Source organism: Arthrobacter sp. NPDC058127, assembly GCF_042884555.1.
GTDB lineage: Bacteria > Actinomycetota > Actinomycetes > Actinomycetales > Micrococcaceae > Arthrobacter.
Window position 1 is genome coordinate 1 of the sequence record NZ_JBHVTT010000002.1, and the last position, 55,745, is coordinate 55,745.

The following is a 55,745-nucleotide window of genomic DNA, read 5'->3' on the forward strand; positions in this document are numbered from 1 at the left end:
TGGATCAGGGTCGGCACGCCCACCATGACCGCGAGGACGATCTTGTCACGGCGCGTAAGGCGGCGGACCCTGCCTGCTTTGCCGGTCCGCCTGCCCGTGCCGGGCTGGCTCTTGCCGGCCGTGGTTCGCCCGGCAGCACCGGGTTCGCTGTCCGGTGCTGCCGGTTTCTCGGCGGTAGTACTCATGGGGATTCCTTCAGCTACTGGGCTGCGTAAAGGGTCTTGGCCTGCGCTTCAAGGTTCTTGACGTCCACGGTGCCGTCCTTGATGAAGGACTGCAGCGCGGGGATCATCACGTTGTTGGCCATGGCGGGGAGAGCGTCCCGGTCCAGGAACTGGCTGATGTACTTGGCGTTGGCGATGGTGTCCGCGCACTTCTTGTTCAGCGGGGTGAACTTTGACGTGTCGGCGCCCTTGACGGTGGCGATGTTCGAGGTGTCCACGGCTGAATAGGCGTTCTGGCCTTCGGCGGATCCCATGAATGCCAGGAAGTCGTGCGCCGCCTTGTTGTCGCCGCCCTTCTTGGACAGGAGCAACCCGTCGATGGGGGCCTCGACGGCGTCGGTGCCTTCCACGGCGATTTCCGGGAACGGGAAGAAATCGATGTCCGCCAGCACCGCGGGATCCGTGAATTGCTGGGTCACGAACGAACCCAACAGGTACATGCCGGTCTTCTTGGCTTCGAGGGCCTTGGCCGCGTCCTGCCACGTCTGGCCGAGGGCATTGGGGTCCTGGAACGGCAGGAGGGCCTTCCAGGTGTCGAAGACGTCGCTGACCTTCTTCTGGTCCCAGCTTTCCTTGTGGGCGGTCAGGTCGATGTGGAACTGGTAGCCATTGAGGCGCATGTTGATGTAGTCGAAGGTGCCCATGGCCGGCCAGCCGTCCTTGTCCGCGAAGCCGATGGGGATGATTCCGTCGGTTTTCATCTTGGCCGCCAGGGTCTTCAGCTCGTCGAACGTCTTGGGCACTGCGTAGCCCTTTTCGGCCCAGAAGCTCTTCCGGTAGAAGAAGCCCCAGGGGTAGTTGTAGTTGGGGACGAGGTACATCTTGCCGTCCGGCCCGGTGGAGGCCTTCTTCATGGCGTCGGAGAAGTTGCTGCCGATCGTTGCCCACACGTCATCCACGGGAGCCAGCAGGCCCTTGCCCGCGTAGTACTGCATGCGGTAGCCGGCGAACCACGTGAAGGCATCGTCGGGGCTGCCCTGGAGGTAGGAGTTGATCTTGTTCTGGAAGTCGTTGTGCGGGACGACGTTGGTGGCCACGGTGATGCCGGACTTCTTGGTGAAGGCATCGGTGACGGCTTTGTAGGCGGCCTTGGGAACGTCGTCCGAGGAACCGGAGCCGAAGGTCAGGCTGCTCGATGAGGCTCCCGGAGCCGGCCCGGAGCCACCCGTGCAAGCAGCCAGCAGCGGAATGCCGGCGAGCCCCGCGGCACTGATTCCGAGCGTTTTCAGGATGGTGCGGCGTCCAGGGCCAGCATTGTGGGCCGACTGGAACGGGTCAAGTTGCGCTGCCATGTTCTCTCCCTTGAAAGCGTGGTGCTTGTGAGTTTTCTCACGTAGAACTCGACTATAACCGCTCAAAAGAGAACATGAAAGAACTAAATATAACATTCTTGCGACGGAGGGTTTTAAGACAAAAGCGGCGGTCCTCTTTGGGGAGGACCACCGCCTTGGCCTGGCCGGCCTTGAGGGCCTGGCTTGATTGTGACAGAGCCTACTTCTTCAACGACTCAGCGATCTGGGCCATGATCGTGGGGTCGGAGAGGGTGGTGGCGTCGCCCACTTCGCGGCCTTCTGCGACGTCCTTTAGGAGGCGGCGCATGATCTTGCCGGAGCGTGTCTTGGGCAGTTCGGGGACCACGAGGATGTGCCTGGGTTTGGCGATGGGGCCGATTTCCTTGCCCACGTGGTTGCGCAGCTCGGCGACGGTGGCGTCGCCGCTGTCCTGTCCCGACGGGGCGGATTCACGCAGGATCACGAACGCGACCACGGCCTGGCCGGTGGTTTCGTCGGAAGCCCCGACGACGGCGGCCTCCGCCACCCAGGGGTGGGACACGAGCGCGGATTCGATTTCGGTGGTGGAGAGCCGGTGCCCGGAGACGTTCATGACGTCATCCACCCGGCCCAGGAGCCACACGTCTCCGTCTTCGTCCTTCTTGGCCCCGTCCCCGGCGAAGTACATGCCCTCGAAGCGGGACCAGTAGGTGTCCTTGAACCGTTCCGGGTCGCCCCAGATGCCCCGCAGCATCGCGGGCCAGGGTTCGCGGACCACGAGGTAGCCGCCGTGCCCGTCCGGGACGGACTCCCCGGCCTCGTCCACGACGTCGATCGCGATGCCCGGCAGCGGGACCTGCGCCGAACCCGGCTTGGTCGCGGTCACGCCCGGCAGGGGCGCGATCATCTGGGCGCCGGTCTCGGTCTGCCACCAGGTGTCCACGATCGGGGCGGGGTGTTCCTTCTTTTCCCCGTTGTTCCCGGCGTTGGAGCCGATGACGTCCCGGTACCACATCCAGGCCTCGGGGTTGATGGGCTCACCCACCGAGCCCAGGACCCGGATCGAGGACAGATCGTACTTGGCAGGGATGTCCCGGCCCCACTTCATGAACGTCCGGATCGCCGTCGGGGCGGTGTACAGGATGGAGACCTTGTACTTCTCCACGATTTCCCACCAGCGGCCCTGGTGCGGGGAATCCGGGGTGCCCTCGTACATGACCTGGGTGGCGCCGTTGACCAGCGGGGCGTAGGCGACGTACGAGTGGCCGGTGACCCATCCGACGTCGGCGGTGCACCAGAACACGTCCGTCTCGGGGTGCAGGTCGAAGACCGCCCTGTGGGTGTACGCGGTCTGGGTCAGGTAGCCACCGGTGGTGTGCAGGATGCCCTTGGGCTTACCGGTGGTCCCGGAGGTGTACAGGATGAACAGCGGGTGCTCGGCGTCATGCCCGACGGCGGTGTGCTCACCGGAAGCGGTCCCGACGGTGTCCTCCCACCACTGGTCCCGGCCCTCGTGCCAGTCGACGTCCTGACCGTTGCGCTTGACCACCACGACGTTCTGCACGGTGTGGCCTTCTGTGGACAGGGCCTGGTCCACGGCGGGCTTGAGCGGGCTGGGCTTCCCGCGCCGGTACGTGCCGTCCGCGGTGACCACGAGCTTGGCCTCGGCGTCATCGATCCTCGAGCGCAGGGCGTCGGCGGAGAAGCCGCCGAACACCACCGAGTGCACGGCCCCGATCCGGGCACAGGCCAGCATGGTGATGACGGCTTCGGGGATCATGGGCAGGTACACGGCCACCCGGTCGCCCTTGGCCACGCCGAGGGACTCGAAGGCGTTCGCGGCCTTCTTCACCTCTTCGGTGAGCTGCGCGTAGGTGTAGGAGCGGGTGTCGCCCGGTTCGCCTTCGAAGTGGATGGCCACCCGGTCCCCGAGCCCGTTCTCCACGTGCCGGTCCAGGGCGTTGTACGCGGCGTTGACCTTGCCGCCGACGAACCACTTCGCGAAGGGCGGGTTGGACCAGTCCAGGGCCTGGGTGAAGTCCGTGTCCCAGTCCAGCAGTTCCCGGGCCTGCTTTGCCCAGAACGCGGGACGGTCCGCATTCGCTTCCGCATAGACTCCGGCGCCGACTACCGCGTTGGCCGCGAACTCAGCGGTGGGCGCGAACTTCCGGTTCTCGTGGAGAAGATTTTCGAGGGCATCGCCGTTGCCTGCCCCGTCGGATCCGGGTGCAGCGGTGGTCGTCGATCCATTGGCGTCCTGGGACATGTGAACCTCATCATTCATCGATCTCTGCCGCGCGGTTGTCCCGTAGCGGGGCCGCCCCACCCGCCAATCTTGCACGACGTTGGGCTGCGGCGCCTCACGGGATTCCGCAAAGAGCTTTTCCGGAACCCACCTTAGCGTTTTGAGCCGACAACAGGTGTCCGCGGTCACAATCCGGACCGTGAGCGGCGGGTGATTCGCGCCGAACGGCGGCGAAGGCTCTTGACCTCGGCCCTGATTAACAAATTTGGTGGACACGAAGTCGGTCACTAAGTAGCCTTTGCTTGTTGGGCGGCTAAAGCCACTCATTTCTTGGGGGAAGCGAGCACCACATGAGCCCGCCATAGAGCACAGAGCCGCCTACGCCGCGTCCCGCAACGGGATCCCATTCATCGTCCGCAACGGCTAACACTGCCGCGGAACACCCGCTTCACACTTTTCCGCAAGGCGCAAGGTCGCGCCTATCGAAAGGAATCCCCATGAGTCAGAACACCCCTCCTGTAGGACCTCCCGCCGGATATCCAGCCCCCGGCTCACCACAACCCGGACCATACGCGGGAGGACCCGCACAGACATCTGGTCAGTATCCGGGGTATCAGGGCGCACCTGCCGGATACCCTGGGTATCAGGCAGCACCAGTCGGTTACCCTGGCGCGGTTCCCGGTGGACAGTTTGTGGGTAACAAGTCATTCCTGACAGCTTGGCTATTGGCACTTCTCCTTGGCGGACTCGGCGTTGACCGGTTCTACTTGGGCAAGATCGGCACAGGCATTCTGAAGTTGGTCACGCTTGGTGGTTTGGGTATTTGGTCACTGATTGACCTGATCCTGCTTCTGACGAACAAGCAAACCGACAAACAGGGCTACAAGCTGGCTGGCTACGAGAAGCACAAGACGGTGGCCTTGATCGTGACCTTGGCGTTGATACTCTTGAGCGTCGTCTTTAACATTGCCAGAGTCGGTGCCTCCACCACGCCGAGCGGGTCTACCGCTGTCGTTCCGGCCGCATCCGCTGCCTCGAACCCCGGGGCTACGACCGCCGCGGCACCCGCCGGATACACAGTCGGCCAGCCGATGTCCGTCGATATGGGCGATGGCAACGTTGCCAAGGTGACTATCGTTTCGGCCAAGTACTCGGCGACGGCGAACGCGACCCTGAACGCGCCCGCCAAAAATGGCGGTTACCTGATCCTCGATGTTCTGTGGGAGACCGAGAAGGGCAAGACCTCCTCGAACCCGTTGTACTTTGAGGCGAAGGATGCGGACGGCCGCAAGGGCGACGTTGAGATGTTTGTCGACGGCGCACTTGGCTCCGGCGTTGTCCTTCCCGGCGACAAGGCTCGCGGCAACGTCGCTTTCGACATCGCGCCGGGCACATCGACTGTGATCATCACGACGCCGCTTCTGCAGGAGGCTGCGCGTCTCCAGGTGACCCCGCAGTAGCTTTGGAAGCTGCACTATGGCTCCGCACGGGTCACCCGTGCGGAGCCATTCTGCTTTCACCCGTTCGCATCCAGCTTTCGTAATGGCTTCAACTAGTGGACTGTCAGACGGGTGGCATAGGCTGAAGAGGTCTCGAGACGCGAAAACTTGCCGCCCGGTCCGGCCCGGAAAATACTGGGTGCAGCCTTGAGCGGCAGCGTCCGGAACACCGCCGTACTAAGGAGATTTGCACATGAACCAGACGAGCCTAGGTCCGAAGAACGGCGCGCAGACGCCCGGATCGGCCCCCGAAGCAGCAACTGGATCCGTGGCGCCACAGCCCGGCAGCGTGACCTCCCCGAAGTACCAAGCCGTACTGGGTCCGTTCACCATCCGGGACGTGACCGTTTTCGGTTCCACCTTGCTGATGTTTGTGGGGTCCCTCCTGCCGATGTTTGGCGGGCGCTACAACCTGTGGAACCTCGATAACCTTTTCTTCCTGGCGCTGGGCATCATTCTTCCCCTCGTTGTTGCCGCTTTGTTCGTTGCCCGCCGCCTGCAGCCGGGGAACATTGTGCGAATCGGCTCCCTTTCGACTGACCAGTTCGCGTCCGTCGTGGCGTCGTTCGCCGTGACCCTGTTCTTCCTGTCCGCAGCAGGCGCGTTTACCGTTTTCGTGCTCGTCGGACTCATTGGCTCGGTAGGTCTTCTGGCTGCGACGGTCCTGGCTCCCCACTTGCCCCTCCTCCGCGACGACTTCAAGGGCCGGGCCGAACAGCCCGCGCACGTTGTGGCCCGCGAGTCGGCCATTCCAACGCGCAAGCCTGCCGCGCCGAAGCCGGCCAAGCCTGAGCCGGTCGCGCCGAGGCCGGAAACTGCGGTCGCTGCTTCCGGGCCTGGAACTTCCATGCCCGAAGCTCCCGCCCACTGGGCTCCGGCAGCAACCACCGCCGCACCGGCAGAGACCCCTTCCGCACCTGAAGCACCCACCGAAGCCGCCGCCGTCGCGCCTGCCGAATCCGCAGAGGCGGCAGTTGCCGACGGCGCACGGGAAGCGCAGGCGCCCACGCCCGAGGAGCCCAAGCACATGCCCGCCGCCACCATGGCTACGCCCATTGTCGGCGGCCCAGACGCCGGCACCGGGCCCGCCACCCAGCACATCGGCACGGTCAACCAGCCCCGGGTGCACGAGCCCATCGGCGCCACCGTTGACCCAGCCACGCGAAGGGACGAATCCGGGTATGAGGCATTCTGGTTCGCAGTGGCCCACCCCCGCGTCGTTGTCGACGAGCACACCCGGATGCCCGCCTTCACCATCGAACCGGGCGCGTGGGTCCTGGCACTCGAAGACCGCGGCGAGGAATTCCTCGTCCAGGATACTGATGGCAAAGTGGGCGTCCTGCGCGATCTCAGCCACATCGAACGCGGCTAACCAGGCCGGCCGTGGACACCGTCGTCGAAACCCCGCTGGCTTTGAAGCGGCGCGCGCGCAAAATCAACAAGGCGCTCGCTGAGCTCTATCCCTACGCCCACGCTGAGCTTGATTTCCGGAACCCGTTCGAGCTGGTGGTGGCCACGGTGCTGTCCGCCCAGACCACGGATGTGCTGGTCAACCAGGTCACCAAGATCCTGTTCGCGCGCTATCCGGATGCCCGGAGCATCGCCGAGGCCGAGCTTGCCGAGCTGGAGGCGATCCTGCAGCCCACCGGCTTCTTCCGTGCCAAGGCGAAGAACGTCCTGGCGCTCAGCACACGCTTGGTGGACGAGTTCGACGGCGAGGTTCCCGGCAGGCTGGAAGACCTGGTGACGCTTCCCGGCGTCGGGCGAAAAACGGCAAATGTGGTGCTGGGCAACGCGTTCGGCGTCCCTGGAATCACTGTGGACACGCACTTTGGCAGGCTGGCGCGCCGATTTGGCTGGACGACGTCCGAGGATCCGGTGAAGATCGAGTTCGATGTCGCGGAGCTGTTCGAGCCCCGGGACTGGACCATGCTGTCCCATCGTGTGGTTTTCCACGGCCGCAGGGTTTGCCATGCGCGCCGGCCAGCGTGCGGAGCGTGTGCCGTGGCCAATTGGTGCCCGAGTTACGGCGAAGGCGAAAAGGACCCCGTCAAAGCGGCCAAGTTGCTTAAATACGAACTGGCGCCGGGCAACGAAGCGCTTCTCGCAAAGCTGCTTGCCGAGACTCATCGCGCGGCGGAGATTCGGATGGAATCGCAAAGGAGACCGGGATGACCGCGCTCGAGGACCTCGTCAGTCTCATTACAAGGATTGATTCCGGGCTGCATCCGGGCCCTGATCCGCGGATTGCGGCCGCGACTATAGATCCGGACAAGGCGCGAAAAGCGGCCGTGCTCATGCTCTTCGGCGTCTTGGACGACGTCCCCGCCCAATCAGGGAAACCGGTGGCCCCGGCGGATTTGGATGTGTTGCTTCTGGAACGCGCCCACACCTTGGACGACCATCCGGGACAGGTGGCGTTCCCCGGCGGAAGTATCGATCCCGGGGATGAATCGGCCGTCGCTGCAGCCATCCGGGAAGCAGTCGAGGAGACCGGTCTGGACAGCGGGGGCGTGCAGGTGCTGGGTGTCATGCCGGAACTAGGCCTGATCCGCAGTAATTTCGTGGTCACCCCGGTCTTGGCATGGTGGGCGTCGCCCTCGCCTGTGAGGGTGGTGGACTACGCTGAGTCCGCTCAAGTGTTCCGTGTCCCGGTGCGGGACCTCTTGGATCCCGACAACCGATACACCGGGACGCTCACGCGACTCGGCCGGACCTTCTCAAGCCCCGTCTTCCAGGTCAACGGACTAGTCGTCTGGGGTTTCACCGGGATGGTGCTCAGCGGCCTGTTCGATGCTTTGGGCTGGACTGTTCCGTGGGACACGGAACGGCTGCTTGAGATCGAGATCTAGCTTCCCGCTTTAGGCGTGCCGCCCCACCCGGGAACACTCCGGGCCGATGCCCCCGGGCCCCCGCCCGGCCCACTACGCTGCGCGTCGGGCAGGTTTTGAGTGATCCACGACGATGCCCGTGGCGGCATTTTCCCGTACGGCGTTGATCCCCGCCACTACGGCTTTCAGGTGTTTGAACCGCGGCGATTCCGCCACCAGGGTTCCATCGGAAGCCGTCAGCCGAAACCGGTAGCCATCTTCGCCGTCTCTGAGAATTTCGAATCGTCCAGCCATCGTTGCTGTTCCCCCTTGAATACTGCCCGCACAGTGAGCGCGTCTTTGCACTGTGGCGCTTCTCACTTCGAACGCCATAAGGCGAGACTATCCAGAAGGAAGGGGAGCGCTGAAGTTACTTCGGGGTACATTACTTGCCTGAGTCATGCCGGGTTCGTTTCCGCCATATGACTAGCTTTCGGCCCCGCTGGCGGTTATGGTTCCGGGCTTCAAAAGATCAGTGCGCGCCTCGGCGCCGGCACGGGGTATTCGGCGATCGCCATCCGGAACTCTTCTTCGGCGTTGAGTCGCCGCCGGACTTCCATCGATTCCAGCCTTTGGGCGTCTTCGGCGTCAATGCTGGGGTTTTTTGCCAGTTCCCTGATCCATTCGCCAGCCACGACAGCGTCATGTTGCTCGCCCAACAACCGCTGCAGGCCGATCGCCGGCTGGATCACCCCGGAAGCGTGATGGCTGAAGGCGTCCGCGACTGCCTCCACTGAGTAACGGAGGCACTTGACGTCCTTGCGTGCTTGGTGGAGCGCAGCGTTGCGGACCTCCGGGTCGCTGCTGCCTGCCTGCTCCGCGATGCTGTGCTGCAACCGCTCCCACCGGGCCTGGAGGCGCTCCGCAAGGTCCGCCGTCGGGTGTTTGTATTCCCTGCCGGCAGGGACTTCCAACAGCGCTGCCCTTGCGGCCCGCACCGTGCGCTTGCTGCGCTTGTGCCCGCCAAGGGCAGCGGCCAGCCGGGCGCTGGACGCTTCCAGTTCCTCCACGGCCTGGCGCACGGCTTCGGGGCTTTTCCAGGAATCCTTTGTGTCGAGCGATAGCCGTATCCTCTGCGCCAGGACATAGGCATCCCTGGACTCGCCGAGTGAAGTTGCGAGCCAGCGGACTTCCTCGCTGGCCGGCCGGGGAAGTTTAGGGATCATGCCGCGATAGCAGCTGAGGACTGAACGGAGCCGGCGAAGGGCAAGCCTGGCGTTGTGTACGGCTTCCGGATCGGCCGCTTCAATCAGCGGCAATTGTCCTTCCAGCTCGGTCAGTTGGAAGGCGATATATGCAGCCAGTGGTGCCTGGCCCTTGTTTCCCACGGGGCAATCGTCCTCTGCTGTCGCCCCCGGGGCAATAGTGCCTCTTACTTGGCTTTGTCGTAAGAATCGACGACGGCGATACTCACCGGAAATTCCACCGGAATCCGCCCGAACAACAGTTCCTTCGCGGCGGCCGCGGCCTCCTCGATGGCCTTGATGCACGTTTCAACCGACTCTGCGGGCGCGTGGACCATGACTTCGTCGTGCAGGAAGAACACGAGTTCCCCGGCAGGCAGGCCGTCGGCACGCGCGGTGCGCAGCCGCCGTCGAAGTTCGGCGAGCCAGCACGACGCCCAGTCCGCCGCGGAACCCTGCACCACAAAGTTCCGCGTGAAACGCCCGCGCGAGCGGGCGATGCTGTCCGCGCGCCGCTGTTCTTCCGCCGTCGTGGATTGCTGGCTGCGGATCCAGCGTTCCGACGGCGGCGGGCTGCTGCGGCCCAACCTTGAGGTTACGGTGCGGCCGCCTTCGCCGTCGCGGGCTGCCTGTTCGACGAAGCCGACCGCCCGGGGATAAGTCCTGGTCAGCTGTGGCATGAGGCGCCCGGATTCGCCTGTGGTAGCACCGTAAATTGCGCCCAGCAAGGCGATCTTGGCCTTCGAGCGATCGCCACCGAAGCCCTGTGCGGCGATGCCGGCGTACAAATCCTTGTCCCGCGCAGCCTCGGCCATCTTCGAGTCCTGCGCCAGCGCCACCAGAACCCGGGGCTCGAGCTGGGACGCGTCCGCGACGATCAATTTGTGCCCCGGATCGGCATGCACCGCGCCCCGGATCTGGCGAGGGATCTGCAACGCCCCGCCTCCCCTCGACGCCCAACGGCCGGAAACCACGCCCCCCACCACGTATTCGGGGCGGAACCGCCCTTCGCTCACCCACGCGTCCAGCCACGACCAGCCGTTCGCAGCGAACAAGCGGGAGAGCTTCTTGTACTCCAGCAGTGGCTCGATGGCCGCATGCTTCGATTCCTTGAGTTCCCACTGGCGCGTGGTTTTTACTTCGATGCCGTTCCGGTGCAGGGCTCGCATGAGGTCCTGGGGTGAATCCGGATTCAGCTTCGGAGAGTGGAGAATCCCTCGAAGCTCATTGCAGAGCGCCTCCAGCCTGGCTGGCCGGTGGCCAGTTGGAGGCCGGGGACCCAGATGGCCTTCCAGGATTTCTTCGTGCAACGCCTCCTGCCAGGGCACACCCGTGAACTGCATTTCGGCGGCAATCATGGCCCCGGCGGATTCCGCAGCCAGCAGCAGTTTAAGGCGGTGCTGCCGGCCTTCTTCCCTTGAGGCCTGGCCGAGCGCGTGTTGCTGGGCCGCGAACTCGGCCCCGATCTCGTTCAGGCTTGGCTGGGTGCTGCGCGGGACAAGCTCGTCGAACAGTGCGTCCTGCTCGGCGGGCGGAGGGGGAGGCTGGAGGACCCGCGGCGGAACCGGCATTTCATCGTCCTGCGTGAGCTTTTCCGCGCTGCGGGCATAGTCCGTGTGGGCCGTGAACTCAGAATGGACCAGGATGGCGCGGCAGAGCGTGAGGTCATGGCAACGTTCCAGCTCCACCCCGGCCTGGAGCATCGCCGGGTACCAATCCTGGGTCCGGTTCCAGACCCAGCGCGGACGGCCCTTCTCCAAGACGCTTACGACGCCGGCGAGATCGGCCTTTCGTACGACGCGCGGTTCTGCCCGGGCTACTCCGGCAGCGTTGATTTCCTCAATGGCTGCGCCGTCTGGATGGGCGGCGAGCAGCAGGTACATGCTGACAATTCTGCCCTGTGATTCCGTGGAGCCTTGCACTTTGCGGACAGTTGCCGTCCGCAAGCTTTTGTCCGGGGCTGCTTCCGTCGGCACGCGGACTGGTCCTCCACAGGGGTTGTTGTGGTTGCTTATCCACATACGCCGATACAGGCCTCCAATGCTCGTGGCGAAACGGAGATAGTGGCTTCATGAGCGGGCAACATCTCGAACGGAACCCCAACAATGGTGGAAGCGGGGCGGAGCCAGACCCGGTGTCCGGGGACCCGTGGCTTCCTGCCAGTTCCGGGGAGGTCCTTCTGGTGACGGCGAATGTCAGGTTACAAGCCGAAACAGAAAGGATCGCAGCCGCTGTCGGTGCCAGTCTCCGGACAGTCGTCGATTCATCCGGTGCCTTGCCCCTGTGGGACACCGTGGGGATGGTGCTTCTTGGCAGCGATGTCCGCGAACTTCCGCCCCGTCGTCGTGCGCCTTCAGTCTTGCTGGGCCTCAACAGTGAAGGGGACGCTTTGTGGGAATTGGGAGCGGCGCTGGGGGCCGAACGCGTGGCTGTGTTGCCGGAAGCTGCAGCCTGGCTGGCGGAGCACCTCGGTAGGTCCCAAGATCCGGACCCCGGAGGAATGGTGCTCGGGGTGACAGGAGGATGCGGCGGAGCGGGCGCGTCCACGGCTGCCGTCTGGTTGGCTAACGAAGCGGCCGTCCACGGCATACGGACGCTCCTGGTTGATGGCGATCCCCGCGGAGGGGGCCTCGAGCTTTGCCTGGCCGCCGAAGATGCGCCAGGGCTGCGCTGGCCCGATCTCGCGGGTGCCAGCGGGAGCATCGGCACCGGGCAGCTAAGCGATTCACTGCCCCAAGCCGGAGGATTCTCCTTCCTGTCCTGGCCGGGTAGTCGCGACCGTCCCCTGAGCGCGGAGCCTGGGGCCGTCGCGGCTGTCCTTGACGCGGCGAGACGGGGATTTGAACTAATCATTGTCGATATCGGCCGCGGAACGGAATCGCTTGGCAGCTTTGCCTGGGACTGCGACAGGATCCTCCTTGTGGTACCGGCCCAACTCCGCGCAGCAGTAGCTGCGGCCAGGCTTCTCCAGGAGCTGCCGCCCGTTGACACAGCCCTGGTAATCCGCGGAAATGCGGGTACGGTCCTTGACGGACCCCTCATAGCCGAATCGCTTGGCCTGCCCCTTCACGGCGTTCTCCCCGAACTCCGCGGTACTGCCGCGGCGGCTGAGCTCGGACGCCTTCTGGAATTCGGTAAGCGCAAGGCCGTGCGTCGCTTTGCGGAATCCGTCCTTCAACTACTCGACGACGGAGCAGTATGAGTGCCTCCGCATTCCCGGGCGGCGAGCGTCGACGCAAGACCCGGCTCTTGGACGCCGCGCTCCTTGAAACCGTCCGGGAAACCGTCATGGCCGACGCCGGACCGGTCACTCCGTCACGCGTGGCAGCGGCCGTCCATGCCACGGGCAGGCTGCTCGGGACCGCAGGGGCGCTTGCCGCCGTCGAATCGATCAGCGCCGAATTGAGCGGACTTGGACCCCTCCAACAGCTTGCACACGATGCCTCGGTGACGGACATCTTCGTGAATGGCCCGGACTCCGTGTGGTTCGACCGCGGCAAGGGACTGGAACGGGCCCAGGTGCGATTCGACGGCGAACCTCAGATCCGGGCCTTGGCCTCCCGGCTTGTGGCGGCCGGTGGGCGTCGTTTGGACGACGGTTCGCCGTGCGTCGATGTCCGTCTCGACGGCGGATACCGGGTGCACGCGGTGCTGCCTCCGATTTCCGCCGCCGGAACTTTGTTGTCCGTTCGGATTCGGCGCGAGGAGGTTTTCTCCATGGACGAGCTGCGTGCCGGAGGCATGTTCGGGGCGCCCGTCCAACAGGTGCTGCAGGCCATGGTTGACCGCAGGTTGAGTTTCCTGATCAGTGGTGCCACCGGTTCCGGGAAGACCACATTGCTGTCCACGATGCTCGCATTGAGTAGCCCCCATGATCGGCTTGTCCTGATTGAAGACGCTTCGGAGTTGAACCCGGTGCACCCTCACGTGGTCTCCCTTGAGTCCAGGCACGGAAACCTTGAAGGAGGGGGTGCACTCGACCTTGGCGAACTCGTTCGGCAGGCGCTGCGGATGCGGCCGGATCGGTTGATTGTGGGCGAGTGCCGGGGTGCGGAAGTCCGTGAGCTGTTGACGGCGCTCAATACCGGCCATACGGGTGGCGGAGGCACTATCCATGCAAACACTGCCTCCGCCGTCCCGGCCAGGCTCGTGGCCTTGGGCGCGCTCGCAGGCTTGAGTCGGGAAGCTGTTCAGCTGCAGCTTTCAACAGCATTGGACGCAGTGGTCCACGTCGAGCGGACGCCTGCCGGCAGAAGAGTTTCCTGCATTGGATTGTTGGCGGAGGACGAGTCCGCCCAATCGATCGTCCCCGCCGTTGATCTGCGGGCCGGTGTCGCCGTTGCCGGCCCCGCGTGGAGGGACCTTGCAGCTCGACTTGAGCTGGACCCTGGGCTTTTGTCTGGGCCACTCGGGCCGATCTCCCGCGCAGATCACCTCGGAGCGGTCGCGTGAGCGGATTACTCATTCTGGTCCTGGCGGCCGGTGCGTGGGTGGTCTTGCAGCCATCCCGGCGACTTGGCAAACGGGTAGCGCGCGCTTTGCCGCGTGCTGCCCCGGCTGGGGCTGGCGATGGGGCCGCCGCTGGGGTGCGCATGCCGCGGAAGCGCTCCCGCCCGGATGCATTGCCGCTCACGGTACTCGTACAGCAGTTGGCCGCTCTGCTCCGGGGCGGCCGTTCGACGTCGAGGCTCTGGGAGGAACTCTGGATCGTACACGGCGACTCGGAGCACCGCTTTGCTTCGAGCGACTCCGATGTCCGCAAAGCGCGAGCGAAGGCCCCGGGATTACCGAAGCTGTCGTCTGGGTCTCTCCAGGTTCTCGCGGCAGCGCGGGCGGCCTCGATGATCGGGACGTCGGTAGCCGAAGCCATCAGAACGTCGTCAGGGAAGAATCTTAAGGGCGGGAATCCCGGTGAATACCGAATCTGGGGAGAACTGGCCGCCTGCGTGGACGTGGCGGAGGCGAGTGGTTGTCCGTTGGCCGACGTGTTGACGCGGTTCGCCGCCCAGCTTGAGGCTGAGGACGACGCCGGTGATGCCCGGCAGACTGCCTTGGCCGGGCCGAAAGCCACTGTGCGCCTTCTAACGTGGCTGCCGGTCTTCGGCTTGGGGCTGGGCATGATGCTTGGGGTGGATCCGGTGGGGGTCCTGTTGGCCAACGGGGTCGGATTGGCGGCGCTCGCGGCTGGGGGTGTCCTGACCGTCACCGGCAGAATCTGGTCATCTCGGTTGGTGCACGCCGCGGTGGGCGTTGACTGATGGGCTCGGCATTCCCTGCCATTGCAGTGTCCCTGGTATTGGTCTTTGCGGCAATTCTCGGGCTCGCGCATCAGGGAGGAACCCGGCGGCGGACAGCCTTGCGCATGCTTCGAGGCTCACGCGGGAACAAGTGCCCGCTGGAGAACGCTCGCAGGGGCGAGGCCGTGGGCGCTCCCCGGAATCCCGAGCGGCCGGAAGGTCTGCGAAATGTGCCCATGATCCTTGAGTTGGTGGCGGCCACGCTCGACTCGGGCGCGGGACTCGGACGCTCCCTTGAGTTAATCGCCGGATGCGCTTCCCCGCAGCTCAGCCGCCCCCTGAGGACGGTGGTTGCAGCCCTCGACATCGGAACGGACTGGGAGACGGCGTGGCGGAGTTCGGGCCAACAGTGCGCTGAAGCGCGCAGGCTCAAGGACGCGCTCGCCTTCGCTGCCCTGACCGGCGCGCCATCATCGGCAATCCTTTATGCCCAGGCAGCACGGCTGCGGCGTGAACAGTTCAGGATGGCGGAAAAGCGCGCTGCCGCGCTCGGAGTGAAACTCGTGATTCCGCTGGGTCTGTGTTCATTGCCTGCCTTCATCTGTCTTGGCGTGGTCCCGGTGCTGTTGGCAATGCTTCCGTCCGGGGGATAGCCGGGAGCCCCGCCGTGGATAGTTGTGATCCCCGCCCGGGTCGGCGCTTGAGTTTGCCTCCACACAAGACAGTTTCCCTCCACAGGAACGTTCGGAAGGGAGTTTTCCACTTAGGAGACTTGGGGCCTTTCGAAGCCCAAATGCCAACGGAAGAGTCTAGGTACAGCCGGCAGCCAAGCCGGCCCCGCAGAAAGGAACCGAAATGAACGCAACCGTCGATACCGCACAGGCCCCCCGGACCGCCCTGGCCCTGGCCCTCGCTGCCCCTCCTCGGCCCGAGGCCGAAGTCCTCGAACTGTTCCCGGGCTCGCAGGGAATCAGGCCCGTTCGGCTACCAACCCACTTGCATTCCCACGCCGAGACAGGCCGCGCGCGGCCCAGCGACGATTCGGCCGCTCCGAGACGGTCGAAGATGCGGCTCATGGGGTCCGAGCTCGGTATGGCAACGGCAGAGTATGCCATCGCCACGCTTGCCGCAGTGGGCTTCGCGGGACTCTTGGTGGTCATCCTTCGCAGCGAGGAAGTACGGGGCTTCCTCCTCAACCTCATTCGCAGCGCGCTCTCCCTGCCATGACACCGCTGCGGGTTTCAAAGCATTGCGCCGGGAGTTCGATGCGGCCGCGGGCATCGGCATCGGGGCTCGCCAGGCGCCCCAGACTCGCCGGGCCCTTCAGAACTGCGCGGCAGTGGCCTCCTTCGATCAGACGGCCTCCTCCTGCGGAGAAGCTTCACGGTCCGCGGAGGGACCGCCGGCGAGGGGTCTTTCCTGAGAGCGAATACGGTGCCGTCACTGCGGAATTCGCCGTGGCACTACCTACTGTTCTGCTTCTTTTGGCCTTGCTCTTGGCAGGATCGGCCGCGGGACTTACGCAGTTGCGCTTGGAAGAAGCGGCTAGAGCGGGAGCCAGGGCCTTAGCCCGCGGAGATAGCCACGCAACCGTGAACGGAATCGTTCGGATGCTGGCAGGCGATGCCGCCTCGACTGTCGTTGCGGAAGACGGCGAATGGATCAACGTCACGGTCTCCGACAGGGTCGTCGGTCCGTTGGGTTCCCTCATCCCGTGGAGGCTTTCGGCGACGGCATCAGCAAGGGGAGAGGCTCCGCAGTCGTCATCGGCCACAGTGCCACTGCTTGCGGACCGAGACGGCGTTGTTGACTTCAAGGGCGCTGTGCCGGTGACGGGGCTCCACGCTTCTGTGGAAGAGGTCGCGGCGTGAGGGCTGGTAGCGCCCGCGCCGGCGATTGCGGTCGCGTTCTTGAACACGGCTCGGGAACCGTCCTGGCTGTTGCCCTGGGCCTTGTCGTCATGATCTGCTTAGCGGCGGCGTTGACCCTTTCCCAGGCCATGGCGATGGCCCACCGCGCAGCGTCTGCCGCCGATCTCGCTGCGCTCGCAGGAGCCGACGCGGCCCGTGGCCTGACAGCGGGAGACCCTTGCGTGGTCGCCAGCGAAACTGCGGCACGGCACGGAGCTTCGCTGTCGGCGTGCACAGTGGGCGGAGACGGGATCGTGGAGATCCGCACTGAGCTGGACCGCGGCGCAGTCTTCGGGACCGCGACCGGCCGCTCCCGGGCCGGGCCGCCGCCCTAGACGTGTACCTAGGTCGCGTCACGCAGGAGCACGTTGATCAGCGTGACCGCGGCGTCCTTGTCCAGCGGGTTGTTCTTGTTGCCACATTTGGGGGATTGGACACAGGAAGGGCAGCCGGTGTCACACTCGCATGCTTCGATGGCGTCCCTTGTGGCGGTCAACCACACTTTGGCTTTCTCGAAGCCACGCTCGGCAAATCCGGCGCCGCCTGGATGGCCGTCGTAAACAAAGATCGTGGGAACTCCGGTGTCGGCGTGGAGCGCTGTTGAGACTCCACCGATATCCCAACGGTCACTTGAAGCGACCAGCGGGAGAAGTCCGATGGCGGCGTGTTCCGCGGCGTGAAGCGCACCAGGGAACTGGGCCTCGACAAGGCCCGCGCCAGTCAGTGAACGGTTGTGAACCACAAACCATACCGCCTTGGTGAAGAGATCCCTGGCTCCGAGTTCCAGCGGTTCTTCCCCCAAAACCTCATTGGAAATCAATGCCTTACGTTGGAAGGAAACCACCTGCGTTGTTACCTTCACTTCGCCGAAGTGGACCGCGACATCCCCCCATTCCACGCTGCGGAGAGTCTGCAGGACCTCGATCTGCGTCACGTCACGTGCAGTCGTGTAGTAGTCCGGGTTGGTTCGACGAACCACCACGCAATGGTCCTCTTCGTTCAGCTCCTCGACCAGGTAGCTGTCGCCTTGGTGGACATAGATTGCACCCGTATGCGCCTGGTAGTGCGTCTGTGGCGAGTCCATGGTGCCCAAGAGGGAGCCGGTCTCGGAGTCCACGATGCTCACGGGGCCGCCGCCATCCGCGCGGAGGTTCACCATGGCAGCGGCGCTCTCGGGATGGGTCCAGAACCAGCCCGCAGGCCGTTTCCTCAGGTACCCCTGTTCCACCAGCTGATTCAGCAGGGATTCGGACGTTGGCCCGAACAGGTCAAGTTCGGCCACACCGATCGGGAGCTCGGCCGCGGCCGCGCACAGATGGGGGCCGAGCACGTAGGGGTTTCCGGGATCGAAGACGGTGGCCTCGACTGACACATCAAAGATCGCCTCCGGATGGTTGACCAGGTACGTGTCCAAGGGGTCGTCGCTGGCCACGAATGCTGCAATGGCGTTTTGGCCCGCGCGCCCTGCCCGTCCGATCTGTTGGAACAGGGACGCCCTCGTCCCTGGCCAGCCGGCCACCAGAACCGCGTCAAGCCCGGAAATGTCGATGCCCAATTCCAATGCGGACGTGCTGGAGACTCCAAGCAGCTCGCCCGAACGCAAAGCCTTTTCCAAGGCCCGTCTCTCTTCGGGGAGATACCCGGAGCGGTACGCGGCAACCCGCTGGGGCAGGCTAGGGTCCACCTCATCGAGGAGGCGCTTGGTGATAGACGAAATTGTTTCTGCGCCGCGCCTGGATTTGATGAAGGCGATGGTCCGCACACGGGAGGACACCAGATTGGCCAGCAAGTCCGCGGTCTCGGCGACGGCGGTCCTCCGGGATTTTGCCCCGTTTTCGCCCTTCAGCTCGGTCAGGGCTGGTTCCCAAAATGCCACCGTGGTGGAGCCATGCGGAGAACAGTCCTCGGAAACTTCGCGGACGGGAGTGCCGATGAGCCGGGCAAAGGACGTGCCAGGGTCCGAGGCCGTCGCCGACGCCGCAATGAACACCGGCTCAGGAAGGGAGGTGCCGGCACCGTAGTAGGCACAGATTCGCCGGAGCCTCCGCATGAGGTTGGCGACGTGCGACCCGAATACTCCCCGGTAGCTGTGGGCCTCGTCCACGATGACGTACCGCAACCTACGGAAGAAACGGGCCCACCACGTGTGGTTGGGCAGGATCCCGAAATGCAGCATGTCGGGGTTGGCGAGGATGAAATTGGCATGATCGCGGATCCAGCGGCGCTGGGACTGCTCGGTATCGCCGTCGTACGTTTCCGCCCGGACCGTAGGGAGCTTGAGCGCGCGGATCGCTGCCAACTGGTCGGCTGCAAGCGCTTTGGTGGGGGAGAGGTACAGGGTGACAGCACCGTCGTCGTGGATCTTGCCCGGCTCGGACAGCACACGCAACTCGGAACGGTGGATCGCGTCGAGGGCAGGCAGCTGATAGGCAAGCGACTTGCCGGAGGCGGTCCCCGTGGCAATGACGACGTTTTGGCCCGAATGGGCGAGCTCGGCTGCTTCGATCTGGTGCCGGTACGGTTCGTGGATGCCCAAGGATCCGTATGCGCCAACCACATCGGGATGGGCCCAGCCCGGCCATGCCTCATGGACAGCCTCCCGCGCCGGAATAGTGCGGACATGTCGCAACTGCTCCGGGTCCGGGCTCGTGCCCAGAAGGGAGATCATCGATTCAGTTGCGTTCACGTGAACATTCTGTCATCGCACCGGAAACCGGCTGTCGTCGGCGCCGCCGCAGACCGGTTGTCGGGCTGGCCGCGGACCCGCTGCGGGCGGCTTCCGGCGCAGAAGCCAGCTACGCCAAAGGTCGGCTACGCCAAAGGTCGGCTACGCCACAGAAAGGTCAGTCTCGTCGACCGACTTGGTGGACATCATGAGTACCTGGCACACATGCTTCCAGCCAAGGTGCGAATAGAGATGCTGTCCGTCCAAGGAGGCCAGGAGGAGGCCACTGTCAACATCGTGTTGAAATGCCTGCGCGGCGAGGGCTTTCATGATGAAACTGCCCAGTCCCCGGCGCTGGTAGTTGGGTTCGGTGACAATCTTGTCGAACACCGCTGTCTGCCTGACCACGAATACCTGACCGCTGGCTGCCACCTTTTCGCCGGCATGGACCACCGCGTAGTGGACGCCCTTGCTTTCGGAAGTCGCGAGCTTGAGGTCGTCATCCGAGAGCCACGGATCTTCGGCATCCTGCGTCCCCATGTCCACGATCATCATGGTCTGTGAATCCGAAGTGACGTTCAATCCGTTCTCGCGAGCCAATTGGGTGTAGCGTCCGACGTCGTTCGTGAGGATCGTCAAGATACGAGTGTCCGCCTGGGCTGTCTTGGCGGCCAGCTCGGCGAACTCAGCGTCCGATGGGTCGTGCGCGAAGTATTCCCAGTCGCCGGTTTTGTCCGCACGCAGGGCTGCCGGGAACCGGCCTTCTTTGCGCGTTTCGTAGCTCCGGGACCCAGACCAGCCAGCCACCCAGACTTCGAGCAGCTCAGCGATGTCTTCAACCAAGGCGTCGTGACTCATGTAGAGAGACTATGCCAGCGGTCTGGGAATCAACAGGGGCCGTCAGTAACAGCTCCATTAACACTTAGGGCGGCCGGACGGCAGCCCGACACATGGGTTTGGGGCCACCAAGTACCCTTAAATACGTGGCTTTAAACAGAATTGTGCTCTTCTATGGCTTTACTCCGATCGCAGACCCGGACGCCGTTCGGCTCTGGCAGCGCGCCCTGTGCGAGAAGCTCGGCCTGACCGGGCGCATCCTTATTTCGCAGGACGGCATCAACGCCACAGTTGGTGGGGAACTGAACAACGTCAAGCAGTACGTGAAGACCACCAAGGAATACAAGGGCTTCCACGATATCGACTTCAAATGGTCCGAAGGCGGAGCCGACGACTTTCCGAGGCTCAGCGTCAAGGTTCGCGATGAGATCGTGTCCTTCGGTGCCCCCGGCGAATTGAAGGTGGATGAGAACGGCGTCGTCGGCGGCGGCACCCACCTTCAGCCTGAAGAGCTCCACGCACTCCTGGAGGAAAAGAAGGCGGCCGGGCAGGATGTGAAGTTTTTCGACGGACGCAACGCGTTCGAAGCCCAGATCGGCAAGTTCAAGGACGCGATCGTTCCCGACGTCGCCACTACCCACGACTTCATCAAGGAACTCGACTCGGGAAAATACGACGACCTCAAGGACCAGCCTGTAGTCACGTACTGCACAGGAGGAATCCGGTGCGAGGTCCTTTCCAGCCTCATGGTGAACCGCGGTTTCAAGGAGGTTTACCAACTCGACGGCGGGATTGTCCGCTACGGCGAAACCTACAAGGACCAGGGTCTGTGGGAAGGCTCCTTGTACGTTTTCGACAAGCGGATGCACATGGAATTCAGTGAGGACGCCAAGACCATTGGCGAATGCGTCCGCTGCCAGGCGCCCACCAACAAGTTTGAAAATTGCTCCAATCTGAGCTGCCGCAACCTAACGCTGTATTGCGCCGAATGTGCCTCGAGCCCGGAAACGCTGCGTTGCCCGGAAGGCTGCGCAGCCTAGCTCCGGTCATCAGATCCGGCTCACCCGGTACGCGAAGTTCGCCGGCGCATTGGCGGTGATCGTGATGCCCAGGACGGCATCCGTCTCCAGCTGCAGGACCTTGACCCGTGTGGTGCCGCAACGCACCATCACCTCGATGAGCACTTCGCTCCCGTTTCGCACAGTGAATTCGGCGCTGCGGGCACCGCGGCACGCAAGCGTCACCGCATACGTACCCCCGGGAAGCTGGGTCGTTTCTTCGTCGCGGGATTCTCCGGCGGACAACAGGCCGAAGCTGCTGTAGAAGGACAATCCGTTCACGTCCGGAAGCACGTCCTGCGCCCAAGCCTTCATCGCATCGCCCGTGACGGTCTGTCCCAGGGCCGGGTCGCGGGTAAGCACCGGATCCGTGATGACCGCCGACGGCGGACTGCTCGCCGCCGCACGGCCGTCCTCGTAGGTGTATTCGCACGACGACATCGTGCCGCACGCGAGCGCACTGCAAAGCACGACGGCGGGAATCGCGGTCGTCGTCGGTACTTTCAGGGCGCGTGCCCACCCCATAATCCGACTCTACGCCCGGTCTACGCCCGGCTTGAACCGGGAACGAGGCGGCAGTTACGAGGCCGGCACCAGTTGGTACGCGTAGATCACAGGGGCATCCACGCTGCTTGCGCTGATGCTCAGTGGACCGGTCGAGGGAATTTTGATGCGGGACGTTTCGCGGCTGCCATTGCACGCCGCCCCGGCCTCGGTGATCTGAGTACCGGCCAAGGAAACGTCGAAGAATGCCTTGCCGCCGCCGTCGCAGGCCACGGTCAAGGTGTAGCTTCCCGCAGCGACGTTCGCGAAGCTCTTGACCAGGGGGTCTCGGTTCGGGATTTTCCCGGAGTCTTCCACGACCACCCCGGCCGCCGAGGGCATGGTTGTCGCCTTCCACGCGGGGATGTCGGCGTTGGAGACAGATCCCCCGGAGGAGCAGGCCGTCACGGCCAGGGTGCCTGCGCCGATGACCAGAAGTGCAGCGCGACGCCAAGTGGAGGGGTGAAATGCCATGATTCAACGCTACCTGCTCGAACGCCTCCCCGCCGACGCAGAGGCCGACGCAGACGCCGCGCAGAAAGCCAGCCGCCAGCCCCAATAGAATTGCACAGTGACTGATCCCGCAACATCCGCCGTCTTTGGGACCGCCCCCACCACCCTCGACGCTCCCCGCAGCGACCTTCCCGGGCTGCTCACAGCGCTCGCCGACGACCTGCGAAACGTTGGCTACACCGTGGACGGAGTGGCAGGACTTCTTGGAGAGTCCGCCCACTCGGCCCTCGCCCGGGATCAGCTCATCCCCGCGCTCATCGTCACCGAACCGGCTGACTCAGCCGGAGACCCGGCGACGGACCGCACGAAAGCCGCGCTCGCCGTCGTCGTGCGCTTGTGGCTTCTCGCGGTCCCGCAAACCGAAGGCGACGTCGACGCCGCCCTGCCGCGCATCCGCACCGCGGGCCTAATGGAGCTTGGCCTGGTGGAGAAGAACGACGGCGGTGCTGTCGCCGCGAAGGTGGATTTGCGGCCGTACGGCTGGGAATGCGACTCCGGAGCAGACAACAGCGGGAGCGGCGGCGCCGAACTGTGGGTTTCCAGCGATCTCGCTGCCCACCAGCAGCCTGGCGTGCTCCGGCATGACCATGTGCTGGGCATCGGGCAGGCCTCCACGACGCTTGTCCAGACCACCATACGGCGGCACTCGAAACGGGCACTGGACCTCGGGACGGGCTGTGGAATCCAGACCTTCCACCTTCTGCACCACAGCGAACACGTCACGGCCACCGACATCTCCGAACGGGCACTCGCGTTCACCCGTTTCAACTTGATGCTCAATGCCGAGGCCCTCCACCTTGACCCGGCCGATCTCGAGTCCAGGGTGAGCTTGCGGCTGGGCTCGCTCCTGGAACCCGTCGCAGGCGAGGCTTTCGATCTAGTGGTGTCCAATCCGCCTTTCGTCATTACCCCGCGAAGTGCCGGCGAGCATTCTTCGGATCAGTTCACCTACCGCGACGGCGGCCTGCCTGGCGACGACATCGTCGCCAACCTCGTCCGCACGCTGCCCGACGTTCTCGCGCCCGGCGGCACGGCGCAGATGCTCGGCAACTGGGAGATCCCCGCGGGTAGCGGATGGAGCGAACGGCCGGCGTCCTGGCTGGCTGGGTCCGGCACGGAAGCGTGGTTCATCCAGCGGGAACAGGTCAGCCCCGAGCTGTACGCCGAGACTTGGCTGCAGGATGCCTCCGAGGGCCGCGACCGTAAGCTCTACCGCGATGCCTACGCCGCCTACCTGGAGGATTTCGCGTCCCGCAACGTGGAGGCGATCGGCTTCGGTATGATCTGGCTGCGGCGCCCCGAGGACCCGCGTTCAGGAGCAGCGCCCACCCGATTCGAAGAGATCACGTACCCCATCGAGCAACCGATAGGCCCGCACCTTGCCGCGACTGTCGAACGCGCCGACTGGCTCGATGCCCACGAGCTCTCCGAGGCCCACCTGGTGGTGGCCGAGGACGTGACCGAGGAACGCCACCAGCGGCCCGGCGCGGAGCACCCCGGTGTCATCTTGCTGCGCCAGGGCGCGGGACTGCGCCGGACGAACCTGTTGAGCACCGAGCTGGCCGGCTTCGTGTCGGCATGTGACGGCGAGCTGTCCGTCCGCCAGCTGATCGGCGCCTTGGCCGCCTTGCTGGGTGGAGGGGACGACTTCGACGACGGCGCTTTCCGCACCGGGTTGCTCTCCGATGTGGGGAACCTGGTCCGCGATGGCTTCTTGCTTCCCGCGGCATAGGACAATTGCGGCTTCACCGGCGGATAAACTGTTCCGGTGAATGAAGACAATGGGGTATCCACCGGGCTGGCATCCCCGAAGCGCCGGAAACGGCCCGAGAAGACGGTGGAGATCACCGACCCCAAAGCGATCCGTGCGCTTGCGCATGCCGCCCGGCTTGAGGTCATCTCGGAACTGTATTCCACGCAGCTGAGCCGTACGGCTACCGAGCTCGCGGCACAGACCGGGCTCACGCCGAGCGCCATGAGCTACCACCTGCGGGCCCTCCAGAAGTGGGGGATTGTGACTGCCGCGGACAACGAGGGCGATGCACGCGAACGCCGTTGGAAGGCCGCGGGCTCGGACTTCACCATCAAATCCGGCGGCAACGCTCCGAGCCCGGAGATCGCCGTCGTCGAACTCGAACTGGACGCTTTCCGGCGTCGGGCGACTGCCTTCACCCGGGCCCGCGGTGAGCGGCGCCAGCGGGGCGAGGCCGCGAACGAGGCAGCCGCCATGGTGTTGTCCAGCGATCTGCTGTACTTGACCCCGGATCAGCGGACGGATCTCAAGGCCAAATTCCAGGACCTCATCAGGTCATATGAACTTGAGGATCCCACGCGGATTCCCGAAGGAGCGGTGCGAATCGCTACGATGTGGTCGATGATTCCGGACGACCGGACGCCGGCTTCAAGCTAACCCAGACACCGTTCCTCCACAGCACTTGTGCACATGGAAACGCACGATTCTGCAAAATATGGTGAACTAGGCCAATATGGGCACGAGCCCAAGCAATTCATTTTTCTGTAGGAGAACCGTGCCCAGCAAGGCAAAAACCGGCAAGAAACTCGTGATCGTGGAGTCTCCGGCCAAGAGCAAGACCATCGCCAAGTACCTGGGCGAGGGCTTCATTGTCGAGGCCTCGATCGGCCACATCCGCGACCTCCCGCAGCCGTCGGACCTCCCTGCAGAACTGAAGAAGACCTCGGTTGGCAAGTTCGCCGTCGACATCGAGAACGACTTCAAGCCGTATTACGTGGTGTCTCCGGACAAGAAGAAAAAGGTTGCCGAACTCAAGGCCCAGCTGAAAGACGCTGACGCGCTTTACCTCGCAACCGATGGGGACCGCGAGGGCGAGGCCATCGCGTGGCACCTCCTGGAGGTCCTGAAACCCAAGGTTCCCGTCTACCGCATGACCTTTGGTGAAATCACCAAGGAAGCCATCCACCGGGCCATGGATAACCTGCGCGACGTTGACAGCGCCCTCGTGGACGCCCAGGAAACGCGCCGCATCCTGGACCGGCTATACGGTTACGAAATCTCCCCGGTGCTGTGGCGCAAGGTTGCCCGCGGCCTGTCCGCCGGCCGTGTGCAGTCGGTCGTGACCCGCATGGTGGTTGACCGCGAACGCGAACGCATGGCGTTCAAGTCTGCCTCGTACTGGGACCTGACTGGCCAGTTCGGTACCGGCTCCGCGACTTTCAAAGCGAAGCTCGCTGCGGTCGACGGCGCGAAGGTAGCCAGCGGCCGTGACTTCAACGACGACGGCGTCCTCACCTCCGCAAATGCGGTTCACCTCAACGAGGAACTCGCGACGTCGTTGGCCGCCGGGCTGGAGAACGCGGACTTCCGCGTCCGCTCCGTCGACACCAAGCCGTACACGCGCCGTCCCGCGGCGCCGTTCACGACGTCGACCCTTCAGCAGGAGGCCGGCCGCAAGCTGCGCTTCACCTCCAAGAGCACCATGCAGATTGCCCAGCGCCTGTATGAAAACGGCTACATCACTTATATGCGTACCGACTCGTCCGCCTTGAGCGACGAAGCCCTCACGGCGGCACGCCGCCAGGCCGCCGAGTTGTACGGTCCCGAGTACGTGCCGCAGTCTCCCCGGGTCTACGCCAACAAGGCTGCGAACGCGCAGGAAGCCCACGAAGCCATCCGCCCCGCGGGTGACTCCTTCCGCACCCCGGCCCAAGTGGCCAACCACCTGACCGGCGACGCTTTCCGGCTCTACGAACTCATCTGGAAGCGCACCATCGCCTCCCAGATGGGCGACGCCAAGGGCTCCACCGCCACCATCCGCCTCGGCGCAGTGGCTAGCGATGGGCGCGACGCCGAATTCTCGGCCTCCGGCACGGTCATCACCTTCCCGGGCTTCCTCGCAGCCTACGAAGAAGGCAAGGACGAGAGCCGCGGCGACGACGACTCCGACGAAGCCCGGCGCCTGCCCAACGTGGCCAAGGACGATTCCCTCACCGCTTCGGAAATCGCTGCTGTTGGCCACGAGACCTCGCCGCCGCCGCGGTACACGGAAGCATCGCTGACGGCGGAGCTGGAAAAGCGCGGCATTGGCCGCCCGTCCACCTACGCGTCCACGATCTCCACCATCCAGGACCGCGGCTACGTCCGGAAGCAGGGGTCTGCGCTGGTTCCCAGCTGGATCGCCTTCTCCGTGATCCGCTTGCTGGAGCAGCACTTCACCGACTACGTGGACTACGAATTCACGGCGGACATGGAAGGCGACCTGGACAAGATCGCCAACGGCCAGGCAGTCGGTGCCGCTTGGCTCAAGCACTTCTACTACGGTGAAGACGCCGATCCCGGCCTGCTGAGCATCGTCAACAACCTCGGTGAAATCGATGCACGCGAGATCAACTCCGTGCCGATCGCCGAGGGCATCACGTTGCGCGTCGGCAAGTTCGGCCCGTATCTGGAAAGCTCGATCCCCACTGTCGACCCCAAGACGGGCGAGGTCGTGGAGTCGGCGCGTGCCAACGTTCCCGAGGACCTCGCTCCGGACGAGCTCACTGCGGCCAAGGCCGTGGAGCTCATGGAAACGGCTGCCCCCGAGGAACGTGTCCTGGGCGCGGACCCGCACACCGGGCACACCGTGGTTGCCAAGAACGGCCGCTACGGCGCCTACGTCACCGAGGTCATCCCGGAGATGACGGAGGAGCAGCTGGCAAACCAGCCGGTGGAGTACTACAAGAACGGCAAACCCAAGCCGCCGAAGAAGCCCGTCAAGGCCAAGCCGCGCACAGGCTCGCTGTTCAAGTCGATGTCTGTTGACTCGATTACCCTCGACGAAGCCGTGCAGCTCATGAGCCTGCCCCGAGTGCTCGGCGCGGACGCCGAAGGCAACCCCATCACCGTACAGAACGGCCGCTTCGGGCCTTACTTGAAGAAGGGCACGGACTCGCGGTCCATCGGATCCGAAGAAGAGATCTTCACCATCACGCTGGAACAGGCACTCGAGATCTACTCCCAGCCGAAGCAACGTGGTGCCCGTGCAGCCGTGCCGCCTCTTGCCGAGTTCGGTCCGGACCCGGTCTCGGAGAAGAACATCGTGGTGAAGGAAGGCCGCTTCGGCCCGTACATCACCGACGGCGTCACCAACATCACCGTTCCGCGTGCCACGTCCCTCGAGGAGCTGACCCGGGAGCAGGCGATCGAGCTGCTTGCCGAGAAGCGTGCCAAGGGCCCGGTCAAGCGGACCACCACGGCCCGCAAGGCGCCTGCGAAGAAGGCTGCGGCGAAGAAGTAGCCGTTGCCGTGGATGCGCCAGAGCGCTAAGGACACGCATATTCCCTGAGGACACCGGAATTCGGGCGTCCTCAGGGAATACGTGTGTCCCGGGGAATTATCCGTGTCCTCAGTGCAGGGGCGGGCAGCGAGACCGCCGGGAATTGCTTCGGGCGGGGGAACCGTGATCGAGTGGAACCATGACAGATCAGCCTGCAGCCCCGGAATCCCTGCCCCTGAACGACCTTGAGTCCAAGCTCGCAAAGGCCGGGCAACCCGACGCGAACCCGGTGGACGTCATCCTGGCCTTCCTGAACAACGAGGTCTACATCCTGAGCACCGACTCCTTGGATCAGCCTGACGCGGCCGTGGAGCCACTTGTCCTTGCCAACTCCGAGGGCCAGCCTGTCCTCGCAGTGTTCAGCCACCCGAGCCGGGTGGAATCGCACTTCCTCGAGGCCGCGCCCAACGTCCTTGGCACCCACGGCGCTGCGATTCTGGACAGCATCGGTGACGAGCTGGGCCTCGTGATCAACCCCGGCAGCGAGCACGGCTTCGAGATGGGCCCGGAAGGCATCGCCAACGTCCGACGCGACTTCACCCGCGCCGACGAAGCCGACGACGCCGACGCAGAAGCGGACACCGAGCGCCCCCAGGACTAATTGACCGGCAGCCGGCACGAATCGGCAGTCGTACTTGCTTCACACGCTTCGAATCGGGGAATAATGGCAGAATGCGTCTTGGCGTCCTAGACATCGGTTCCAACACCGTCCATTTGCTTTTGGTGGACGCGCATCCGGGCGCACGCCCGGTCGCGTTTGCCTCCCACAAGCGACCACTTTCGCTGGTTCAGTTCCTGGACGCCGACGGTAACATCAACGACGCCGGGCAACACGAGCTGATCGAATTCGTCCTCGAAGCGTGGGAGTTCGCAGCCCGCCACAAGGCCGAGGATCTCTTGGCTTTTTGTACTTCGGCCATCCGCGAAGCGACCAACGGCGTCGAGGTCCTTGCCCGGGTGAAGCACGAGACCACCGTGACCCTGCAGGAACTGACAGGCAGCGAAGAAGCCTCCATGACGTTCTTCGCGGTTCGACGCTGGTACGGCTGGGGCGCCGGTCCGATCCTGGACCTGGACATCGGCGGCGGCTCCTTCGAAATGGCGTTTGGCCAGGACGAACTGCCCGAGCTCGCGGTCTCAGTGCCGCTTGGCGCGAGCCGTTTGACGAGGGACTGGCTCCACAATGACCCGCCCACGGCCAAGAGCGTCAAAGAGCTGCGTAAGTACATCCGCCACACACTCAAGCCCGTCGTGCGCGAGTTCAAGCAATTGGGCCGGGCCAACCTGGTGGCCGGAACCTCCAAAACCTTCCGTTCGCTTGCACGCATCGCAGGCGCGGCCCCCAGCGGCGCCGGTCCATACGTCAAGCGCGAACTCCACGCCACGGACTTGGGCCTCTGGGCGCAGCGGATCTCGGCCATGACCGTCGAGGACAGGCTGTATCTCCCTGGCGTGTCCGATGCACGGGCGGCGCAAATCCTCGCAGGAGCCCTCGTGGCCGAGGCCGCATTGGAGATGTTCGAGTTTCCCACCATGGAGATCTGCCCTTGGGCCCTGCGCGAGGGATTGATCCTGCGCCGACTCGACCAGCTGATCTTCGATGGCCCGCTGGCCCCGGCCCCGCATGTCGGGCTCGGCGGCGCGGTCCCGGTGCCACGCCTGGGCGCCAACACCGGAACGGCCGCGCCCGCGGCAGTATCTATACCGATCCCCACCGCCGGGAGGCAGGCCAACTAACATGAGTACCGACGTCGAGCACTCCGAAGAAGACACGCCGAGGATCCCGGTGGCGCTATCCAGCGCTTCTGTCTATCCGCTCAGTGTCCACGACGCCTTTGCCGTGGCCCAGGACCTGGGGTACGACGGTGTCGAGGTGATGGTGACCAACAACGCCACCAGCCAGAACCCGGATGCACTCATCCAGCTAAGCCATCGATACGACCAGCAGATCGTCTCCATCCACGCGCCCACCCTGCTGCTGACCCAGCAGGTTTGGGGTCCGGCGTGGAACAAGATCGAGATGTCTTGCCAGATGGCGCGCGAAGTCGGCTGCAACACTGTGGTGGTCCACCCGCCGTTCCGGTGGCAGTCGAACTATGCGGAGAACTTCGCTGCCGGCGTGCGCGAGATCGCGGCGATGTACCAGGTTCATATCGCGGTAGAGAACATGTACCCGTGGCGTGTGCGCGGCCGGGAGGCGCTCGCTTACCTTCCGCACTGGGATCCGATGGGCCAGGATTACGACGACGTCACGTGGGACTTCTCGCACGCCGCCACAGCGGGTGCCAACAGCCTTGAGGCGATCCGGGCGCTCGGGAGCAAGCTCCGCCACGTCCACCTCACGGACGGTTCGGGCTCGGGCAAGGACGAGCACTTGATCCCCGGTTATGGGACCCAGCAGTGCGCCGAGGCACTGCAGTATCTCGCATCGAACGGATTCGAAGGCACCGTGGTTGCCGAGATTTCCACGCGCAAGGCCAAAGCTGCCGGTGAACGCGAGGAGTGGCTCGCCGAGACACTGCGCTTCGCGCGCCAGCATTTGGGGGCGCCGCTCGTGGGAGCCTTCGAGATCTAGGTTCCTTAAACGCGAAAGCACCGGCGGTCGATACGGGAAAATGGGGGGAAACCCGTTCGACCACCGGTGCTTGTGGCGGACATCCCCATGCCCGCCTCATCACTCGCACCCTCAATGAGGTAATTACTAAGTTACGGAGCGATATTGGGTGCAGCCTGCAATAACCTTGGGAACAAGCTGGGAATCCTGGCTCCCCGAGAGTCCTGCAATTGGTTCTGCAGCGGCGCGGCTGAACTGGCATCATGGACCCATGAGCAACCGAATCGCATTCCTTGGCTGTGGGTCCATGAACGAGGCCATTCTGGGTGGTTTGCTTGCCGCCGGAATGGATCCTTCGGACGTCGTCGCCACCGTCCGCCGCGCAGAACGCGCCGCCGAACTGGCTGAGCGCCACCATGTCATGACCATCGCCGGAGCCGAGGAACCAGACAACAACAAGCTGGCTACGAAGGGCGCTTCGGTTGTCATCCTGGGTGTCAAGCCTGTGGGCATCGCTGATCTCGCCCGTGAAATCTCCCCATCGCTGGCCAAGAACACCATTGTGATCAGCGTTGCCGCGGCCGTGTCCATCGCCCAGCTGGAAGCTGCGCTTCCGGCGGGCCAGCCGGTCATCCGCACGATGCCCAATACGCCCGCCAAGCTGGGACGCGGGGTAGTCTCCGTTTCGCCCGGAACCAACTGCACTCCAGCGCAGCTCCAGCAGGCCAAGGACATCCTCGCCGCGGCAGGAACCGTCGTGGAAATCCCCGAGGAACAGGTGGATGCCCTGTCCGCCATCAGCGGCTCGGGCCCTGCGTACGCGTTCTACCTTGCCGAGGCCATGGCGGCCGCCGGCGTCGAACTTGGCCTGGATCCGGAGCTCTCCCTCATGATTTCCCGCGAAACCGTGGCAGGTGCCGGGTTCATGCTTGCCGAGCCGGGAGCGGACCCGACCGCCCTGCGTATCGCCGTGACCAGCCCCAACGGCACCACGGAACGCGCCATCGCGGCGTTCAACGACGGCGGGATACCCGCGATCATCGCCGACGGAGCCCGCGCCGCAGCGGCCCGGGCGGCGGAAATCACGCAGCAGCTCGCTTAGTCCCTCCCGGCGAGGCTACGGCTCCATTCGCACCGCAGCTACGGCCGCGCCGCGAACCGTTCCAGCAGGTCCACGTGCCCGGACACAATCAGCATGTCGCGGCCGGAAACCTTCGTGTCGGGCCGGGCATAGGTGAAGTCTTCGCCCGGGGATTTCACGCCGACAATGGTCACTCCGTATTTGGAACGGACCTTTGACTCGTCCAGCGTGAAGCCCACGGTTTCCTTGGGCGGGTACATTTTCACGATGGCGAAATCGTCGTCGAACTCGATGAAGTCCAGCATGCGCCCGGAGACCAGGTGTGCCGCACGGACGCCGGCGTCGGCCTCGGGGTAGATGACGTGGTTGGCGCCGATGCGGGTGAGGATCTTGCCGTGCGAGGCAGTGATCGCTTTCACCCAGAGGTGTTCGATGCCCAGATCCACGAGGTTCACCGTGATGAGCACCGAGGACTCGATCGACGTTCCCACACCCACCACCGCAGAGCTGAACTCCTGCGCGCCGAGCTGGCGGAGGGCATCGATGTTGGTGGCGTCCGCCTCGACGACGTGGGTCAGCACGGAAGCCCAATTCTGGACGAGCGTGCGGTCCCGCTCGATGGCCAGGACTTCGCGTCCCTGCTTGACGAGCTGCTCGGCGGTGGCAGCACCGAATCGGCCCAAGCCGATCACCAGCACGGGCGCATTGTGCGCCGGCCGGTTGGGGGCGCCTGTTGAATTAGCCAATGATCGGCCTCTCTTCCGGATAATGGAATAGCTGCCTGCGCTGGCGGAGGGCCAGTGCGGAGGCAAGGGTTATGGTGCCGATGCGGCCGGCGAACATGAGGACGGCGAGGACGTAGACGCCCGACGGCGGCAGCTCGGCGCTGAGGTTCGTGCTGAGTCCCACGGTTGCAAAGGCTGAAATGGTTTCGAAGAGTACCCGGTCCAGGCTGGCGCCGCTGATGGCCAACAGCAAGAATGCTGATGCGCATACCAAGGTGGCACCAGCGACGATCACTGAGATGGCTACCCGCATGGTGCCTTCGGGGATCGTGCGGCCGTAGACCTTGACGTCGTCGTCGCCCCGGGCCTCAGCCACGATGGCGAGGAACATGACCGCGATGGTGGTCACCTTGATGCCGCCCGCCGTTGACGCCGAACCGCCGCCGGCGAACATGAGCGCGTCCGACAGCAGCCTCGTGGTCGAATCCATATGGCCCTGGTCGACCAGGTTGAAGCCACCGGAGCGCGTCATGACCGAGGCGAAAATGGAATGCGTGATCTTGTCGCCGACGCTCATGTTGGCGATGGTGTTGGTGTTGTCCCACTCCATCAGGGCCCACAGGACTGCGCCGGCAATGAGGAGGATCAGGGACACCTGGATGGTCAGCTTGGTGTGGAGGCTCCATTTCCTCCAGTTGAGGCCATGCCGCCGGAGCACCAGCATCACCGGGAAGCCGAGGCTCCCGAGGAACACGCCAAGCATGAGCGGCACAAGAATCCACAGGTCCGTTTCGTACGGAACGATTCCGTCGGAATGGGGTGTGAAACCGGCATTGTTGAAGGAAGAGATCGAGTAGAAGATCCCGTGCCAGACGGCCTGCCAGAAGTCCTCGCCGAGCGTCAGGAACCGGGGAATCATTGCGATGGCCAGTATGGCCTCGATGGTCACGGACGTCGAGATGACGATCCGCAACAATGTACCCACTTCGCCCAAGCGCCCGGCGTTGTTCATGGCCTCTTGGGCAATGAGCTTGCCCCTCACTCCCAGCCGTTTGCTGACCATGAGCGCCAGGAGGGATGCGAGTGTCAGGGTTCCCAATCCACCCACGAAGATGCCCACGAGAATCACGAGCTGTCCGAAGAAGGTCCAGTGCGTTGCCGTCGACACAACCGTCAAACCGGTCACACAAACGCTGGAGACAGCGGTGAACAGGGCTTGGTGGATGGGAGTGACCGCACCGTCGGCCGATGCCGCTGGGAGGGACAGCAGCCCGGTGAACAAGAGAATCGCGAAGACGTACGCCGTCAGCGCCAATCGGGCCGGTGAAGAGTTGGCGATGTTGTCGATGAAGTCGCGGATACCCGTGAAAATCCACAGGCCTCCCCGCTCCGGCTGGACGGTTTGCCAGCTGGCCGGGTCTCGGGACCTCGACTGGCTCTGAGTCATGGCAGTGCTGTTCGCTTCTGGTCGATTGATTCTGCTTTCTTGAGTAGTAAACCACTAATCGCCCGCCGTAACGGGGCAGGTGGGTTCCGCCGCTCGGGTAGCCTGTCATTGATGACTTCCTGGGCAGGCCTCCGTCCGTCCGCGCTGCCAACGACGGTGGCGTGGGATCCCGCCATGACCGCATACAATTTCGGTCCCTCGCATCCGATGGCCCCCGAACGGCTTGAGCTGACGGCCAGGCTCGCCGCGGCGCTCGGACTGTTTGATTTGAAACACGTCTCGGTCCAAGCGCCCGAGGTGGCGTCCGACGTCGAACTCCTGGCAGTGCACAGCGCCGAATATGTCGCCGCGGTGCGGCGTGCAAGCGAAGACCCGACGACGCCGGACCCGGAACGCGGGCTCGGCACCGAAGATGATCCGGCTTTTGCCGGGATGCACGAAGCCAGCGCCCGGCTTGCCGGTGGTTCGCTGCTCGGGGCCGAGGCGATCCTGTCCGGGACCGCGGTCCGGGCCGTCAACTTCGGCGGCGGCCTGCATCATGCCTCCCGCGAGCGGGCCAGCGGCTTCTGCATCTATAACGACGCCGCACTCGCCGTGCAGAGGCTGCTCGACGGCGGTGTGCGGCGGGTCGCGTACATCGACGTCGATGCCCACCACGGCGACGGCACCCAGAGCATCTTCTGGAACGACCCCAGGGTACTGACGATTTCCCTGCACGAAAGTGGCCTCTCGTTGTTCCCCGGAACGGGATTCGCCAATGAGATCGGCGGCCAAGACGCCCTGGGCACCGCCGTCAACGTGGCGTTGCCGGCATGGACGGGCGACGCCGGGTGGTTGCGAGCCTTCCATGCCGTGGTGCCGCAACTCGTGCAGGCCTTCGAACCGGAAGTCATCGTGAGCCAGCATGGCTGTGACTCCCATAAACTCGATCCCCTCACGCACCTCAACCTCAGCGTGGACGGGCAACGCGAGGCGGCCACCGCCGTCGCGGGCCTCGCCGCCAGGTTCTGCGAAAACCGTTGGATCGCCACCGGGGGAGGGGGCTACGACATCACGGGAGTGGTACCGCGCACGTGGAGCCATTTGATAGGTATCGTGGCCCAACATCCCGTCCAGCTGACAGCTCCGGTCCCGGAAGCTTTCCGGGACTATGTCCGGGAAAAGTACGGGGAAACGGTTCCGGAACTCATGGGCGACGGAGTCGACACCTGGTGGCGTTCGTGGGAGGTCGGCTATGACCCCGCCGACGCCGTGGACCGCACCATCATCGCCACCCGCAAGGAAATCTTTCCGCTTTACGGGCTGGATCCTTGGTTCGACTGATGATTGTTCGGCTTTCCGGCGCGGGGCTCGGTCAACGCCGGGCGCATGGCTCGATCAGCGCCGGGCGCACAAGCGAAATAGTTGATGCCTTTTGGCGTATATGTCGCTAGGGTGGGAGGCATGGTGACTGACGACGTATTTGCCGTCATTGCTGAGGCGACCCGGCGTGACATTCTGGTTTCCCTCCGCTCTGGGGATAAGGCTGTGGGGGAACTGGTGGAAGAGCTCGCAGCGAGCCAGCCCACCATCTCAAAGCATTTGAAGGTGCTCCGCGAGGCGGATCTCGTCAGCATGCGCGCGCAAGGACAGAAACGCTATTACGCGTTGAACCCGAAGCCGCTCGCCGGCGTTGCCAGCTGGCTGGAGACGTTCGACGTCGGACCCGCCAAGCCAGCGGTCGAAGCCGCCACGCCGGCCCGCAGCCCCCGGCCACGTACGGCAGGCCAGCAGGGCGCAGGTGCTGCGAAGAAGCAGCTCACGCAGCCCGACGGCGAGCCGCTCGTCGCTTCTCCGGCGAGCACCGACGTCGAGCGCTCGCCTGAAACCGTTCCCGCCTCCGGAGCTGTTGCCTCTGTCACGGGTATCGACGACACCATGCCGCAGCAGATCGGCCGCACGGTTGGTCGTGCCGCCACCAAGGCTGCAGACCTCCTGGCGAACCTGCCGAACCTGCCCAACCTGCCGAAGTTCGGGCGGAAGAAGTAAAGGAGCATCGGTCGTTCCAACCGGCGATGAGGATGCACTCCCCGCTCCTGTCCAAAATGGGCCTGCATGAAAAGCCAGCATGCTGTCCCCGAGCTATGGCGTGGAGTCCGCAGATTACTCTTCGGCAGCAAAAGATACGGACTCTACCGGGAAATTGGTCGATGTGCAGCCTGACGGCCCGGCGCTGATCCTGACTGACGGGGGATACTCCGGGTCAGATACGCTCACCCGCCACCGATGAACGCGGGGACATCGTGGTCGCCGCCAACACGATCCTCCATGTCGCAATCCACCCCTCCCGGCTCATATTGCCCATTATTGACCTGAGCTAAGAAGCGCCGGACCCGTCCCCCGGCCGCGCTTTTTGCTTACCTCTGCCCTGAGGGCTGCCTGGTCTTATTCGGTTCGGATGGAGACTGGCGTGCGTCTGATGCGAGCATGGCGGGGTCGTTGCAGATCCGCCGTTCGGCGCAGAAGTTGTAGGGAGTCACATGGATTCGAGGCTGGAAGCAGTCCGGGACACCGTCTTGGCGCGGAACCCGGGCGAGCTGGAATTTCACCAAGCCGTCACCGAGGTCTTTGAAAGCCTTGGCCCGGTGCATGACCGCCACCCGGAATTCCTCGAGGGCGCCGTCCTTGAGCGCCTGTGCGAACCGGAGCGCCAAATCATCTTCCGCGTCCCGTGGACCGACGACGCTGGCCGTGTTCACGTCAACCGCGGTTTCCGCGTCGAGTTCAATTCAGCCTTGGGCCCCTACAAGGGCGGGCTGCGCTTCCACCCCTCGGTCTACTTGGGCATCGTCAAGTTCCTCGGTTTCGAACAGATCTTCAAGAATGCCCTGACAGGCATGCCTATCGGTGGCGGCAAGGGAGGCTCGGACTTCGATCCCCGCGGCCGCTCGGACGCGGAAATCATGCGCTTTTGCCAGTCCTTCATGACCGAGCTATATCGCCACATCGGCGAATACACGGACGTTCCTGCTGGCGACATCGGCGTGGGAGGCCGCGAGATCGGCTTCCTGTTCGGCCAGTACAAGCGCATCACCAACCGCTACGAGTCGGGCGTGCTGACGGGCAAGGGAATGTCGTGGGGCGGCTCCTTGGTCCGTCCGGAAGCCACTGGTTTCGGCACGGTCATCTTTGCCCAGGAGATGCTCAAGACCAAGGGGAGGTCTTTCGATGGCCAACGGGTCGTGGTCTCCGGTTCGGGAAACGTGGCCATCTACGCCATCGCCAAAGCCCAGGCGCTTGGCGCCACCGTGGTGGCCTGTTCCGACTCCGCGGGCTATGTGGTTGACGAGGCCGGCATCAACGTCGCACTGCTCCGCCAGATCAAGGAAGTCGAACGGGGCCGCCTCACTGAATACGCGGAGCGACGCCGGGGCGCCAGCTACGTGGCCGGCGGCTCGGTCTGGGACGTCAACGGCACCGTTGCCCTGCCGTGCGCGACGCAAAACGAGCTCGACGGCGACGCGGCAGCCAAGCTCGTCAGCAACGGTCTGCTGGCAGTCGCCGAAGGCGCCAACATGCCCTCCACTCGTGAAGCCGTTGCGGTTTTCCAGGATGCGGGCATCCTGTTTGCGCCGGGCAAGGCAGCCAACGCCGGTGGTGTGGCGACGTCTGCGTTAGAAATGCAGCAGAACGCCAGCCGCGATTCCTGGTCCTTCGAACACACGGAAGCACGCCTCACGGAAATCATGGTGGGCATCCACGATCGTTGTGCCGAAACCGCGGAGGAATACGGTGCGCCGGGCAACTATGTCCTGGGTGCCAACATCGGCGGCTTCGTGAAGGTCGCCGACGCCATGTTGGCGCAAGGCCTCATCTAGCCCCAACTAGCTCGCAGTAGGTGTCGTTTACAGGGCTGAAAACGACACTTACTGCGAGTCAGTTGGGCAGCCCGACCTAGTGCTCCAGCAGGCGAACGTGGTCCGGGTTGAGTTCCGAAATCCTGGTGACTCCGAGCAAGGCCATCGTGCGGGCCATGTCCTTTTCCAGGATCTGGATGGTGCGGTCTACGCCTGCGCGCCCGCCGGCCATGAGTCCGTAAAGGTAGGCGCGCCCGATCAACGTGAAGTCCGCACCGAGGGCCAGGGCTGCCACGATGTCGGCGCCGCTCATGATGCCCGTGTCCAGGATGATGGCCGCGTCGCTGTTGTCGGCCTTCAGCGCCGCTGAGACCTCCGGAACGAGGTGCAGCGGAATCGGTGCCCGGTCCAGTTGGCGCCCGCCGTGGTTGGAGATCACGACGCCGTCCGCGCCGTGGTCCACCACCTTGCGGGCATCTTCCACCGTCTGGATTCCCTTGACCACGAGCTTGCCCTTCCAGGTTTCGCGCAGCCAGTCGAGGTCGTCGAAGGTCAGGGTGGGATCGAACATGGAGTTGATGAGGTCTGCCACCGTACCCGTGTAGCGGGAGAGCGAGGCGAAGGTGAGCGGTTCATGGGTGAGGAAGTTGAACCACCAAGCGGGCCGGTACGAGGCATCCAGGACGGTTTTCACGGTGAGCGCCGGCGGAATGGTCATGCCGTTGCGGACGTCCCGCAGCCGGGCGCCCGCGACGGCGGTGTCCACCGTGACCATGAGGGTGTCGTTTCCGGCCTTGGCGGCGCGCTCGATCAGTTCCAGGGAACGGTCCCGGTCCGTCCAGAGATATAGCTGGAACCAGTTACGACCATTCGGAGCCGCTGCTGCAACGTCTTCGATGGACGCCGTGCCCATCGTGGACAGCGTGTACGGAATGCCCGCTGCTTCGGCCGCCTGCGAGCCCGCGTATTCACCCTCGGACTGCATCATGCGGGTAAATCCCGTTGGTGCGATGCCGAACGGAAGCCGGGATTCCTTGCCCAGGATCTCGGTGCTGAGGTCGATGCTGGAGACGTCGCGCAGGATCCCCGGCCGGAACTCGATGTCCTGGAAAGCCTGGCGGGCCCGGCGAAGGGTGATCTCCGCCTCCGCTGCACCGTCCGTGTAGTCGAACGGCGCCTGGGGAGTGCGTCGCTTGGCCATATCCCGCAGTTCCCAAATGGTGGATGCGCGGCGCAGCTTCGCCGCGTTGCTGAACTCGGGCTTCTTGAACTTCATGAGCGGCGCCAGGTCCGCGTATTTGGGAACCCGGCGCTTGAGTGCCGCGGGGCGCCCGACGACGGTGGGGACGTTCGTGGGCACCTCAAGGGAAGGGGCGCTGCTCGGCTGGACGGTCTGCGTCATGGTGCTGTCTCCCGTGTGCTTGTGTGGTTAGACCACACTCTATGCCATGTGGTCCAACCACATCAACTACTATTTATCCATGCGAACGCACGAGCTCGTCCTGAGTTGGATCGAAAAGCAATTGTCCGACGGGCATTTGGTGCTTGGCGGACGGCTCCCCGCCGAGCGGGCGCTGGCCGAACAACTGGAGGTCTCGCGGACTTCGGTCCGCGAAGCCATCCGCATCCTGGAGGCCATGGGCTTGGTGCGGGCAGGCGTCGGCTCTGGCAAGGACGCCGGGACGGTGGTCATCGCGGAACCGGCCGCGGCACTTGGCTCCGCGCTCCGCCTCCACGTGGCCACGCAGCATTTGCCCGTCGCCGACATTGTGGAGACCCGGGTCCTGCTCGAATCATGGGCGGTGTCCCGCGCCAAGGCCGACGCCCCCGAACTCAAGGAAGCAGCGAGGCTCCTGGACGAGATGGACGTGAGTGCCGCCGTCGATGATTTCCTCGCGCTGGACGTCGCCTTCCACTTGGCGCTTGCGGAAGCCGCGGGAAATGCCGTGGTGAGCACCATTATGGGCTCGCTGCGTGAAGCGATCGAGGGTTACGCCGCCGCGCTCACGGCGAACCTGCCGGATTGGGATCACACCGCCGATCGCCTGCGGTCCGAGCATCGCGCCATTTTGGAGGCGGTGAACGACGGCGACGGCGGCCGGGCGGCGACGCTCGTTGCCGCGCACATCGAGGGGTACTACCGGGAGGCCGGACTGGGGAAGGCCCCTGCGGAAACTAGGCCTTGACCGGTCCGGTGCTGCCCCTGAGCTCAATCCGCGGCGGGAAGTAGTTCGTGGGTGAAGCGGCGTCGTTGGTCTGGATCTGCTCCCGCATGCGTCGCCACGCAAGGTCTCCGAGGTCGGAGATCGGCACGGCGGCAGTGGTCAGCGGCGGCATGGTGTACCGGGCAAAAGGCATGTCATCGAAGCCCGTGAGTGACAAATCTTCCGGGACGCGGATCCCGCGCTCACTCAGACCGCTTAAGAGGCCCATCGCCGCGACGTCATTGAAGACGAGGATTCCAGTAGCCCCGCATGAGGCGACGGCATCGCTCGACTCGAATCCGGCGTCGAACGTGTTGCCGCCGGGAATGAACTGCAACTCGACGTTCGGGAATTCGGCCGTGAACTTCTCGAGCCCGCGGAGGCGCTGCACGTTGGAGGCGCTGCGGTCCGGTCCCGTCAGATAAGCCAGTTTGCGATGACCCAGCTCCACCAGGTGGGCGGCAAGTTCCTGGATGCCTTGGCCGTAATCCACCACGAGGCTGGGAGTCGGTACCGACTCGGTGGTCCGGTTGATGAGGACGAGCGGATAGAGCGTGGGGGCGAGTTCCTCCAGATCGGCGTCACTCATTCGGGGGGCGCAAAGAACGACGCCGTCGCATCGCCTCCGGGCTTCCCCGGCCAGGATTGCCTCTTCGCTGGAGACTTCGGACGAGTCGGCGATCAACACGCGGTAGCCGTCGCGGGCGGCGGCAATACTCAGCCCGCGAAGAATGGCCTGGAAGGTGGGGTTGGACAAGTCCGGCACCACGATTCCGATGGTGTCCGTTTTTCCCAGGGCCAGGCTCCGCCCCACCGGGTTCGGCTTGTACTTCAGCTCGGACGCGGCCGCGCGCACGCGAGCGGCAATGTCCGCGTCCACGGTGGTATTTCCGTTCATGACGCGGGAAACGGTGGCATGCGAAACGCCGGCCATGGATGCCACATCTGCGATGCCCACCCGCCGGGTGTTCCTTCTGCCTGGCATGGCTTCCTTCCTGGAGCTGCTGCCGCCCTTGCTCCAACGCGGCGGCGACATGTGTTCTGAAATGAAGTTTATAGTGCGTGGGGAAACGGTTTCCCTTGATGTCGTCGCATTTCGATTTGCAGGCATCCGGAACCTGACGCTATGGTTTGGCTATGACTAACCGTTGGTATGCGTATTTTTCGTTGGCTCTGGAGGGGCCCGCGTCTAACTGACACGCATCCAACATTCCTTCAGAGCCAACAGGGCAGAGATCATTCTCTGCCCTTCGCCATTTCCAGGCGGGCTCTGAGTAGGGTCCGCTCCTCTCCGGAACAGGACCCCTTTCATGACCAGCATCGCCGCAGAGCCCACCACACTAAATGCCGACGTCGAGAATGCCGGGGCGCAGTCGACATCGAATCTGCGCGTCAGCCGCTTCGAGCCGCTCCCCACGCCGCAGGAAATCATCGCGGAACTGCCGCTTGACGCGAGGGCCTCCGCCGTCGTCGAGCGCGGACGCGATGGAGTCCGCGCCATCATGGACGGCGTGGACGACCGCCTCCTGGTGATCGTGGGCCCGTGTTCCATCCACGATCCGAAGGCCGGACTGGAATACGCGCGCAGGCTGGTTAGCCAGGCCGAGAAGCACAAGGAAGACCTGCTCATCGTCATGCGGGCGTACTTCGAGAAGCCGCGCACCACGGTGGGCTGGAAGGGCCTCATCAACGATCCCCACTTGGATGGCAGCCACGACATCGCGGCCGGACTCCGTGCGGCGCGTGGATTCCTTCAGCAAGTCACAGCCCTCGGCCTGCCGACCGCCACCGAATTCCTGGAACCTATCAGCCCGCAATACATGGCCGACCTTGTGGCGTGGGGCGCCATCGGTGCGCGCACCACCGAGAGCCAGATCCACCGCCAGCTCGCCTCCGGACTGTCCATGCCGATCGGTTTCAAGAACGGGACCGACGGCGACCTGCAAGTCGCGATCGATGCCTGCGGCGCCTCTGCGGCACCCCAGGCGTTCTTGGGGATCGACGGCGATGGCCGCGCCGCCCTCGTGGCGACCTCGGGAAATCCGGACACGCATGTGATCCTGCGCGGTGGCCGCAAGGGCCCGAACTACGCCGCCGACCACGTCGCTGATGCCTCGGAGAAGCTTTCGGCGAAGGGGCTGAACCCGCGGCTCATCGTTGACGCGAGCCATGCCAACAGCGGCAAGAGCCACCATCGCCAGGCCGAAGTCGCCTTGGAGATCGGCGCGCAGTTGGAAGATGACGTTGCTTCGCCGATCGCCGGCGTCATGCTGGAAAGCTTCCTTGTGGGCGGGGCGCAGAACCTGGATGTGGAGCGGCAGCTGGCTGGCGAACAAGGGTTGGTTTACGGCCAGAGCGTCACCGATGCCTGCATGGAATGGGACGTCACGGTGTCCGTCTTGGGCCAGTTGGCGGCCTCGGCCCGCAAGCGCCGGATGGCCGCCTCCAACTAAGGGAAACCCGATCTTCAGTTGGCCGAAAGACTTTCACTTTGGTACCAGCAGCCTCTAGAGTATCTAGCACATGGTTGTTTGATGGCTCAGCATCGGCACACCAGGTAATGAATGCTGGGGTTCGCCGCTAACCGCTGAGAGCAAAGGAATATGGAGAAATGTCCGCAGAGGCTAACTTCTCGAACGCGCGTTTCATGACAGTGGCTGAAGTCGCCGAAGTCCTCCGGGTTTCCAAAATGACCGTGTACCGCCTGGTCCACTCGGGAGAAATGCCAGCCGTCCGATTTGGACGATCATTCCGTGTCCCCGAAGAAGCCGTGAGCCAATACCTCAAGGGCGCGGTTGTCGACGGACACTCGGAGACAGCTTGAGTCTTGCTTGGTTCCCTAGGGGCCAACGGTCATTGGGTGCCCCCGATAGGCGGTACCCTGTTAAGGAACGTTTTACGTCATTGTAAGAATCTGTCAGTTGTAAAAGTCTGTTGCTCAGTTCAAGGACCTCACCCAGCAGACAGAATCTCAATCTAGTTTGGTAAGGAACTTACGTGGGTTCAGTTATTAAGAAGCGCCGCAAGCGTATGGCCAAGAAGAAGCACCGCAAACTGCTTCGTAAGACCCGCCACCAGCGTCGCAATAAGAAGTAGAGATACTTCCTACAGCGTGAATGCCCGTTGCCTCTCGAGGCGGCGGGCATTTTTGCGTGTACGCCCCCTGTGACGCTCGCTCACGTATGTCGGTTGTATCGGCGGACGCTCGCTCACGTATGTCGGTTGTATCGGCGGACGCTCGCTCACGTATGTCGGGCGTTCGGCGGCTATATGTGAGCGAGGGTTGCTGGGGTTAGCCCCTCGGGCTGCGGAACTTGGAGAAACCCCGCCACAAACCGTAGACGGCGCCTCCGACAGTCGCGGCTTTGAGGCCGAGCGTGGCTGCCCGGCGGCCGGAACGGAAGTCATAAACCGGCCAGTTGTTCTCGCGCGCATGGCGGCGCAGCCCGGCGTCGGGATTGATGCACACCGGGTGGCCCACCAAAGTGAGCAGCGGGATGTCGTTATGTGAATCGCTGTACGCCCAGCACCGCTTGAGGTCCAGGCCTTCTTCGTCCGCTACGCGCTGCACAGCCACGGCTTTGGCTGGACCGTGGAGGATCTCGCCCACGAGCCGGCCCGTGTAGGCGCCATCTTCAACTTCGCCCACGGTACCTAGGGCGCCTGTGAGGCCGAGGCGCGTGGAGATGACGGTGGCGACTTCGATGGGTGTGGCGGTTACGAGCCAGACCTTGCGGCCAACCCGCAGGTGCTGTTCCGCCAGGGCCTTGGTACCAGGCCAGATCCGCGACTCGATCATCTCGTCGTAGACTTCTTCGCCCAGTTCCTTGATGTCGGATACCTTGATCCCCGCCGCGAGGACGAGCGCGGAATCCCGGACGGAATGGACGTCCTCCATCTTTTCGCCCCGTAGCACGAACTTGAATTGCTTCCAGGCGAAGCCCGCGGCTTGGGAAAGGGTGAAGGCCTTGCGTTCGTACATCTTCCGCGCGACGTGGAAGAGGCTGGCGCCCTTCATGAGGGTGTTGTCGACGTCGAAGAATGCGGCCTCGCCGTGCTGCTGCGTTGCGGCCGGCGCGGTGGCCACAACGGCGTTCTTCTCGACGGGCATGCCATGAGTCTAGTCAATCGCCCGGCCTCCTGCCGTTCGCACGGCTGTGCCGACGCTAAAGCGATACCTTTGAACCATGCCAAATCCCGACGTCGTACTCCTCACCAAAGCTGACTGCCACCTCTGCGCCGCGGCGCGTGACGCCGTCGAACGCGTGACCTCAAGCCTTGGGCTCACGTGGACGGAACAATCGATTGACACCGACCCTGTACTGCGCGAGCGCTACGCCGAGGAGATCCCGGTGGTATTCGTGGACGGTATCCAACGGGATTTCTGGAAAATCGATGAGGCACGATTGGTTCGGGTCCTGAAGAAGGCCATCGCAGCCTGAACATGCGTGCAGTGCTTTGTTGGCAATAGAGTGGGAAAACAAAGCGACGCAATGGAGAAGAACGTGACTGCGCTGGAACCGTCCGCCGAAGCTGTATCCGGGGACAAGGACTCTGCCGCGAAGCAGATACCACCCGCGGCTGTGGCCCGGATGACGCTTTACCTGCGCGCTCTGAACTCCCTGCTGGGCGAAGGCGTGGAACGGGTTTCCTCCGAGGCGTTGGCCGAGGCGTCGGGAGTCAGTTCGTCCACGTTGCGCAAGGACCTCTCCTACGTCGGCTCCTATGGAACGCGCGGCGTGGGATACGAGGTCCAGTACCTGAGCCGCCACATCGCGGCGGCGCTCGGCTTGACCCACGACTGGAAAGTGGCCATTGTGGGCGCGGGCAACCTTGGAAAGGCGTTGGCGCGCTACGGCGGATTCGAGTCGCGCGGTTTCGACGTGGTGGCGATCCTTGATGCCGATCCTATGGTCATCGGGAACGAAGTGGGCTGGCTGCGGGTCAGCGACGCCGCCAATCTTGAAACGGTCCTTCAGCGGACCGGCACCAACATGGTTGTGCTGGCCCTCCCGGCCGCGGTGGCGCAGGACGTTTGCGACCGCGTGATCAGCGCGGGTATCCGCAGCATCCTCAGCTTTGCGCCCGTCCTCCTGCAGGTTCCGCCGTACGTGAATCTGCGAAAGGTGGATATGGCCACTGAGCTTCAGATCCTGGCGTATCACGCACAACGGGCGCAGACCCCGGGCCAGGCCATTTAGGCCGAGCCGGGTCTGCGCCCGTTGTTTGTTCTTGGCGGTGGGCCGTGGACCGTACGCCGCGTGGCCTAACGGCCGTACGGCGCCTGGCCGTAGGGGTTCGCGAACGGCTGGGCCTTCCGGAAATACGGCGCCGAGGCCGGCAGGTACAACAGCACGATCGCGGCGACGCCCAGGAGGATGGTGATGGTGCCCATGCCGATCTGGGTCAGGCCGAGCAGGGAAATCGCCGCAAAGACCGTGCCCAGGATCCGGGCCCAGTTCTTGCCCTGGCGGACCTTGAACGCAACCAGTGCGTAGAGTCCGGCAAAAATCACCGAGAAAATAACCAGGACGGTGATCAAAATGCTGATGAAGGTGCTGGTGTCAATGCCAGATGCGTTGCTTCCTTGTGCCGACAACGCCTGATCGAGCATGTTCTTGCCTGCCGGCGAGTTCAGCGTAGCGATGGTGAAGGGAATGCCGATCAAGGTCAGCAAACCAGCGGCAAGTATGAGCCAGAAGGAGATGTTGACCAGCTGGGGGACTCCGGACGTGGCAGCGGGCTGCTGGCTGGGCCAAGCGACGGGGCCGCCCTGCCCGTACTGCGGGACGGAAGGCTGGCCGTACTGCGGCTGCTGAGGTGCCTGCTGCCCGTACTGCGGAGCCTGCTGCCCGTACTGCGGCGCGGACGGCTGGCCGTAAGGTGACGGCTGACCCTGCTGCGGTGTCTGCTGCCCATACTGCGGAGCCTGCTGGCCGTATTGCGGCTGCTGACCCTGCTGGGGTGTCTGCTGGCCGTATTTCGGCTGCTCAGGTGTGGGATTTTCGCCCGGAGTGGACGGTGGGTACGGAGGGGTGCTCATGGCATTCCTTTGCGTGTCGACTGCAGATACGGCTGCCGGGTGCAACGTGCCCTGCCCCCAGCTCGGCTTAATTCCACCGTACCCCGGAGGCACAGTGCTGGTGATGATTCGCGGTAAGAATTCTCGCTGAACAAGGTTCGGCGGATCTCCCGCGAATCGCGCGGGGACAAAGGGAAGGCCGCGGGGTCCTCTCGGGACCTGCCGCGGCCTTCAGCCATATGTGCTGCGTTGTTCCTATACGAAGTGCTTCCGGGACTCCGGAAGCCACATCAAGACCGTAGCCGCGACGGCTACCGCCGATCCGATGAAGTTGAGGTTAAGGGTAACCACCTGGACCAGCAGGGAAATCACCGCAAACGCTCCCAGGATGGTCAGGACAAGCCGTGCCCAGCGGGAGCCCTCCTTGAGGCGAATGGCAATGAAGATGTAGAGGGCAGCGAACACCAGGCTGAAAATCAGGCCCACAATACCCGGGCCCACCATCATCTCTCCGAACAGGCCGCGCATCGTGAAGATGTTGGCGAAGCTGGCAAGAACACCCAAAGCGGCAGCCGCGACCCACAACCAGTAGGAGATGGTCAACTGCTGCGGCACTCCCGTGGTGTCCCGGAAGCGCTGCGCGACGTTGTTGAAGTCGAGTCCAAAGGTGTTCCGCGCTGGCGCAGCGTAGCCGAGCCCTGCCGGCGGTGCGCTATTCGGGCCCGTTGGCATGCCATAGGCGGGTTGGCCGGGCTGCTGGTATCCGGGGCCGGGCTGCGGGTAGGAGGGAGGCGCTTGGTAAGAAGGAGGTGCTTGGTATCCCTGCGGAGGCTGGTAACCCGCAGGAGGGACATTGCCGGGCTGCGGTGGCTGGGCTCCGGGCTGCTGAGGCTGAGGAGCTTCGTTTGGGTTACTCATGGCATCACTTTAGACCTGAGGTTTAAGGATTCATAGGAAATTCTTGGCTAATTCGCCGCTAAGTATCGGCTTTTCCCCGAACAATAGGCGGGTGACACCGCAAGCAACGAAATGGCGCCTCCGGTGCTGCACAGGGGATCGTGTGCAGCACCGAAGACGCCATTCAGTCCGGAAACCCGGTGGATTAGGAGTCCGGTGGATTAGGCGGCGGGTGCGATGAAAGCCAGTTCCAGGTTGATGACAACCTTGTCGCTGACCAACACACCGCCGGCCTCGAGCACTGCGTTCCAGGTCAGGCCGAACTCCTTGCGGCTGATGGTCGTCTCACCCGAGACGCCTGCGCGGGTGTTGCCGAACGGGTCAACGGCCACGCCGTTGAACTCAGTCTCGATGGTGACCTCTTTGGAGACGCCCTTGATGGTCAGATCGCCCACGAGGTCGAAGCTGTCGCCGTTGGCCTTGACGTGGCGGGAGACAAACGTGATTTCCGGGAACTTCTCCACGTCGAAGAAGTCCTCGCCCTTGACGTGGCCGTCGCGGTTGGCGTCGCCCGAGTCGAAACTGGCGGTCTGGATGGTTGCGGCGACCTTGGAGTCGGTCAGCCCATTGCCGAGTTCAAGGGTGGCCTCGGCTTCGGTGAACTGGCCGCGGACCTTGCTGATGCCTGCGTGGCGGACGGTGAAGCCGATCTCGCTGTGGGAGTTGTCGAGGGTCCAGACGCCGGTGGTGACGTTTGCGGGAAGAGTCATGGGGTTCTCCTTGGGAAGGTGTGGTCGTAGCTTCACTGGGCGTTCGGTCGTACTTAGTTGAAGTGTCAACCGAACCTTGTGTCAAGTATAAACATGCAAATGCATCTTTTATTCCACCTTCAGGGAACATTCTGAAGAAACTTTCAGTTCTACGAAACGTAGAAGATTTCAGATCGCCCGCCTTCTTTGAGAAACTGGTAAACATGCCCCAAGCAACTGTCCATCTGCTCCGCCATGGCGAGGTCTACAATCCCGACGGCATTCTGTACGGCAGACTGCCCGAATTCCACCTCTCCGAACGCGGCCGCGAGATGGCCAAGATGCTCGCGGACCACTTCGCTGCCCGCGTCGCGCAGGGGGCGAACATCGTCCACCTGGTCTCTTCGCCGTTGACCCGTGCCCAGGAAACCGCCCTTCCCACTTCCCAGGCATTGGACCTCCAGATCCACACCGACCCCCGGATTATCGAGGCCGAGAACCACTTCGAAGGGCTCAAGGCCGGCGTCTCCGAATTCATCAAGCCCAAGCACTGGTTCGAGTACCGCAATCCGCTGCGTCCGTCCTGGGGCGAGTCTTACCAGGACCAGGTCACCCGCATGCGTGCCGCCGTCGAGGATGCCCGGCTCAAAGCGATCGAACTCGGCGGCGATGGGGCCGAAGCCATCCTCGTCAGCCACCAGCTCCCCATCTACGCCACGCGCCTCAGCGCGGAGGGCCGACCCCTGTGGCACGATCCGCGCAAACGCGAGTGCACGCTGACGTCACTGACGTCCCTGGTGTTCGACGACGGCAAGGTTGCGCGGGTGGACTACAGCGAACCCGCGGCCGTGCTGCTGCCCGGTGCCGCGAAGACCCCCGGAGCATGACAATGGACCGCAACACCACCAGCCGCAAGACCAGCGGCCAGAAGATCAACGCAGCCCTGACTTCGCGCCGCAGCTTCCTTGCTGTCGGGGGAGTGGCACTCTCTGCATTGACCATGGGCCTATCCGCCTGTGCCCAGGAAGACGCCCTGGCCCAGCAAGCCAAAGCGGGCGACAACAAGAACTACGTCGCCGGGGACGGCTCGGTGACCGAATTCGCCAAAGCGGACCGTAAGGCCGCCGTCGGGATCAAAGGCACGTTGTTCGACGGAACTGCCGTGAACCCGCAGGACCTGCTTGGCAAGGTAACCGTCCTCAACTTCTGGTTCGCCGCGTGTGCGCCGTGCCGGGTTGAAGCGCCGATCCTTGAAGAACTGCACCAGGAGTTCAAGAGCAAAGGTGTCCAGTTCTACGGTGTGAATCTCCGGGACGAGAAGGCCACGGCCGACGCGTTCGACCAGACGTTCAAGCTCACGTACCCCAGCTTCAACGACAAAGACGGCGCCGTACTGCTGTCCGTCTCTGGCATTGTGCCTCCGGGAGCGGTGCCCACCACGCTGGTCCTGGACAAAGAAGGCAAGGTTGCCGCCCGAGTCCTGGGCGAGATCGAGAAGAGCACCCTCAAGGCACTCATCACCACCGCGGTTGCCGAGTAGGTGGCCAGGACAGCGTGAATAGCCCTTTCGCCGAGACCATCCTGAGCGGTTCCTTGCTGCTGGCCATCCCTGTGGCTTTGCTGGCCGGACTCGTTTCCTTCCTGTCGCCGTGCGTCCTGCCCTTGGTACCGGGCTACCTTGGCTACGTGACCGGGCTGAGCGGCGTCGACCTCCAGAAACAAAAGCGCGGGCGCATGCTCGCGGGAATCGGCCTGTTCGTCCTCGGATTCTCGGCGATTTTTGTCCTGCTCGGTGGCGCCTTCGGCCAATTGGGGACCCTCATCACCGGCCCGCAGAACGCATGGATCACGCAATTGCTCGGCGTGCTGGTGGTCATCATGGGCGTCGTGTTCCTGGGCGGCTTCGGGTGGTTGCAGCGTGACGCCAAAATCCATGCCAAGCCGCCTGCCGGGCTGTGGGGTGCGCCGTTGTTGGGCATCACGTTCGGACTCGGCTGGGCGCCCTGTATTGGTCCCACCTATTCCGCCGTCCAGTTGCTGAGCCTTTCCGGGGGATCGTCCGCGGCGAAGGGGGCTCTCCTGGCGTTTGTCTATAGTCTTGGCCTTGGCATTCCCTTCCTGTTGATAGCCCTCGCAGTCCGCCGGGGGATGGGTGTGATGTCCTTTTTCCGCAAGCACCGCCTCGCCATCCAGCGGATGGGCGGGGGCATCCTGATCCTCCTGGGACTCCTGATGGCCACTGGAGTGTGGAGTGCCTGGGTAACCGGGCTGCAGTACTGGTTCCAAACCGATGTGAAGTTGCCGATCTGATGAGCGAGCCCGTGCAAGGTAAAAAGAAGTCCAACAAGTCCACCAGCGAATCCGCGAAAGCTGGCAAGGAAGCTGGCAAGGCCATTGATAAGGCCAAAGCTGAGGCGGCACTGCCGACCCTGGGGATCATAGGGATGCTGCGCTGGGCCTGGACCCAGCTGACCAGCATGCGTACAGCGCTGTTCCTTCTGCTGCTCCTGGCCGTCGCGGCCGTTCCCGGCTCGTTGTTCCCGCAGCGCCCGGCGAACCCTTCGATCGTGACGCAGTACATCAGCGACCACCCGGACTACGGCAAGCTCCTGGACTCCGTACAGCTCTACGACGTGTACTCCTCGGCCTGGTTCTCGGCGATCTACATTCTTCTGTTCATCTCCCTGATCGGCTGTGTCACGCCACGGGCCATCGCCCACTACAAGGCAATGCGCTCCCAGCCGCCGCGGACCCCGAAGCGTCTCTCCCGCCTCCCGGAGTACGGCACGCTCGTGCTGCCCGCCGACGCCGGGATCCCGGCGTCGAAGGCTATTTCGGACGCCGCTGCGGTGCTGAAGAAGCGCGGCTACCGCGTGGAGGTGCGCGACGTCGACGCCGCCATGCCTTCCTTGGGTGCCGAGCGCGGCTTCCTCAAGGAAGTGGGAAACCTCGTGTTCCACGCTTCGCTGATCGGAGTGCTGGTTTCTGTGGCGGTCGGCGGGCTGTTCGGCTACAGCGGCCAGCGCATCCTGGTGGAAGGCGATACGTTCGTGAACACCTTGGTGGGCTACGACCAATTCAGCCCCGGCACCAACTTCCAGAGCAGCTGGCTGCAGCCGTACTCCATCCAGCTGAACAAGTTCGACGTCAAATTCGACCGTGAATCGTCGGCGCACTTCGGCCAGCCCATCGACTTCACGGCGGACGTCACCACCAAGGACACCCCGGACGCGCCCGCCAAGAAACAGGTCCTCAAGGTCAACGATCCCGTGTCGCTTGGCGATACCAGCATTTACCTGACGGGCAACGGCTACGCTCCTGTGGTCACTGTCCGGGACGGCGCCGGCAACGTAGCCATGCAGGGGCCTGTCGTGGCCAAGCTGCAGGGTGACAACTACTACTCGTCGGTGGTCATCAAGGTTCCCGATGCCAAGCCCGATCAGCTCGGCTTCGCGGGGTTCTTCCTGCCCACGGCCATGGTGACGGACAAGGGTGTCGCCTACAGCGGCGATCCCGAACTCTTCAACCCGCAGTTGAACCTCAACTCGTACTACGGCGACCTTGGCCTGAACAAGGGCGCCCCGCAGAACGTCTTCGAGCTCGACGTAGCCAAGCTGACCCCGCTCAATGGCCGCGGCATGGCCGAGAAGGCCATCGCGCTCGCCCCGGGAGGCACCTACACGCTTCCTAACGGCAAGGGCAGCATCACTTTCGACGGCGTCAAGAAGTACGTTGGCGTCGACATCCACCACAATCCGGGCCAGGCTACTGCGCTCGTGTTCGCCTTGCTGGCGGTCGCCGGACTGATTCTTTCCCTCTACCTGAACCGCCGCCGCGTCTGGGTCCGGACCGGAACCCACGACGACGGGCGCACAATGGTGGAGTACGGTCTCCTTGCCCGCGGCGAGGACCACAGGCTGGCCGGCGAAGCTGCCGCGATCCGCGAACTGCTGCAACGAGAATGGCTGCTCACCACGGAGCAGTCCACCGACACCGTTTCTTCCTCAACCTCGAAGGACCAGTAATGTTCCCCATCAACGAAACCATGGGCCAATACAGCGAGCTTTTCATGCTGCTCGCGGCCGGCACCTACACGGTGGCGTTCATCGCTTTCGCGTGGGACCTCGCCAAGAGCAGCAAAATGCTGAAGGCAGTGGACCTGAAGGCAGCCTCTTCCGTGGCAGCCGAGGTTAAGGTTCCGGTCGCCGCCGGGCGTGCCGGTGGAAACGACGTCGGCGGACCTGCCGGCCGTACTGAGCGCCCGACGTCGGCCGTCACCTCCGTCAACCAGACCGCCGGCGGTGACATGAAGTACGCCGCCGAGCGCCGCATTCCCGCCCGCGTGGCGGTGGCGGTCGCGATCATCGGCGTGGCAATCCATGGTGCCGGAGTGATCACCCGCGCGATCGGCGCAGGCCGCGTGCCGTGGGGCAACATGTACGAGTTCCTGACCACCGGCGCTTTCCTGGTGGTTGCGGTCTTCCTGCTCTCGCTCATCCGCCGTGACCTTCGCTTCCTGGGTACCTTCGTGCTGGGCCTTGCCGTGATCATGATGGTGGCCGCGTCCGTGACGTACTGGACGCCGGTAGGCCACTTGGTTCCGGCACTCCAAAGCTACTGGCTGGTCATCCACGTCTCCATCGCGGTGATGTCGGCTTCCCTGTTCACCCTGACGTTCGCCATGTCAGCCCTCCAGTTGCTGCAATCGCACCGGCAGAAGACCTTGGCGGCCGGCGGCGTGGACAAACTGGGCTTCATGCGGCTCGTACCGAACGCGTTGAGCCTGGAAAACCTGTCCTACCGCATCAACACCGTGGGATTCGTGGGCTGGACCTTCACCCTCATGTTCGGCGCCATCTGGGCAGAGAAAGCCTGGGGCCGCTTCTGGGGCTGGGACACCAAGGAAGTCTGGACCTTCGTGATCTGGGTGGTCTACGCCGGCTACCTGCACGCACGCGCCACCCGAGGCTGGACGGGAACCCGCGCGGCCTGGTTGTCGATTGCGGGCTACCTGTGCGTGATCTTCAACTTCACGGTGGTCAACGTATTCTTCAACGGCCTGCACTCTTACTCGGGTCTCTCGCAGTAGGGCTGCTCTTCCGAAGGGCGCCGTGCCGTCCTGACCCTTTTTGAATTGACGACGACGGCGACACTCCGCACTTGCGGGCGTGTCGCCGTCGTTCGCGTTTCAAAAGAGGTCAGGAAGGGAGCCCACTCGTGCCGCGGGTTCTGTCAGCTGTTGACGTCGCCGCTGTCGTCGGCCTTGGATTCGCCCTTGAGCTTGCGTTCCTTGGCTTCGAGCTCGGCCTTGAGCTTCTTTAGCCGTTCGGCTTCGGCCTGGTTGCGGCGGCGGACCTCCAGGTTGCGGAGAAAGTCGGGGTCGTCGTCGGGGGCAGTGGGGTGGCTCGCGGGCTGCGGGGTGGGCCGGATGTTGTAGGGGCGGCCGATGAGGAACCAGAGAACCGCGCCGAGAACGGGCAGCAGGATCATCACCACGATCCATGCGGTTTTGGAAATTCCCCGGGTAGAGCGGCGGTCGGTGCGAATGACGTCCACCAGCCCATAGACGAACACGAGCAGGACGGCGACAACTGCAACAACGCGGAGCATACCGTCAAGTCTAGTCGCCGCCGGGTCCAACGATAGCTGTGCGATCAGGGTGCAATCAGGCTGTGAGGCTAAACTTGATCCGTGGCTTTCCTCAAATACTCCCTGATCCGTCTGGCGCTCTTCGTACCGCTCTTCGTCCTCTTCGCGCTCCTGCAGACGGGTTTGTTGCTCGCGGCGGTTTTCGCGGGCCTTATCGCGTTCGCCATCAGCTACCTGTTTTTCAAGAAGCAGCGCGATGCCGCCACTGCCGCCATGCGGGAACGTTTCTCCGGGAAGGCCAAGCCCATCCGCTCCGCCTTGGAGATTGAAGACGCCTCGATCGAGGACCGGCTGGTCGATGAAAACCCCGCGGTAAAGGTCGAGAACGACCGCCGCCCCAAAGAAGCCTAGAAGCTCATTTGTGAGCGAGGGTTCGGGAAAACCGGTCGATATGTGAGCGACGGTTCGGGGGAGGACGCTCGCTCACCTATGTGGGGCTTCCCGTCGACCTTCGCTCACATCATGTGAGCGAGGGTTGGCGAAAACCGGGCTATATGTGAGCGAGGGTTGGGGAAAAGCGGCCTATATGTGAGCGGGCGTTAGAAGCCGTGGCTCAGGATGAGGCCCAGGGAGAACAGCACGCTGTAGCCAAGGTTGATCATTCCGGTCTGCTTGAGTACGGGAATGAGGCTCTTGCGCTTGCGGCCGTTGACCATGAGCCAGGCCGGCATGAGGCAGGCGGGGATCAGGAGCAGCACAATCAGCATCCAGGGCCTGGTGGGCGCCAGCACCACCACCAACAGGATGGCGAGGGCCAGCATTAGGACGTAGCTCTCGCGGGCGTGGCGGTCGCCCAGCCGCACGGCCAGTGTCCTCTTGCCCGCCGCCATATCCGTGGGGATGTCGCGCACATTGTTGGCCATCAGCAGGGCGCAGGCGATCAATCCTGTTCCAATGGCGCCGATGACCGCCGGAAGGCTCACTTGCCCGGCCTGCGTGTAGGTGGTGCCCAGCGTTGCCACCAGGCCGAAGAAGACAAACACGAACAGGTCGCCCAGGCCCATGTAGCCGTACGGGTTCTTGCCGCCGGTGTATCCCCAGGCAGCAAGGACGCAGCCAATACCCACCAGGATCAGCCACCAGCTCTGCGTAATGATCACCAGGACCAGGCCGAAAATCATGGCCAGGCCGAACGCACCGAACGCGGCCCATTTGACGTGGTCCGGTCGTGCGGCGCCGGAACCGACCAGCCTGAGCGGACCCACCCGGTCCTCATCGGTGCCGCGGATGCCGTCCGAGTAGTCGTTGGCGTAGTTGACACCGATCTGCAGCAGCAGCGCCACGAGGGCGGCGAGGATGGCATTCAAGAGCCGGAAAGATTGCAGCTCGTAGGCGGCCGCTGTGCCGATCAGCACCGGCGCGATCGCGGCCGGCAGGGTGCGCAGGCGGGCGCCTTGAATCCATTGTGCAGCTGTTGCCACGTTCAGTACCTCGTGTTGTTTCGCGTTGGGGAAGGCAAATGACGGTCAGGGAGGACGTGTCTATTCTCCCTGATGCACCTCGGTGAGCAGCTCGATCATGGCCAGCCGGTCAGGCTTTCCATTGGGGAGCATGATGAGGCCATCCGTGGTCAGCACTGTTTTGGGAGCGAGGGTCCCTAGCGATTCCTGGCAGCGGGCCTTGTAGTCCGCGATGGCTTCCGGGGAACTGTCCTCGACCGCAACATAGGCGGCCACCGCCTGGCCCCACTCACGGGAAGGCACCCCGGCCACGAAAGCCGCCTGGACGCCGTCGAACTTTTCAAGCTCCGCCTGGATGAACGCGGCGGAGGCTTTCACGCCGCCGGTGATGATGACGTCGTCGGCGCGCCCCAACACTGTGAGGGTTCCGTCATCGGCAAGCTCGCCGAGATCGTTGGTGCGGTACCAGCGGGTGCCATCCTCCTCGAAGAATGCCTCGGCGGTCGCGTCGGGGGAGTCCAGGTAACCGGAAGCCACGGTGTCGCCGCCTAGGAGGACCCGGCCGTCGTCGCCGACAATCACCCTGACGCCCTCCAGCGGGCTTCCGTCGTACACGCAACCGCCGCACGTCTCGGCCGAGCCATAGGTAGTCACGACCTTCAGTCCGGCCTCCCTGGCGGCGTCCAGCAGCGCGGCGGGTGCAGGTGCCCCGCCCAGGAGGATGGCGTTGAAACGGCGCAGGGCTGCGAGGGTCTGCGGCGGGGGCGAGTCCAGGAGCCGCTGCAGCTGGGTGGGCACCAAGGACGTGAACCGGATCTTGTCGGTCAGTTCTTCGGCGGCGGCGATGAAGGCCTCCGGAGTGAAGCCATTCGAGAGGTCCATGGCCCACGGACGCGTGCCGGCGAAGAGCGAGCGGACCAACACCTGGACGCCTGCAACGTATTGCAGGGGCAGGGCCAGGAGCCACTGTCCCTCGCCCCGGAGCGCGATGGCAGTGGCCATGGAAGAAGCAGCGAGCTCATCGACCGTAAGGACCGTGGCCTTGGGCGTGCCGGTGGAACCGGAGGTCCGGACCACCACCGCGGCGTCCTCGAAACCGGGCGTTTCAACGGGGACGGCCACCGGGGTGCCGTCTTCCGGGGTGATGATTTCGACGGCGGGTCCCTCGTCGTGGAGGGCGGCGGCCAGGGCTTTGAGAACGGGATCGATGTTCACGGGCGAGTCCTAGAAGTAGTAAGGGAAGTTGGACCAGTCCGGATCGCGCTTCTCGAGGAAGGCTTCCTTGCCCTCCACGGCTTCGTCCGTCATGTAGGCCAGGCGCGTGGCCTCGCCGGCGAACACCTGCTGGCCGGCCAGGCCGTCGTCGGCGAGGTTGAAGGCGAACTTGAGCATGCGGATGGCCTGCGGGGATTGGCGCGCGATGTCCGCGGCATACTCCAGGGCGACTTCCTCGAGCCGCTCATGGTCCACGGCTTCGTTCACTGCACCCATGCGGACCATGTCCTCCGCGGAATATTCACGGGCAAGGAAGAAGATCTCGCGGGCGGCTTTCTGCCCGATCTGGCGGGCGAGCAGCGCCGAGCCGTAGCCGGCGTCGAAACTTCCCACAGTGGCGTCGGTCTGCTTGAACTTGCCGTGCTCGCGGGAGGCGATAGTGAGGTCCGAGACAACGTGCAGTGAGTGCCCGCCCCCGGCGGCCCAGCCGTTCACGACGGCGATGACCACCTTGGGCATGGTCCGCATGAGCCGCTGGACTTCCAGGATGTGCAGGCGGCCGGCCCGGGCAGGGTCGATGCTCTCCTGCGTCTCGCCGTCTGCTGTTTTTTGTACT

55 protein-coding genes and 1 pseudogene (1 of these 56 running past the window's edge) are annotated in these 55,745 nt (G+C 64.0%); 34 read left to right on the forward strand and 22 right to left on the reverse strand.

All coding sequences use genetic code 11. The features are described from left to right. The 3 genes and pseudogenes from ACFVTG_RS03325 to acs form a co-directional block, all read right to left on the reverse strand. Positions 1-185, reverse strand: a pseudogene (locus ACFVTG_RS03325) (hypothetical protein); the annotation flags it as partial. 14 nt (positions 186-199) lie between these two features. Continuing rightward, a complete protein-coding gene (locus tag ACFVTG_RS03330) occupies positions 200-1,516 on the reverse strand; it encodes an ABC transporter substrate-binding protein (protein WP_390277961.1) in 1,317 nt (438 codons plus the stop codon). A 199-nt stretch (positions 1,517-1,715) separates the two neighbouring features. Next, entirely contained in the window at positions 1,716-3,761 is a 2,046-nt protein-coding gene (acs, locus tag ACFVTG_RS03335) for an acetate--CoA ligase (protein WP_390277963.1), read from the reverse strand. A 671-nt stretch (positions 3,762-4,432) separates the two neighbouring features. Here acs and ACFVTG_RS03340 point away from each other — a divergent pair. The 4 genes from ACFVTG_RS03340 to ACFVTG_RS03355 all read left to right on the forward strand — a co-directional run bounded on the left by ACFVTG_RS03340 (position 4,433) and on the right by ACFVTG_RS03355 (position 8,091). Further along, positions 4,433-5,200, forward strand: a complete 768-nt coding sequence (locus ACFVTG_RS03340; protein WP_390277965.1) for a TM2 domain-containing protein — start codon at positions 4,433-4,435, stop codon at positions 5,198-5,200. Between the two features lie 232 nt (positions 5,201-5,432). Then, complete coding sequence (locus ACFVTG_RS03345; RefSeq protein ID WP_390277967.1) at positions 5,433-6,611, forward strand: hypothetical protein; 1,179 nt, start codon at positions 5,433-5,435, stop codon at positions 6,609-6,611. An 11-nt stretch (positions 6,612-6,622) separates the two neighbouring features. Continuing rightward, on the forward strand, positions 6,623-7,414 hold the full coding sequence (gene nth / locus ACFVTG_RS03350; protein WP_390277969.1) for an endonuclease III: 792 nt from the start codon (positions 6,623-6,625) through the stop codon (positions 7,412-7,414). Continuing rightward, complete coding sequence (locus ACFVTG_RS03355; RefSeq protein WP_284754096.1) at positions 7,411-8,091, forward strand: CoA pyrophosphatase; 681 nt, start codon at positions 7,411-7,413, stop codon at positions 8,089-8,091. The genes nth and ACFVTG_RS03355 overlap by 4 nt, the downstream gene beginning before the upstream one ends. A 72-nt stretch (positions 8,092-8,163) precedes the next feature. Here ACFVTG_RS03355 and ACFVTG_RS03360 read toward each other — a convergent pair whose 3' ends face one another. From ACFVTG_RS03360 to ACFVTG_RS03370, 3 genes are all read right to left on the reverse strand, one after another. Beyond that, positions 8,164-8,442: a DUF1508 domain-containing protein gene (locus ACFVTG_RS03360; protein WP_350225159.1), complete on the reverse strand. Its 279-nt coding sequence runs from the start codon at positions 8,440-8,442 to the stop codon at positions 8,164-8,166. Between the two features lie 131 nt (positions 8,443-8,573). Next, complete coding sequence (locus tag ACFVTG_RS03365; RefSeq protein WP_390277971.1) at positions 8,574-9,437, reverse strand: CHAD domain-containing protein; 864 nt, start codon at positions 9,435-9,437, stop codon at positions 8,574-8,576. Between the two features lie 44 nt (positions 9,438-9,481). Continuing rightward, positions 9,482-11,176 carry a bifunctional 3'-5' exonuclease/DNA polymerase gene (locus tag ACFVTG_RS03370; RefSeq protein ID WP_390278936.1) on the reverse strand — a complete coding sequence of 565 codons (1,695 nt, stop codon included), beginning with the start codon at positions 11,174-11,176 and terminating at the stop codon, positions 9,482-9,484. A 188-nt stretch (positions 11,177-11,364) separates the two neighbouring features. On the opposite strand from ACFVTG_RS03370, the gene ssd reads away from it, so the two are divergent. The 7 genes from ssd (at position 11,365) to ACFVTG_RS03405 (ending at position 16,775) form a co-directional block, all read left to right on the forward strand. Beyond that, entirely contained in the window at positions 11,365-12,495 is a 1,131-nt protein-coding gene (gene ssd, locus ACFVTG_RS03375) for a septum site-determining protein Ssd (RefSeq protein ID WP_390277973.1), read from the forward strand. Then, positions 12,492-13,745: a TadA family conjugal transfer-associated ATPase gene (locus ACFVTG_RS03380; RefSeq protein WP_390277975.1), complete on the forward strand. Its 1,254-nt coding sequence runs from the start codon at positions 12,492-12,494 to the stop codon at positions 13,743-13,745. The genes ssd and ACFVTG_RS03380 overlap by 4 nt, the downstream gene beginning before the upstream one ends. Further along, on the forward strand, positions 13,742-14,551 hold the full coding sequence (locus tag ACFVTG_RS03385; RefSeq protein WP_390277977.1) for a type II secretion system F family protein: 810 nt from the start codon (positions 13,742-13,744) through the stop codon (positions 14,549-14,551). The genes ACFVTG_RS03380 and ACFVTG_RS03385 overlap by 4 nt, the downstream gene beginning before the upstream one ends. After that, positions 14,551-15,183 carry a type II secretion system F family protein gene (locus ACFVTG_RS03390; RefSeq protein WP_390277979.1) on the forward strand — a complete coding sequence of 211 codons (633 nt, stop codon included), beginning with the start codon at positions 14,551-14,553 and terminating at the stop codon, positions 15,181-15,183. The genes ACFVTG_RS03385 and ACFVTG_RS03390 overlap by 1 nt, the downstream gene beginning before the upstream one ends. A gap of 202 nt (positions 15,184-15,385) precedes the next feature. Beyond that, positions 15,386-15,757: a DUF4244 domain-containing protein gene (locus tag ACFVTG_RS03395; protein ID WP_390277981.1), complete on the forward strand. Its 372-nt coding sequence runs from the start codon at positions 15,386-15,388 to the stop codon at positions 15,755-15,757. Between the two features lie 38 nt (positions 15,758-15,795). After that, complete coding sequence (locus ACFVTG_RS03400) at positions 15,796-16,401, forward strand: TadE family type IV pilus minor pilin (protein ID WP_390277983.1); 606 nt, start codon at positions 15,796-15,798, stop codon at positions 16,399-16,401. Then, entirely contained in the window at positions 16,398-16,775 is a 378-nt protein-coding gene (locus ACFVTG_RS03405) for an Rv3654c family TadE-like protein (RefSeq protein WP_390277985.1), read from the forward strand. The genes ACFVTG_RS03400 and ACFVTG_RS03405 overlap by 4 nt, the downstream gene beginning before the upstream one ends. Before the next feature lie 8 nt (positions 16,776-16,783). Here ACFVTG_RS03405 and ACFVTG_RS03410 read toward each other — a convergent pair whose 3' ends face one another. Together ACFVTG_RS03410 and ACFVTG_RS03415 are read right to left on the reverse strand one after the other, a co-directional pair. After that, positions 16,784-19,108 carry a DEAD/DEAH box helicase gene (locus ACFVTG_RS03410; protein ID WP_390278938.1) on the reverse strand — a complete coding sequence of 775 codons (2,325 nt, stop codon included), beginning with the start codon at positions 19,106-19,108 and terminating at the stop codon, positions 16,784-16,786. Positions 19,109-19,267: 159 nt separating this feature from the next. Beyond that, positions 19,268-19,963 (reverse strand): GNAT family N-acetyltransferase, encoded by a 696-nt coding sequence (locus ACFVTG_RS03415; RefSeq protein WP_284754086.1) that lies wholly within the window; start codon positions 19,961-19,963, stop codon positions 19,268-19,270. Between the two features lie 125 nt (positions 19,964-20,088). Between ACFVTG_RS03415 and ACFVTG_RS03420 the strand changes: the two genes are divergently transcribed. Further along, positions 20,089-20,982: a rhodanese-related sulfurtransferase gene (locus ACFVTG_RS03420; protein WP_390277987.1), complete on the forward strand. Its 894-nt coding sequence runs from the start codon at positions 20,089-20,091 to the stop codon at positions 20,980-20,982. A 9-nt stretch (positions 20,983-20,991) separates the two neighbouring features. On the opposite strand, the gene ACFVTG_RS03425 is transcribed toward ACFVTG_RS03420, so the two are convergent. Beyond that, entirely contained in the window at positions 20,992-21,525 is a 534-nt protein-coding gene (locus tag ACFVTG_RS03425; RefSeq protein WP_390277989.1) for a hypothetical protein, read from the reverse strand. 54 nt (positions 21,526-21,579) lie between these two features. After that, positions 21,580-22,017 carry a hypothetical protein gene (locus ACFVTG_RS03430; RefSeq protein ID WP_390277990.1) on the reverse strand — a complete coding sequence of 146 codons (438 nt, stop codon included), beginning with the start codon at positions 22,015-22,017 and terminating at the stop codon, positions 21,580-21,582. Between the two features lie 97 nt (positions 22,018-22,114). Here ACFVTG_RS03430 and ACFVTG_RS03435 point away from each other — a divergent pair, with 97 nt between their 5' ends. From ACFVTG_RS03435 to proC, 7 genes are all read left to right on the forward strand, one after another. Beyond that, positions 22,115-23,788, forward strand: a complete 1,674-nt coding sequence (locus ACFVTG_RS03435; RefSeq protein WP_390277992.1) for a methyltransferase — start codon at positions 22,115-22,117, stop codon at positions 23,786-23,788. A gap of 36 nt (positions 23,789-23,824) precedes the next feature. Continuing rightward, entirely contained in the window at positions 23,825-24,466 is a 642-nt protein-coding gene (locus tag ACFVTG_RS03440) for a winged helix-turn-helix domain-containing protein (RefSeq protein ID WP_284754081.1), read from the forward strand. Positions 24,467-24,584: 118 nt separating this feature from the next. Then, positions 24,585-27,311: a type I DNA topoisomerase gene (topA, locus tag ACFVTG_RS03445; RefSeq protein ID WP_390277994.1), complete on the forward strand. Its 2,727-nt coding sequence runs from the start codon at positions 24,585-24,587 to the stop codon at positions 27,309-27,311. Positions 27,312-27,489: 178 nt separating this feature from the next. Then, positions 27,490-27,951: an SseB family protein gene (locus tag ACFVTG_RS03450; RefSeq protein ID WP_390277996.1), complete on the forward strand. Its 462-nt coding sequence runs from the start codon at positions 27,490-27,492 to the stop codon at positions 27,949-27,951. Positions 27,952-28,022: 71 nt separating this feature from the next. Then, positions 28,023-29,087: a Ppx/GppA phosphatase family protein gene (locus ACFVTG_RS03455; protein ID WP_284754078.1), complete on the forward strand. Its 1,065-nt coding sequence runs from the start codon at positions 28,023-28,025 to the stop codon at positions 29,085-29,087. A 1-nt stretch (position 29,088) separates the two neighbouring features. Next, positions 29,089-29,925: a sugar phosphate isomerase/epimerase gene (locus ACFVTG_RS03460; protein ID WP_059389509.1), complete on the forward strand. Its 837-nt coding sequence runs from the start codon at positions 29,089-29,091 to the stop codon at positions 29,923-29,925. 250 nt (positions 29,926-30,175) lie between these two features. Continuing rightward, entirely contained in the window at positions 30,176-31,006 is an 831-nt protein-coding gene (proC, locus tag ACFVTG_RS03465) for a pyrroline-5-carboxylate reductase (protein WP_284754076.1), read from the forward strand. Positions 31,007-31,044: 38 nt separating this feature from the next. On the opposite strand, the gene ACFVTG_RS03470 is transcribed toward proC, so the two are convergent. Continuing rightward, positions 31,045-31,683 carry a TrkA family potassium uptake protein gene (locus ACFVTG_RS03470; RefSeq protein WP_171983496.1) on the reverse strand — a complete coding sequence of 213 codons (639 nt, stop codon included), beginning with the start codon at positions 31,681-31,683 and terminating at the stop codon, positions 31,045-31,047. 40 nt (positions 31,684-31,723) lie between these two features. Further along, positions 31,724-33,157: a TrkH family potassium uptake protein gene (locus tag ACFVTG_RS03475; RefSeq protein ID WP_390277999.1), complete on the reverse strand. Its 1,434-nt coding sequence runs from the start codon at positions 33,155-33,157 to the stop codon at positions 31,724-31,726. Positions 33,158-33,268: 111 nt separating this feature from the next. Between ACFVTG_RS03475 and ACFVTG_RS03480 the strand changes: the two genes are divergently transcribed. The 3 genes from ACFVTG_RS03480 to gdhA all read left to right on the forward strand — a co-directional run bounded on the left by ACFVTG_RS03480 (position 33,269) and on the right by gdhA (position 37,014). Further along, positions 33,269-34,480 carry an acetoin utilization protein AcuC gene (locus ACFVTG_RS03480; protein ID WP_390278002.1) on the forward strand — a complete coding sequence of 404 codons (1,212 nt, stop codon included), beginning with the start codon at positions 33,269-33,271 and terminating at the stop codon, positions 34,478-34,480. Between the two features lie 120 nt (positions 34,481-34,600). Beyond that, positions 34,601-35,185, forward strand: a complete 585-nt coding sequence (locus ACFVTG_RS03485) for an ArsR/SmtB family transcription factor (protein WP_390278004.1) — start codon at positions 34,601-34,603, stop codon at positions 35,183-35,185. 491 nt (positions 35,186-35,676) lie between these two features. Then, positions 35,677-37,014, forward strand: coding sequence for an NADP-specific glutamate dehydrogenase (gdhA, locus tag ACFVTG_RS03490; RefSeq protein WP_390278006.1), 1,338 nt, complete (start codon positions 35,677-35,679; stop codon positions 37,012-37,014). 76 nt (positions 37,015-37,090) lie between these two features. Here the strand turns inward: gdhA and ACFVTG_RS03495 are convergent, their stop codons facing one another. Beyond that, entirely contained in the window at positions 37,091-38,395 is a 1,305-nt protein-coding gene (locus tag ACFVTG_RS03495; protein ID WP_390278008.1) for an alpha-hydroxy-acid oxidizing protein, read from the reverse strand. 79 nt (positions 38,396-38,474) lie between these two features. On the opposite strand from ACFVTG_RS03495, the gene ACFVTG_RS03500 reads away from it, so the two are divergent. Beyond that, a complete protein-coding gene (locus ACFVTG_RS03500) occupies positions 38,475-39,179 on the forward strand; it encodes a FadR/GntR family transcriptional regulator (protein ID WP_390278011.1) in 705 nt (234 codons plus the stop codon). Here the strand turns inward: ACFVTG_RS03500 and ACFVTG_RS03505 are convergent. Next, positions 39,169-40,182, reverse strand: coding sequence for a LacI family DNA-binding transcriptional regulator (locus tag ACFVTG_RS03505; protein WP_284754067.1), 1,014 nt, complete (start codon positions 40,180-40,182; stop codon positions 39,169-39,171). The genes ACFVTG_RS03500 and ACFVTG_RS03505 overlap by 11 nt on opposite strands. Before the next feature lie 325 nt (positions 40,183-40,507). Between ACFVTG_RS03505 and ACFVTG_RS03510 the strand changes: the two genes are divergently transcribed. The 3 genes from ACFVTG_RS03510 (at position 40,508) to ACFVTG_RS03520 (ending at position 42,293) form a co-directional block, all read left to right on the forward strand. Then, positions 40,508-41,650: a 3-deoxy-7-phosphoheptulonate synthase gene (locus ACFVTG_RS03510; RefSeq protein ID WP_284754065.1), complete on the forward strand. Its 1,143-nt coding sequence runs from the start codon at positions 40,508-40,510 to the stop codon at positions 41,648-41,650. A gap of 158 nt (positions 41,651-41,808) precedes the next feature. Next, on the forward strand, positions 41,809-42,021 hold the full coding sequence (locus ACFVTG_RS03515; RefSeq protein WP_184738709.1) for a helix-turn-helix domain-containing protein: 213 nt from the start codon (positions 41,809-41,811) through the stop codon (positions 42,019-42,021). 173 nt (positions 42,022-42,194) lie between these two features. Continuing rightward, positions 42,195-42,293 carry a 30S ribosomal protein bS22 gene (locus ACFVTG_RS03520; RefSeq protein WP_003792170.1) on the forward strand — a complete coding sequence of 33 codons (99 nt, stop codon included), beginning with the start codon at positions 42,195-42,197 and terminating at the stop codon, positions 42,291-42,293. Positions 42,294-42,489: 196 nt separating this feature from the next. Here ACFVTG_RS03520 and ACFVTG_RS03525 read toward each other — a convergent pair whose 3' ends face one another. Then, positions 42,490-43,308: an HAD-IB family hydrolase gene (locus tag ACFVTG_RS03525; RefSeq protein ID WP_284753818.1), complete on the reverse strand. Its 819-nt coding sequence runs from the start codon at positions 43,306-43,308 to the stop codon at positions 42,490-42,492. A gap of 76 nt (positions 43,309-43,384) precedes the next feature. On the opposite strand from ACFVTG_RS03525, the gene ACFVTG_RS03530 reads away from it, so the two are divergent. Both ACFVTG_RS03530 and ACFVTG_RS03535 read left to right on the forward strand, forming a co-directional pair. After that, a complete protein-coding gene (locus tag ACFVTG_RS03530) occupies positions 43,385-43,639 on the forward strand; it encodes a glutaredoxin family protein (RefSeq protein ID WP_234748772.1) in 255 nt (84 codons plus the stop codon). Between the two features lie 51 nt (positions 43,640-43,690). Next, entirely contained in the window at positions 43,691-44,398 is a 708-nt protein-coding gene (locus tag ACFVTG_RS03535; RefSeq protein ID WP_390278014.1) for a redox-sensing transcriptional repressor Rex, read from the forward strand. 65 nt (positions 44,399-44,463) lie between these two features. On the opposite strand, the gene ACFVTG_RS03540 is transcribed toward ACFVTG_RS03535, so the two are convergent. The 3 genes from ACFVTG_RS03540 to ACFVTG_RS03550 all read right to left on the reverse strand — a co-directional run bounded on the left by ACFVTG_RS03540 (position 44,464) and on the right by ACFVTG_RS03550 (position 46,886). After that, positions 44,464-45,240: a hypothetical protein gene (locus tag ACFVTG_RS03540; protein ID WP_390278016.1), complete on the reverse strand. Its 777-nt coding sequence runs from the start codon at positions 45,238-45,240 to the stop codon at positions 44,464-44,466. 234 nt (positions 45,241-45,474) lie between these two features. Continuing rightward, a complete protein-coding gene (locus ACFVTG_RS03545) occupies positions 45,475-46,137 on the reverse strand; it encodes a hypothetical protein (protein WP_390278018.1) in 663 nt (220 codons plus the stop codon). 200 nt (positions 46,138-46,337) lie between these two features. Beyond that, positions 46,338-46,886: a YceI family protein gene (locus ACFVTG_RS03550; RefSeq protein ID WP_284753812.1), complete on the reverse strand. Its 549-nt coding sequence runs from the start codon at positions 46,884-46,886 to the stop codon at positions 46,338-46,340. Positions 46,887-47,089: 203 nt separating this feature from the next. Between ACFVTG_RS03550 and ACFVTG_RS03555 the strand changes: the two genes are divergently transcribed. From ACFVTG_RS03555 to ccsB, 5 genes are read left to right on the forward strand one after another with little or no spacing between them, the layout of a single operon-like run. Then, entirely contained in the window at positions 47,090-47,752 is a 663-nt protein-coding gene (locus ACFVTG_RS03555; RefSeq protein WP_284753810.1) for a histidine phosphatase family protein, read from the forward strand. Positions 47,753-47,754: 2 nt separating this feature from the next. Beyond that, positions 47,755-48,405, forward strand: coding sequence for a TlpA family protein disulfide reductase (locus ACFVTG_RS03560; protein ID WP_390278020.1), 651 nt, complete (start codon positions 47,755-47,757; stop codon positions 48,403-48,405). A gap of 14 nt (positions 48,406-48,419) precedes the next feature. Further along, complete coding sequence (locus ACFVTG_RS03565) at positions 48,420-49,175, forward strand: cytochrome c biogenesis protein CcdA (RefSeq protein WP_284753809.1); 756 nt, start codon at positions 48,420-48,422, stop codon at positions 49,173-49,175. After that, positions 49,175-50,890, forward strand: a complete 1,716-nt coding sequence (locus tag ACFVTG_RS03570; RefSeq protein WP_390278022.1) for a cytochrome c biogenesis protein ResB — start codon at positions 49,175-49,177, stop codon at positions 50,888-50,890. Before ACFVTG_RS03565 ends, ACFVTG_RS03570 begins: the two co-directional genes overlap by 1 nt. Further along, positions 50,890-51,954, forward strand: coding sequence for a c-type cytochrome biogenesis protein CcsB (gene ccsB, locus ACFVTG_RS03575; protein ID WP_390278024.1), 1,065 nt, complete (start codon positions 50,890-50,892; stop codon positions 51,952-51,954). Before ACFVTG_RS03570 ends, ccsB begins: the two co-directional genes overlap by 1 nt. A 143-nt stretch (positions 51,955-52,097) precedes the next feature. Here ccsB and ACFVTG_RS03580 read toward each other — a convergent pair whose 3' ends face one another. Next, positions 52,098-52,475 (reverse strand): PLD nuclease N-terminal domain-containing protein, encoded by a 378-nt coding sequence (locus ACFVTG_RS03580; protein WP_284983379.1) that lies wholly within the window; start codon positions 52,473-52,475, stop codon positions 52,098-52,100. Between the two features lie 81 nt (positions 52,476-52,556). Between ACFVTG_RS03580 and ACFVTG_RS03585 the strand changes: the two genes are divergently transcribed. Beyond that, positions 52,557-52,865: a DUF4229 domain-containing protein gene (locus tag ACFVTG_RS03585; RefSeq protein ID WP_390278027.1), complete on the forward strand. Its 309-nt coding sequence runs from the start codon at positions 52,557-52,559 to the stop codon at positions 52,863-52,865. A gap of 188 nt (positions 52,866-53,053) precedes the next feature. Here the strand turns inward: ACFVTG_RS03585 and ACFVTG_RS03590 are convergent, their stop codons facing one another. The 3 genes in view from ACFVTG_RS03590 to ACFVTG_RS03600 are tightly spaced (at most 60 nt apart) and all read right to left on the reverse strand, a layout consistent with a single transcriptional unit that may run on beyond the window. Then, positions 53,054-53,935: a 1,4-dihydroxy-2-naphthoate polyprenyltransferase gene (locus ACFVTG_RS03590; RefSeq protein ID WP_390278029.1), complete on the reverse strand. Its 882-nt coding sequence runs from the start codon at positions 53,933-53,935 to the stop codon at positions 53,054-53,056. Between the two features lie 60 nt (positions 53,936-53,995). Then, positions 53,996-55,129 carry an AMP-binding protein gene (locus ACFVTG_RS03595; protein ID WP_390278031.1) on the reverse strand — a complete coding sequence of 378 codons (1,134 nt, stop codon included), beginning with the start codon at positions 55,127-55,129 and terminating at the stop codon, positions 53,996-53,998. A gap of 9 nt (positions 55,130-55,138) precedes the next feature. Then, positions 55,139-55,745: the 3' portion of a 1,4-dihydroxy-2-naphthoyl-CoA synthase gene (locus ACFVTG_RS03600; protein ID WP_390278033.1), read on the reverse strand. 362 nt of this gene lie beyond the right edge of the window; 607 of the gene's 969 nt are visible here — the last part of the coding sequence; the start codon falls outside the window, past its right edge; the stop codon is at positions 55,139-55,141.

Coding starts and splice junctions, on each gene's coding strand:
- ACFVTG_RS03330 (WP_390277961.1), bottom strand. CDS start 1,516: ATGGCAGCGCAACTTGACCCGTTCCAGTCGGCCCACAATGCTGGCCCT.
- acs (WP_390277963.1), bottom strand. CDS start 3,761: ATGTCCCAGGACGCCAATGGATCGACGACCACCGCTGCACCCGGATCC.
- ACFVTG_RS03345 (WP_390277967.1), top strand. CDS start 5,433: ATGAACCAGACGAGCCTAGGTCCGAAGAACGGCGCGCAGACGCCCGGA.
- ACFVTG_RS03355 (WP_284754096.1), top strand. CDS start 7,411: ATGACCGCGCTCGAGGACCTCGTCAGTCTCATTACAAGGATTGATTCC.
- ACFVTG_RS03360 (WP_350225159.1), bottom strand. CDS start 8,442: ATGGCGTTCGAAGTGAGAAGCGCCACAGTGCAAAGACGCGCTCACTGT.
- ACFVTG_RS03370 (WP_390278936.1), bottom strand. CDS start 11,176: ATGTACCTGCTGCTCGCCGCCCATCCAGACGGCGCAGCCATTGAGGAA.
- ssd (WP_390277973.1), top strand. CDS start 11,365: ATGAGCGGGCAACATCTCGAACGGAACCCCAACAATGGTGGAAGCGGG.
- ACFVTG_RS03380 (WP_390277975.1), top strand. CDS start 12,492: ATGAGTGCCTCCGCATTCCCGGGCGGCGAGCGTCGACGCAAGACCCGG.
- ACFVTG_RS03390 (WP_390277979.1), top strand. CDS start 14,551: ATGGGCTCGGCATTCCCTGCCATTGCAGTGTCCCTGGTATTGGTCTTT.
- ACFVTG_RS03395 (WP_390277981.1), top strand. CDS start 15,386: ATGAACGCAACCGTCGATACCGCACAGGCCCCCCGGACCGCCCTGGCC.
- ACFVTG_RS03400 (WP_390277983.1), top strand. CDS start 15,796: ATGCGGCCGCGGGCATCGGCATCGGGGCTCGCCAGGCGCCCCAGACTC.
- ACFVTG_RS03410 (WP_390278938.1), bottom strand. CDS start 19,108: ATGATCTCCCTTCTGGGCACGAGCCCGGACCCGGAGCAGTTGCGACAT.
- ACFVTG_RS03415 (WP_284754086.1), bottom strand. CDS start 19,963: ATGAGTCACGACGCCTTGGTTGAAGACATCGCTGAGCTGCTCGAAGTC.
- ACFVTG_RS03425 (WP_390277989.1), bottom strand. CDS start 21,525: ATGGGGTGGGCACGCGCCCTGAAAGTACCGACGACGACCGCGATTCCC.
- ACFVTG_RS03430 (WP_390277990.1), bottom strand. CDS start 22,017: ATGGCATTTCACCCCTCCACTTGGCGTCGCGCTGCACTTCTGGTCATC.
- ACFVTG_RS03450 (WP_390277996.1), top strand. CDS start 27,490: ATGACAGATCAGCCTGCAGCCCCGGAATCCCTGCCCCTGAACGACCTT.
- ACFVTG_RS03455 (WP_284754078.1), top strand. CDS start 28,023: ATGCGTCTTGGCGTCCTAGACATCGGTTCCAACACCGTCCATTTGCTT.
- ACFVTG_RS03460 (WP_059389509.1), top strand. CDS start 29,089: ATGAGTACCGACGTCGAGCACTCCGAAGAAGACACGCCGAGGATCCCG.
- proC (WP_284754076.1), top strand. CDS start 30,176: ATGAGCAACCGAATCGCATTCCTTGGCTGTGGGTCCATGAACGAGGCC.
- ACFVTG_RS03475 (WP_390277999.1), bottom strand. CDS start 33,157: ATGACTCAGAGCCAGTCGAGGTCCCGAGACCCGGCCAGCTGGCAAACC.
- ACFVTG_RS03480 (WP_390278002.1), top strand. CDS start 33,269: ATGACTTCCTGGGCAGGCCTCCGTCCGTCCGCGCTGCCAACGACGGTG.
- ACFVTG_RS03485 (WP_390278004.1), top strand. CDS start 34,601: ATGGTGACTGACGACGTATTTGCCGTCATTGCTGAGGCGACCCGGCGT.
- gdhA (WP_390278006.1), top strand. CDS start 35,677: ATGGATTCGAGGCTGGAAGCAGTCCGGGACACCGTCTTGGCGCGGAAC.
- ACFVTG_RS03495 (WP_390278008.1), bottom strand. CDS start 38,395: ATGACGCAGACCGTCCAGCCGAGCAGCGCCCCTTCCCTTGAGGTGCCC.
- ACFVTG_RS03500 (WP_390278011.1), top strand. CDS start 38,475: ATGCGAACGCACGAGCTCGTCCTGAGTTGGATCGAAAAGCAATTGTCC.
- ACFVTG_RS03505 (WP_284754067.1), bottom strand. CDS start 40,182: ATGCCAGGCAGAAGGAACACCCGGCGGGTGGGCATCGCAGATGTGGCA.
- ACFVTG_RS03510 (WP_284754065.1), top strand. CDS start 40,508: ATGACCAGCATCGCCGCAGAGCCCACCACACTAAATGCCGACGTCGAG.
- ACFVTG_RS03515 (WP_184738709.1), top strand. CDS start 41,809: ATGTCCGCAGAGGCTAACTTCTCGAACGCGCGTTTCATGACAGTGGCT.
- ACFVTG_RS03525 (WP_284753818.1), bottom strand. CDS start 43,308: ATGCCCGTCGAGAAGAACGCCGTTGTGGCCACCGCGCCGGCCGCAACG.
- ACFVTG_RS03530 (WP_234748772.1), top strand. CDS start 43,385: ATGCCAAATCCCGACGTCGTACTCCTCACCAAAGCTGACTGCCACCTC.
- ACFVTG_RS03535 (WP_390278014.1), top strand. CDS start 43,691: ATGGAGAAGAACGTGACTGCGCTGGAACCGTCCGCCGAAGCTGTATCC.
- ACFVTG_RS03540 (WP_390278016.1), bottom strand. CDS start 45,240: ATGAGCACCCCTCCGTACCCACCGTCCACTCCGGGCGAAAATCCCACA.
- ACFVTG_RS03545 (WP_390278018.1), bottom strand. CDS start 46,137: ATGAGTAACCCAAACGAAGCTCCTCAGCCTCAGCAGCCCGGAGCCCAG.
- ACFVTG_RS03550 (WP_284753812.1), bottom strand. CDS start 46,886: ATGACTCTTCCCGCAAACGTCACCACCGGCGTCTGGACCCTCGACAAC.
- ACFVTG_RS03555 (WP_284753810.1), top strand. CDS start 47,090: ATGCCCCAAGCAACTGTCCATCTGCTCCGCCATGGCGAGGTCTACAAT.
- ACFVTG_RS03560 (WP_390278020.1), top strand. CDS start 47,755: ATGGACCGCAACACCACCAGCCGCAAGACCAGCGGCCAGAAGATCAAC.
- ACFVTG_RS03570 (WP_390278022.1), top strand. CDS start 49,175: ATGAGCGAGCCCGTGCAAGGTAAAAAGAAGTCCAACAAGTCCACCAGC.
- ccsB (WP_390278024.1), top strand. CDS start 50,890: ATGTTCCCCATCAACGAAACCATGGGCCAATACAGCGAGCTTTTCATG.
- ACFVTG_RS03580 (WP_284983379.1), bottom strand. CDS start 52,475: ATGCTCCGCGTTGTTGCAGTTGTCGCCGTCCTGCTCGTGTTCGTCTAT.